The sequence below is a fragment of the Vibrio sp. T20 genome, from assembly GCF_007858795.1.
GTDB lineage: Bacteria > Pseudomonadota > Gammaproteobacteria > Enterobacterales > Vibrionaceae > Vibrio > Vibrio satsumensis.
The window spans coordinates 1-57671 of sequence record NZ_VFEB01000194.1; the positions used below are offsets into that span (position 1 = coordinate 1).

General features: G+C 44.6%; 55 protein-coding genes, 1 tRNA gene and 1 pseudogene (1 of these 57 running past the window's edge). 29 read left to right on the plus strand and 28 right to left on the minus strand.

All coding sequences use genetic code 11. The features are described from left to right. The 15 genes and pseudogenes from FTW16_RS20660 to FTW16_RS20735 form a co-directional block, all read right to left on the minus strand. A pseudogene (locus tag FTW16_RS20660) lies at positions 1-174 on the minus strand (flagellin B); the annotation flags it as partial. A gap of 648 nt (positions 175-822) precedes the next feature. Then, positions 823-1959 carry a flagellin gene (locus tag FTW16_RS20670; RefSeq protein ID WP_146492320.1) on the minus strand — a complete coding sequence of 379 codons (1137 nt, stop codon included), beginning with the start codon at positions 1957-1959 and terminating at the stop codon, positions 823-825. A gap of 417 nt (positions 1960-2376) precedes the next feature. After that, a complete protein-coding gene (gene flgL / locus FTW16_RS20675; protein WP_146492321.1) occupies positions 2377-3567 on the minus strand; it encodes a flagellar hook-associated protein FlgL in 1191 nt (396 codons plus the stop codon). A 10-nt stretch (positions 3568-3577) separates the two neighbouring features. Further along, positions 3578-5458, minus strand: coding sequence for a flagellar hook-associated protein FlgK (gene flgK, locus FTW16_RS20680; protein WP_146492322.1), 1881 nt, complete (start codon positions 5456-5458; stop codon positions 3578-3580). A 209-nt stretch (positions 5459-5667) separates the two neighbouring features. After that, positions 5668-6585, minus strand: coding sequence for a flagellar assembly peptidoglycan hydrolase FlgJ (gene flgJ, locus FTW16_RS20685; protein WP_061019775.1), 918 nt, complete (start codon positions 6583-6585; stop codon positions 5668-5670). Positions 6586-6595: 10 nt separating this feature from the next. Beyond that, on the minus strand, positions 6596-7687 hold the full coding sequence (locus FTW16_RS20690) for a flagellar basal body P-ring protein FlgI (protein WP_017085296.1): 1092 nt from the start codon (positions 7685-7687) through the stop codon (positions 6596-6598). A gap of 94 nt (positions 7688-7781) precedes the next feature. Continuing rightward, positions 7782-8558, minus strand: a complete 777-nt coding sequence (gene flgH / locus FTW16_RS20695; RefSeq protein ID WP_146492323.1) for a flagellar basal body L-ring protein FlgH — start codon at positions 8556-8558, stop codon at positions 7782-7784. 88 nt (positions 8559-8646) lie between these two features. Next, on the minus strand, positions 8647-9435 hold the full coding sequence (flgG, locus tag FTW16_RS20700; RefSeq protein WP_004739713.1) for a flagellar basal-body rod protein FlgG: 789 nt from the start codon (positions 9433-9435) through the stop codon (positions 8647-8649). A 21-nt stretch (positions 9436-9456) separates the two neighbouring features. Beyond that, complete coding sequence (gene flgF / locus FTW16_RS20705) at positions 9457-10206, minus strand: flagellar basal-body rod protein FlgF (protein ID WP_060983620.1); 750 nt, start codon at positions 10204-10206, stop codon at positions 9457-9459. A 253-nt stretch (positions 10207-10459) separates the two neighbouring features. Continuing rightward, positions 10460-11764 (minus strand): flagellar hook protein FlgE, encoded by a 1305-nt coding sequence (gene flgE, locus FTW16_RS20710; protein WP_048609567.1) that lies wholly within the window; start codon positions 11762-11764, stop codon positions 10460-10462. Between the two features lie 49 nt (positions 11765-11813). Next, positions 11814-12527 (minus strand): flagellar hook assembly protein FlgD, encoded by a 714-nt coding sequence (gene flgD / locus FTW16_RS20715; RefSeq protein ID WP_010439286.1) that lies wholly within the window; start codon positions 12525-12527, stop codon positions 11814-11816. Positions 12528-12544: 17 nt separating this feature from the next. Next, positions 12545-12958, minus strand: coding sequence for a flagellar basal body rod protein FlgC (gene flgC, locus FTW16_RS20720; protein ID WP_004736176.1), 414 nt, complete (start codon positions 12956-12958; stop codon positions 12545-12547). A 4-nt stretch (positions 12959-12962) separates the two neighbouring features. Continuing rightward, complete coding sequence (gene flgB / locus FTW16_RS20725; protein ID WP_004736175.1) at positions 12963-13358, minus strand: flagellar basal body rod protein FlgB; 396 nt, start codon at positions 13356-13358, stop codon at positions 12963-12965. Between the two features lie 255 nt (positions 13359-13613). After that, positions 13614-14441 (minus strand): protein-glutamate O-methyltransferase, encoded by an 828-nt coding sequence (locus FTW16_RS20730; RefSeq protein WP_060983619.1) that lies wholly within the window; start codon positions 14439-14441, stop codon positions 13614-13616. 11 nt (positions 14442-14452) lie between these two features. Next, positions 14453-15379: a chemotaxis protein CheV gene (locus FTW16_RS20735; protein WP_048609568.1), complete on the minus strand. Its 927-nt coding sequence runs from the start codon at positions 15377-15379 to the stop codon at positions 14453-14455. 77 nt (positions 15380-15456) lie between these two features. Here FTW16_RS20735 and flgA point away from each other — a divergent pair, with 77 nt between their 5' ends. From flgA to FTW16_RS20750, 3 genes are all read left to right on the plus strand, one after another. Beyond that, a complete protein-coding gene (gene flgA / locus FTW16_RS20740; RefSeq protein WP_146492324.1) occupies positions 15457-16203 on the plus strand; it encodes a flagellar basal body P-ring formation chaperone FlgA in 747 nt (248 codons plus the stop codon). A 178-nt stretch (positions 16204-16381) separates the two neighbouring features. Continuing rightward, positions 16382-16699: a flagellar biosynthesis anti-sigma factor FlgM gene (gene flgM, locus FTW16_RS20745; RefSeq protein ID WP_146492325.1), complete on the plus strand. Its 318-nt coding sequence runs from the start codon at positions 16382-16384 to the stop codon at positions 16697-16699. Positions 16700-16761: 62 nt separating this feature from the next. After that, positions 16762-17187, plus strand: a complete 426-nt coding sequence (locus FTW16_RS20750; RefSeq protein ID WP_017064136.1) for a flagella synthesis protein FlgN — start codon at positions 16762-16764, stop codon at positions 17185-17187. A 276-nt stretch (positions 17188-17463) separates the two neighbouring features. On the opposite strand, the gene flgP is transcribed toward FTW16_RS20750, so the two are convergent. Then, a complete protein-coding gene (gene flgP / locus FTW16_RS20755) occupies positions 17464-17895 on the minus strand; it encodes a flagellar assembly lipoprotein FlgP (RefSeq protein ID WP_146492326.1) in 432 nt (143 codons plus the stop codon). Positions 17896-17904: 9 nt separating this feature from the next. After that, positions 17905-18540 carry a FlgO family outer membrane protein gene (locus FTW16_RS20760; RefSeq protein ID WP_004736167.1) on the minus strand — a complete coding sequence of 212 codons (636 nt, stop codon included), beginning with the start codon at positions 18538-18540 and terminating at the stop codon, positions 17905-17907. Between the two features lie 192 nt (positions 18541-18732). Here FTW16_RS20760 and FTW16_RS20765 point away from each other — a divergent pair, with 192 nt between their 5' ends. After that, complete coding sequence (locus FTW16_RS20765; RefSeq protein WP_146492327.1) at positions 18733-19866, plus strand: flagellar assembly protein FlgT; 1134 nt, start codon at positions 18733-18735, stop codon at positions 19864-19866. Between the two features lie 139 nt (positions 19867-20005). Next, complete coding sequence (locus tag FTW16_RS20770) at positions 20006-20512, plus strand: hypothetical protein (RefSeq protein WP_061019773.1); 507 nt, start codon at positions 20006-20008, stop codon at positions 20510-20512. Positions 20513-20640: 128 nt separating this feature from the next. Here the strand turns inward: FTW16_RS20770 and FTW16_RS20775 are convergent, their stop codons facing one another. The 3 genes from FTW16_RS20775 to FTW16_RS20785 are packed head-to-tail and all read right to left on the minus strand — an operon-like array spanning position 20641 to position 23400. After that, positions 20641-21882: an NAD(P)/FAD-dependent oxidoreductase gene (locus tag FTW16_RS20775; protein WP_146492328.1), complete on the minus strand. Its 1242-nt coding sequence runs from the start codon at positions 21880-21882 to the stop codon at positions 20641-20643. Between the two features lie 25 nt (positions 21883-21907). Further along, on the minus strand, positions 21908-22981 hold the full coding sequence (locus tag FTW16_RS20780; protein WP_146492329.1) for a methyltransferase: 1074 nt from the start codon (positions 22979-22981) through the stop codon (positions 21908-21910). 29 nt (positions 22982-23010) lie between these two features. Next, positions 23011-23400, minus strand: a complete 390-nt coding sequence (locus FTW16_RS20785) for a hypothetical protein (RefSeq protein ID WP_019824137.1) — start codon at positions 23398-23400, stop codon at positions 23011-23013. A gap of 72 nt (positions 23401-23472) precedes the next feature. On the opposite strand from FTW16_RS20785, the gene FTW16_RS20790 reads away from it, so the two are divergent. The 17 genes from FTW16_RS20790 (at position 23473) to FTW16_RS20870 (ending at position 39186) form a co-directional block, all read left to right on the plus strand. Beyond that, a complete protein-coding gene (locus FTW16_RS20790) occupies positions 23473-24234 on the plus strand; it encodes a beta-ketoacyl synthase chain length factor (protein ID WP_146492330.1) in 762 nt (253 codons plus the stop codon). After that, positions 24234-25004: a lysophospholipid acyltransferase family protein gene (locus FTW16_RS20795; RefSeq protein ID WP_146492331.1), complete on the plus strand. Its 771-nt coding sequence runs from the start codon at positions 24234-24236 to the stop codon at positions 25002-25004. The genes FTW16_RS20790 and FTW16_RS20795 overlap by 1 nt, the downstream gene beginning before the upstream one ends. 105 nt (positions 25005-25109) lie before the next feature. After that, positions 25110-25370, plus strand: a complete 261-nt coding sequence (locus FTW16_RS20800; protein ID WP_004736154.1) for a phosphopantetheine-binding protein — start codon at positions 25110-25112, stop codon at positions 25368-25370. A gap of 10 nt (positions 25371-25380) precedes the next feature. Then, positions 25381-25638 (plus strand): acyl carrier protein, encoded by a 258-nt coding sequence (locus tag FTW16_RS20805; protein WP_004739745.1) that lies wholly within the window; start codon positions 25381-25383, stop codon positions 25636-25638. After that, positions 25638-26195 (plus strand): septation protein IspZ, encoded by a 558-nt coding sequence (locus tag FTW16_RS20810; protein WP_146492332.1) that lies wholly within the window; start codon positions 25638-25640, stop codon positions 26193-26195. The genes FTW16_RS20805 and FTW16_RS20810 overlap by 1 nt, the downstream gene beginning before the upstream one ends. 6 nt (positions 26196-26201) lie before the next feature. Further along, a complete protein-coding gene (locus tag FTW16_RS20815; RefSeq protein ID WP_146492333.1) occupies positions 26202-27590 on the plus strand; it encodes an AMP-binding protein in 1389 nt (462 codons plus the stop codon). An 88-nt stretch (positions 27591-27678) separates the two neighbouring features. Next, positions 27679-28041, plus strand: coding sequence for a 3-hydroxyacyl-ACP dehydratase (locus FTW16_RS20820; protein WP_146492334.1), 363 nt, complete (start codon positions 27679-27681; stop codon positions 28039-28041). After that, on the plus strand, positions 28034-29839 hold the full coding sequence (locus tag FTW16_RS20825) for a glycosyltransferase family 2 protein (RefSeq protein ID WP_146492335.1): 1806 nt from the start codon (positions 28034-28036) through the stop codon (positions 29837-29839). Before FTW16_RS20820 ends, FTW16_RS20825 begins: the two co-directional genes overlap by 8 nt. Next, complete coding sequence (gene hutH / locus FTW16_RS20830) at positions 29817-31364, plus strand: histidine ammonia-lyase (RefSeq protein ID WP_146492336.1); 1548 nt, start codon at positions 29817-29819, stop codon at positions 31362-31364. The genes FTW16_RS20825 and hutH overlap by 23 nt, the downstream gene beginning before the upstream one ends. 38 nt (positions 31365-31402) lie before the next feature. After that, on the plus strand, positions 31403-31933 hold the full coding sequence (locus tag FTW16_RS20835) for an acyl-CoA thioesterase (protein ID WP_017093402.1): 531 nt from the start codon (positions 31403-31405) through the stop codon (positions 31931-31933). Then, on the plus strand, positions 31920-32618 hold the full coding sequence (locus tag FTW16_RS20840) for a LolA family protein (RefSeq protein ID WP_146492337.1): 699 nt from the start codon (positions 31920-31922) through the stop codon (positions 32616-32618). The genes FTW16_RS20835 and FTW16_RS20840 overlap by 14 nt, the downstream gene beginning before the upstream one ends. Next, positions 32590-34962: an MMPL family transporter gene (locus tag FTW16_RS20845; RefSeq protein ID WP_146492338.1), complete on the plus strand. Its 2373-nt coding sequence runs from the start codon at positions 32590-32592 to the stop codon at positions 34960-34962. The genes FTW16_RS20840 and FTW16_RS20845 overlap by 29 nt, the downstream gene beginning before the upstream one ends. Then, complete coding sequence (locus tag FTW16_RS20850; RefSeq protein WP_146492339.1) at positions 34959-35582, plus strand: DUF3261 domain-containing protein; 624 nt, start codon at positions 34959-34961, stop codon at positions 35580-35582. Before FTW16_RS20845 ends, FTW16_RS20850 begins: the two co-directional genes overlap by 4 nt. A gap of 5 nt (positions 35583-35587) precedes the next feature. After that, positions 35588-36787 (plus strand): beta-ketoacyl-[acyl-carrier-protein] synthase family protein, encoded by a 1200-nt coding sequence (locus FTW16_RS20855; protein ID WP_146492340.1) that lies wholly within the window; start codon positions 35588-35590, stop codon positions 36785-36787. Next, positions 36780-37244 (plus strand): hotdog family protein, encoded by a 465-nt coding sequence (locus FTW16_RS20860; RefSeq protein WP_146492341.1) that lies wholly within the window; start codon positions 36780-36782, stop codon positions 37242-37244. Before FTW16_RS20855 ends, FTW16_RS20860 begins: the two co-directional genes overlap by 8 nt. After that, positions 37241-37966, plus strand: a complete 726-nt coding sequence (locus FTW16_RS20865; RefSeq protein ID WP_048659793.1) for a 3-ketoacyl-ACP reductase FabG2 — start codon at positions 37241-37243, stop codon at positions 37964-37966. The genes FTW16_RS20860 and FTW16_RS20865 overlap by 4 nt, the downstream gene beginning before the upstream one ends. Beyond that, positions 37963-39186 carry a beta-ketoacyl-ACP synthase gene (locus FTW16_RS20870; protein ID WP_146492342.1) on the plus strand — a complete coding sequence of 408 codons (1224 nt, stop codon included), beginning with the start codon at positions 37963-37965 and terminating at the stop codon, positions 39184-39186. The genes FTW16_RS20865 and FTW16_RS20870 overlap by 4 nt, the downstream gene beginning before the upstream one ends. Positions 39187-39272: 86 nt before the next feature. Here FTW16_RS20870 and gltX read toward each other — a convergent pair whose 3' ends face one another. Continuing rightward, positions 39273-40700: a glutamate--tRNA ligase gene (gltX, locus tag FTW16_RS20875; RefSeq protein WP_136994714.1), complete on the minus strand. Its 1428-nt coding sequence runs from the start codon at positions 40698-40700 to the stop codon at positions 39273-39275. A 332-nt stretch (positions 40701-41032) separates the two neighbouring features. On the opposite strand from gltX, the gene FTW16_RS20880 reads away from it, so the two are divergent. Together FTW16_RS20880 and FTW16_RS20885 are read left to right on the plus strand one after the other, a co-directional pair. After that, entirely contained in the window at positions 41033-43816 is a 2784-nt protein-coding gene (locus tag FTW16_RS20880) for a heavy metal translocating P-type ATPase (protein WP_146492343.1), read from the plus strand. Further along, positions 43806-44246 (plus strand): DUF411 domain-containing protein, encoded by a 441-nt coding sequence (locus FTW16_RS20885; protein ID WP_146492344.1) that lies wholly within the window; start codon positions 43806-43808, stop codon positions 44244-44246. Before FTW16_RS20880 ends, FTW16_RS20885 begins: the two co-directional genes overlap by 11 nt. Positions 44247-44493: 247 nt before the next feature. Here FTW16_RS20885 and FTW16_RS20890 read toward each other — a convergent pair whose 3' ends face one another. Then, positions 44494-45150, minus strand: coding sequence for an oligogalacturonate-specific porin KdgM family protein (locus tag FTW16_RS20890; protein WP_019824160.1), 657 nt, complete (start codon positions 45148-45150; stop codon positions 44494-44496). Between the two features lie 536 nt (positions 45151-45686). Then, positions 45687-48338 carry a beta-N-acetylhexosaminidase gene (locus tag FTW16_RS20895; protein WP_146492345.1) on the minus strand — a complete coding sequence of 884 codons (2652 nt, stop codon included), beginning with the start codon at positions 48336-48338 and terminating at the stop codon, positions 45687-45689. Positions 48339-48743: 405 nt separating this feature from the next. On the opposite strand from FTW16_RS20895, the gene FTW16_RS20900 reads away from it, so the two are divergent. After that, entirely contained in the window at positions 48744-49631 is an 888-nt protein-coding gene (locus FTW16_RS20900) for a TraB/GumN family protein (protein ID WP_146492346.1), read from the plus strand. Positions 49632-49768: 137 nt separating this feature from the next. Beyond that, positions 49769-50191, plus strand: coding sequence for a hypothetical protein (locus FTW16_RS20905; protein ID WP_146492347.1), 423 nt, complete (start codon positions 49769-49771; stop codon positions 50189-50191). A 389-nt stretch (positions 50192-50580) separates the two neighbouring features. Here the strand turns inward: FTW16_RS20905 and FTW16_RS20910 are convergent. Further along, positions 50581-50657 (minus strand) — tRNA-Pro (locus FTW16_RS20910). A gap of 255 nt (positions 50658-50912) precedes the next feature. Here FTW16_RS20910 and FTW16_RS20915 point away from each other — a divergent pair. The 3 genes from FTW16_RS20915 to rluF all read left to right on the plus strand — a co-directional run bounded on the left by FTW16_RS20915 (position 50913) and on the right by rluF (position 53113). Next, entirely contained in the window at positions 50913-51053 is a 141-nt protein-coding gene (locus FTW16_RS20915) for a DUF3149 domain-containing protein (protein WP_017062321.1), read from the plus strand. Positions 51054-51221: 168 nt separating this feature from the next. Continuing rightward, positions 51222-51803, plus strand: coding sequence for a DNA endonuclease SmrA (smrA, locus tag FTW16_RS20920; protein ID WP_048669170.1), 582 nt, complete (start codon positions 51222-51224; stop codon positions 51801-51803). Between the two features lie 176 nt (positions 51804-51979). Beyond that, on the plus strand, positions 51980-53113 hold the full coding sequence (rluF, locus tag FTW16_RS20925; protein ID WP_146492348.1) for a 23S rRNA pseudouridine(2604) synthase RluF: 1134 nt from the start codon (positions 51980-51982) through the stop codon (positions 53111-53113). A 78-nt stretch (positions 53114-53191) separates the two neighbouring features. On the opposite strand, the gene ybaK is transcribed toward rluF, so the two are convergent. The 4 genes from ybaK to FTW16_RS20945 all read right to left on the minus strand — a co-directional run. Beyond that, positions 53192-53677 (minus strand): Cys-tRNA(Pro) deacylase, encoded by a 486-nt coding sequence (gene ybaK, locus FTW16_RS20930; protein ID WP_146492349.1) that lies wholly within the window; start codon positions 53675-53677, stop codon positions 53192-53194. Between the two features lie 118 nt (positions 53678-53795). Continuing rightward, positions 53796-55457, minus strand: coding sequence for a bifunctional UDP-sugar hydrolase/5'-nucleotidase UshA (ushA, locus tag FTW16_RS20935; RefSeq protein ID WP_123322811.1), 1662 nt, complete (start codon positions 55455-55457; stop codon positions 53796-53798). A 543-nt stretch (positions 55458-56000) separates the two neighbouring features. After that, positions 56001-56855 carry a 3-deoxy-8-phosphooctulonate synthase gene (kdsA, locus tag FTW16_RS20940; RefSeq protein WP_017069619.1) on the minus strand — a complete coding sequence of 285 codons (855 nt, stop codon included), beginning with the start codon at positions 56853-56855 and terminating at the stop codon, positions 56001-56003. Positions 56856-56877: 22 nt separating this feature from the next. Then, positions 56878-57671 carry the 3' portion of a SirB1 family protein gene (locus FTW16_RS20945; protein WP_060983586.1) on the minus strand. 16 nt of this gene lie beyond the right edge of the window, so only the last 794 of its 810 coding nucleotides appear in the window; its start codon lies beyond the right edge, outside the window; it ends in the stop codon at positions 56878-56880.

Below are 57671 nucleotides of genomic sequence, written 5' to 3' on the forward strand. Positions count from 1 at the left end.
GCTCTGAACGTTCAAACGGTTAGAGATTTGTAGGCCCGCAGCGTCATCTTTTGCGCTGTTGATTTTTGAGCCTGAAGCTAGACGCTCCATTGATGTTTGTTGTGCGCTGTTTGCGTTGTTTAGGTAACGTTGCGCTGTCATCGCTGAAACGTTTGTATTTACATTCACTGCCATGGTGATTTCTCCAATTGATTTTCCGGTATAGCGGTTTCCGACGTCTCGGAAAACCAAGTAGTTCTCTCAAAGTTACTTTTAATAACGGCGCGAAAATCAGAAGCTTTAGAAAAACTTTCAAAAAACCACAAAAAATTTATTAATTTAATATTTATCAATGACTTAATTTATCGCATTTTCTAATACAGCGATAGATTTCAATTGAGAAAAGATCTTAACCTGTTTGAAAAACGTACGAATCGCCGTCTAAATTGCTCAAGGTGGAGAAATGATCAATTGCCAAAGAGCTCTGGGGTAGACAAATCTTGTGCAATAGGCGAAATTATTTTTCGTGAACAAGAACAGTCAAATAGAGCTCTAAGAAAGGTAGAGCGAGAAAATTCGTAGGAAAATAAATAGCAAAAACAAGAAATACAGAAAGGAAAAAGCCCCTTTTCCTTTGAGAGAACCGGGGCTAGTTGGCGCGTCAGAACCTGTGTGGAGATCATCGAGAAATGAACACATTTCCGACTTGCCGTTGCATTCTTACTGTAAAAATGGATAGCAGGTGAGAGATGAGAGAGCTAAACACTCAATAGTAAGTATGCTTGCCAGTTTCCCTTGCTGCATGGCTCACGTCTGAACACGAGCAGCAAGTTCAACCAATAACTATTGCAATAATGACATCGCAGAGTTAGGCAACTGTTTTGCTTGAGCAAGTATTGAAGTACCTGCTTGTTGCAGAATTTGTGATTTGGTCATTTGCGTCGTCTCTTTCGCAAAGTCCGTATCTTTGATTCGGCTGTTTGAAGCGTCTACGTTCTCTTGTACGTTTGCCAAGTTATTAATACTGTGGCTTAGACGGTTCTGTTTTGCACCCAAATCAGCACGTTGTGAATCCACGTACTTCATTGCAGAATCAATCACGCTAATTGCGTTCTGTGAACCCGCAACGCTGGTTAAGCTAACGTCTTGAACAGAGGTAGCACGGCCTTCACTCTTAATACCTAGCTCAGACGCTAGGCCACCAGAGATAGACATTGCACCGTCAAGGTCTGGTTCAGCAACGAATAGCTGGATGCGACCATCATCAGTAACCGATGCGTTCACAAGATCAGATTGACCATTGATGTAAGTAGCAAGCTCTTCGATATCGTCACCCGCTTTGGTATTGATATCTAAAACGATATCTTCACCCGCTTTGGTTTTGAATTCGAACTTAAGATCACGAGCTTGTGCAGGCACTTCCCAGCTCTTATCTTTGCCGTTTTCAGAATCAAACGTTGTACCACCCATGCGGAAATCATCGGCACGAATGCTCGTCAGAGCCATGATCATCGCTTCACCAGAGTTAGAACCGATCTGGAACGATGCTTCACCAAATGAACCATTCAATAGACGACGGCCACCAAAAGACGTTGTCTCTGCGATACGGTTAAGCTCATCTTGAAGTGCCATAGACTCTTCATTCAGTGCCGTACGCTCTGCTGGAGAGTTAGTACCGTTTGATGATTGAATCGCTAGATCACGCATACGTTGTAATACGTTGGTTGATTCGTTCATCGCGCCTTCAGCGGTTTGAGCAATTGAGATACCGTCATTGGCATTACGCATTGCTACATCAAGACCACGAGATTGAGCTGTTAAGCGGTTCGAAATTTGCAAACCTGCAGCATCATCTTTTGCGCTGTTGATCTTGTGACCCGATGACAAACGCTCCATTGAAGTCGCTAAGTCATTCGACGCTTTATTCAGGTAACGCTGTGCTGTCATAGCAGATACGTTAGTACTTACATTAATAGCCATTTTGCTCTCCTTATGAGTTCGCAAGCTTTCTGCGAAGCGGCCAGCTTTACTCTCATATGGATAAGCACTGACCGTGTATTACTCGATAAAACCTATACAAGGTTTAAGATCTGTATTAATCATTTATAACCAAAACAGATACAAGTTGTATGCCAAGTTTAATCTCATATAAATAATTTTTTAATTATCTAAAAATCAAAAACTTACAAACAACACTGCGCAATTATGATTTTCTACTATTAGAAGGTAAAAACATTCACCTTCCTTATTGCCGTTTTTTGCCGCTATTCTAGAAACATCATGCTTCGTACAAAAAAGCGGCAAACTATGGCGTCATTCGCACGTATGGCATAGCACATACGGCAAGGAATCAACGCCATGGTGATCGACAAGTCACCATTAAATGCCGATTGATCATTAAATATAGTTAAACAAGGTCAGGTCTTTGGTTTTGCCAAACGCTTGTTGAGAAGCTTGTAGTGCTCGAGAGTTTTCATTGAACTCAATGATCGCTTTCGAGTAATCCAAGTCTTCAAAGTTGCTTTTTGCTTTCGCTAAAGACAACTTAAAATCTTCATGTTGCTGCTCTTGAATATCCAGCGTACTTAAACGTGCACCAACATCGGTTCTTGCCTTGGTTAAATGAATAAACGCGGCATGAAACTCTTCGGTTACTTGGTGCAATTTCGCCGTAGCTGATGCATCCGATACTGGGTTTTCAGCCTGTTCAGCGGCTTCTTTAAACGTATCAAAGATAGAGAATGTCTTTCTCGGCTCTAAGGTGATCGAATCACCTTTCGTGATCTGGCCTTTAAGTTGGATATTCAGCCCTTCGTAGACAATACCTGTCGAAGGATCAAAATCTTCCGCGGCGACGACGGTCCCATCTTTTTCAAGTTGGTAGGCATAGTTTCCGGTCTGCATATCAACGAACGTCACCTTGTACGTTGATGAATCTTTAGTTGTGTTCGTTGCGCGCTCTAACAATAGCTCTGAAGCGGGCTCAAGGTCATACTGAGGCTCAAAATCACCAAATGGGTTGTCTATTTCCATAAACATCTTGCTGCCTGGATCATTCATTGCCATTTCAAAGCTACTTGCCACACGCATCTTGCGTTGGTAGTCATCACCTTGATAAGTCACGTTTCCTTGATTGTCTCGAAAGAAAGGCTGATTCTTTGGTTTAGTACCCGCAAATGTGTAGTTACCCGACTCATCTTGAGAGTTGGCTAAATGAAGGAAGTTATTCGCCAGTTCTTGAATTTCACGCTTCTTGGCTAAACGGTCTTCTGGAGAAAGCGCACCGTTGATCATTTCCATCACGGTTCGTTTTGCTTCATCAGCAAAGCCTTCAGTGTTAGAAACTAATACTTCATGATGTTCAAGACGATTTCTTACTAGAGTAATCGCATCTACATACTGTTTAAGTTGTTCTGACTGCTGACCTATGTTCTGCAAATAGTGCGTCGCTAATGGATCATCACTTGGCGACTGTAACTTCTTACCTGAAGCAAGTTGCGCTTGGTTGTGATGCACCTTGTTCTCTTGGCGGCGCAAGTCATTTTGTACTGACTGATAATTATGGAAGCTAGAGATACGATTCAACATTTATACCTTCCTATCTCAGAGCCAAAATAGTGTTAAACGTATCGTTGGCTGCTTGCATGATGCGTGAAGAAGCCATATACGCTTGCTGAAACTTCATCATATTTGCCGCTTCTTCATCGAGGTTTACTCCCGAGATAGAAGCAATACGCTCTTGAGCCGACTGTTTTTCTAACGTCGCAATATCACTCAAACGATTTGCCGTTGAAGATTTCAAGCCCGTATTGGTATTCAAGTTGTGGTAAAGGTCTAAAATCGTAGACTCACCATCATTCAAAAGCTTTCCTGTTTGAAGATCTTGCAACTTACGCAGGTTACCGTTGTCACCTTCTGATGGGACAAGGTTTGCCGTAAATTTATCATTTGCCACAGCGCCTGGTGTTAGCTCAAACGTTGTTCCATTGATAGTCACAGGGCCTTCAGGCGGATACGGTTGAGGCTGCATCAAGATGTTGCCCTTAGGATCGGTAACCGCAAATTGCTCCCCCTTTGGTGATACAACCACTTCAAACTCACGCAATTGACCGGCCGCTAGAATTTTGAACCCAGCAGTGCCCTTGGCAAAAGTGGTCGATGCCTCATAGCTTTGTGCGGCAATGTCTTTCGGATCTTTGGTTTCCATCTGCATTTGAGCAGCAAAATTACGCGTTGGACGCAGTAACAGTTTCTCTCCTAGCTCAGGAGGATTACGAATTTCCACTCGCATGCCATCAAGATAAAAAGCGTTGCCGCTAGAGTCGGTCGCCATCTTAACTGTCTCACCGTTCGGCTTAGTCACCACGTAATCGCTGCCATCGTATTTCAGACCATACTCACCGCCTTTTAAGGCAGAGGTATCATCAATATATACCGCAACATCTGCTTTCGATTGCCCGCTAGCCGTGACACGAGATTTAGCCACCAACTCAGAGTTAACATCAGTAAACAGGTTCTTACCTACGTTGCCGTTGAGATCCAAACCTTGTTCTTGAAGACCATTTACCTCGTATGAAAACGCGGTCGCTAAACGACCAAGTTCATCCATGATTGCCGGGATGTGTTCGTCACGCATGTCTAGCATGGCGCCGATTTTTCCGTCGATATCACTGCTGGTGATCGGTTTTAAAGACTTACCTTCAACAATCGCTAGTCGACGCTGATGTGCATCGGGTAAGCCATCAACCATTTTTAATTGGCTTGCTTCACTACCAGATACTAAGGTATGGCCATTGCCAATATGGACATTAAACCCTTCGGCATTTGAGCGTGGTGTCACCGTTACTTTGGTGTAACCAGAAAGCTCATTAATCAACTTTTCGTGCTGATCTCGTAGGTCATTATGAGGCCCAGGAGTCCGCATCATTAAACGTTGAACATCACGGATCTCGTACGCAAGCTGATTAACTCGCTCGATACCCATATCTAATTTTTTATTGGTAGAGTCAGACTGTTGGCGAACCGTTTCATGGAATTCATTTAACGTTTTACTAAGTAGCCCAGCCTTTTCTAATACAACTTTTCGAGCACCGACATCATTCGGTGTATCAGCTAATGTTTTAACCGAATCAAACCATTCATTAAGGTTTTCTGGAATCTTCTTCGAAGCAACAGATGACAGCATACTCGACAGCATATCGAGGTTAGCTTCGGTGTCGCCTTTATTGGCGGCATTGGTTGTCGATAAGTTAAGTTCGTTGACGGCAAATTGGTCCCAAGAGCGGCGAACATTTTCCACATGCACGCCCATACCGTAGCTTTGGCCACCGTACTGACGCGGGTCATTCACACCTTGAATCACAGATTGGCGGCTATAGCCCTCTGTGTTGGCGTTAGAAATGTTATGACCTGTGGTGTTTAGCTGTCTCTGAGCAGTAAGAACACTTTGTGCCCCTACATTCAGAAGATCCGACGCCATAATGCCCCCAAAAAACTTAACAAAATCAGGATAAACTGATTAACTACCAGTTTAAAAAGCAATATATGTGCCAATAGACACAGCGAAGAACTAAAAGACAATAATTTATTGAAGTGTAAGGAGATAACTACAGACTTCGCAGCAAAATTTGAGGTGATAGATAAGAAAAGAGCCTGCCAATGGCAAGCTCCCGTATACATTCAATAACGCTAGTTCATCTCGTCAATCTTAGCTTTCACTCGCAAAACCTTGTCTGCATAGTTAGGGTCAGTTGCGTAACCAGCTTGGTGAATACCTTTGATGAAATTCTCTGAGTTACCTTGATGCTGCAATGCCGTTTCGTATCTTGGGTTTTCATTCAAAAACTTCACATAGTCGTTAAAGCTGTCTTCGAAGTTTGAGTAAGAACGGAATGAAGCCGACTCTTTAACGGCAGTTTTACCGTGAAACTCGAGAGTTTGAGTTGCAACCTTATCGCCCTTCCAACTTCTATCGGCTTTGATGTTGAATAGGTTATTACTGTTACCTAATGAGTTCTTAATCATTTTAGAACCCCAACCTGTTTCAAGCGCAGCTTGTGCCAATAGGAGTGATGAATCAACACCAAGCGCACTTGCCGCTTTTTCAGCGTAAGGCTTCATTGAGGTCACAAACGATTCTGGAGAATCAAAGGATACTGGCTGTTTTGCTGCTTGCGCAGATTGAACGTCTGACGCACGCTCTTCCGAACGGCCTGAGTATTGCGGCCTTTGCAATGAAGCATCAAAGCCTTCACTGCGAACCTTCTCTTCAGACGCATCGCTTGCTTGACCAGCGCTTAGCTGAGCCACAATCATATCCGCAAGACCTAACGAACCTGAAGCACTTAACTCACTCGCCATTTGGTCATCTTGCATCTGGCGATAGAACTGCTCGTTCTGGCTATTCAGCATATCCGACTTAAAGCTCGAGTTCGCATCACGCATCGACTTAAACAACATCGAGGTGAAAATCGATTCAAACTGTTTCGCAGCAGCGGTTAATGCTTCTTTCTCGCTACCTTCTTCACCGTTTACTGCTTGTTGACGAAGGCGATCTAGGCTGCCGATGTCGTGGATAAAACCAATATCATTATTATTCTTAATCATGCTTTATTCCCTAGATAATGATCAATTGGCCTTCAATCGCACCCGCTTGTTTCAGTGCTTGAAGGATTGCCATTAAATCTGAAGGCGCAGCTCCTACTTCGTTAACTGCGCGGACCAAATCATCCAGCGTTAGGCCAGGTTCAAATTTGAACATCTTGCCATCGCCTTCCGTGATTTCGATATCAGAATCAGGAACCACTACCGTTTGGCCACCAGAGAATGCATTGGGTTGGCTTACGTTTAGATTTTCTTTGATTGCAACCGTCATACCACCATGTGTTACTGCCGCCGCTTTTAAGCGTACGTGCTTACCAACCACAATGGTGCCGGTACGAGAATTAACAATGATTTTTGCAGAACCTTCTGCAGGGTCGAATTCAATATTTTCGATAGCCGATAAGAACGCGACACGTTGGCTGATTTCTCGAGGAGCACGAACTTTTACTGACGTCGCGTCTACCGCAGACGCCATTTGTGGGCCTAGGAAATTATTAACTGCGTCAGCCAAACGCTGAGCCGTTGTGAAATCGGATTGGATTAGGTTAAAGGTGATGTAGTCACCACGACCAAATGGGGTTGGGATCTCTTGTTCAACCGTCGCGCCGCTAGAGATGATACCTACGTTTGGGTTGTTGCCAACGATCTTCGAACCGTCATTACCTTGAGCACTAAAGCCACTTACTACCAAGTTACCTTGCGCCACAGCATACACCTGACCGTCTAGACCTTTCAGAAAGGTCTGTAACAAGGTACCACCACGAAGGCTTTTTGCTGAACCGATAGAAGAAACGGTTACGTCAACTTCCTGACCTTGCTTAGAGAAGGCTGGAAGTTCAGCGGTAACAATTACCGCCGCTACGTTTTTCGTTTTTGGCTTCGTGCCGGGCGGCAATTGAATGCCAAAATTTTGCAGCATCGCGTTAAACGTTTGATCGGTAAAGGGAGTTGTCTCACCAGTACCCGGCAAGCCGGTCACCAAACCGTAGCCAACAAGTTGGTTACTACGAACACCCGCCACTTTTGCCACGTCTTTGATACGCGCAGCATGGGCACTTGTGGCAAGAAATAGCATGCCGAATAGTACGAGTGTTAGTTTTTTCATTGAGTAACCTGTCTGTATTGCTTTAATTTATAATAGCTTAGCTAAATATGGCTAAGTGATAGAGGCTGTCAGTATGTCGTCGCCCTCTCAAGCTCTACAGAGATACATTAAAGAATCGTGCCAAGAATCCAGGCTCTTGCATATCTTTCTGCACGCCCGTGCCCGAGTACTGAATTCGTGCGTTAGAAACACGGTTTGAAGCGATGGTATTTTCGAAATCAATGTCGTCTGGACGGATAGTGCCACTTAGGCGGATATACTCATCGCCTGTGTTCAATGTCATCCATTTTTCACCACGAACCACTAGGTTGCCGTTGGCTAAAACTTCAATAACTTCAACGGTAATGTAGCCGCTGATACTGTTACTTTGGTTGGCTGATGCGTCACCAGCAAAGGTATTGGTGTTGCTCAGATCGTAAGAAAAGTTGTACTTATCGATAGTCAGCTCTTGACCACCAACGGCCAATGGCTCCATCGATGCATCATTCGACTTAGACATGTCCGCGTTGGCTTTTTTGGTCGCACGAGTATTCTCATCTAGCGCTACAGTAATGATGTCACCAATGCCGCGAGGTTTTGAATCGTCATACATGCTGCCAATGTGGTTCACATTGAACAGTGAGCCCGTTGCCGCTGCGTAATGCTCTGGTTTCTGCTTGGGATTGATTGGCGCCCATGCAGGGTCACCAGCAATTGGATCGGTGCGACCACGAAGCGTGTCGATAATGCCTGAGCTCTCTTGCGCCGACTTATCACCTTCCACAGCATCAACCACTGTGGTTGCATTTTCTTCTGCCGGAGTCTCAATCGGGTCCAGTACAGCACAACCCGTCATAGACATAAATAGAGCTAAACAAAAAATACGTTTCATGGCGATATACTCTCAGCAGGCAGTGGTCAATGGATTAATCAGCAGAAATAGATCTATTAATTAAAAAAGTAAACGGCTAAAAAACCAATTACAGCTGTTGGTTAACAAAGCTCATCATCTTGTCTACCGACGAGATAACTTTCGAATTCATTTCGTATACACGCTGAGCTTCAATCATGTTTACCAGCTCTTCGGTTACGTTCACGTTCGATGTTTCTAGCATCGACTGACGGATATTACCTAAGCCATCAAAGCCCGGAACCCCCTCTTGTGGGTCGCCACTCGCGCCAGTTGGCAAGTAAAGGTTTTGACCTACTGGCTCTAAACCACCTGGGTTTACAAAATCAGTAATAGTGATTTGGCCAACCACGACGTTGTTTTGCTCACCACGTAGACGAACCGACACTTCACCATCGTTACCTACTGTTACCGAGATCGCGTCTTCAGGAATCACGATTTCTGGTTGTAGAGGGTAACCTTGACCCGACGTTACGATCGCGCCGTCACCGTTCAACGTGAACTGACCATTGCGGCTGTAACCTGTTTCACCATCTGGCATCTCAACTTGGAAGAAACCGTCGCCTTCAATCATCATGTCTAAGCTGTTAGATGTCGTTTGTGCGTTACCGTGAGTGTGCACTTTTTGAGTTGCGACCACCTTAGAACCAGCACCCAACATCAAACCACTTGGCAGCTCAGTGTTCTGAGACGATTGACCACCCGGTTGGTTGATGTTCTGGTAGAACAGATCTTCAAATACCGCGCGGCTCTTTTTAAAACCAATGGTCGAGGCGTTGGCAAGGTTGTTCGAAATCGTTGAGATATTGGTTTGTTGGGCGTCTAAACCTGTTTTACTTACCCATAATGCTGGATGCATAGCAATTTCCTTTAAATTCTATTAGCTCATACGAAGCAGTGAATCAGACGACTTGTCCATTTCCTCTGCTGTGCTCATCATCTTGACCTGCATTTCAAACTGACGTTGTAAGTCAATTAAGCTGGTCATTTCACCTACGGCATTTACGTTACTGCCTTCGATAGCACCTTTTAGCAACGTTACTGCTGCATCTGCTTCGTATGCCTGATCTGGGTTTTTCGAACGGAACAGACCATTCGTATCTTTAAACAAAGTTTGATTGTCTGGACGTACAAGCTTAATACGATCAACTACGGCCAATTCTTCAGCTGGAGCGCCTTGAGGAATCACCGAAATCGTACCGTCAGTACCAATTTCTACTTTACTGATTGGGATGGGCAGTGTGATTGGCGCATCGTTTTCACCTAGCACCAAATGGCCACTTGCATTAGTTAGCAAACCGTTTTGGTCAACCTTAAGGTTGCCGTTACGTGTTAAACCTTCGCGGCCGGTGTTATCCATAACTGAAATCCAACCATCACCTTGAACGGTAACATCGAGATCTCGGCCAGTGGTAACCACACTACCTTGCGAGAAATTATGGCCCGGACGCTCTGTCATACTGAAAACACGAGTAGGCATGCCTTCACCATACGCTTGCATTGAACGCGCTTGTGCCAAATCAGCACGGAAACCCGTTGTACTCACGTTGGCAAGGTTGTTTGCACGTAGCTGCAAAGCTTGCATATTTTGCTTAGCGCCACTCATGGCAAGAAACAGTGCGCGATCCATAATTTTGCTCCAAAAAATCATCTTCTGGAGCTAATAAAGCAAACACTGTGCCAATATTTTTAACTGTTATTTATCAATAATTTAAATAGAAAACGAACAAGGAGGGGTGATCATTAAAGGATCATTCAGGAAGAATTGTTGCCAGTGGCATTACCGTGCGGCAATAGGGGCGGCAAATAAGAAGACAAACAACAATACCCAATTCAATAACATTGAATTGGGTATTCGCAGATGATTCAAACGCTCGAAACGATTAACGAATCTGAAGAATATTCTGTTGCAGTTGGTTGTGTACTTCTAGAGAACGCGAGTTCGCTTGGAAGTTACGTTGAGCAGAAATCAAATCAACCAGTTCTTGAGTCATATCGATGTTCGATTGCTCTAGTGAGCCGTTGTTGATGCTACCAAATGAACCTTTGTTCGATTCACCCCAGATTTTATCACCAGAGTCGTTAGTAGAATCCCACTGAGTACCGCCTTTCTTATCTAGGCCTTGCTCGTTTGGTACACGAACTAAGCCTACACGGCCAAGCATCACGTTTTCACCATTTGAGTAAGTACCCAGAACACTGCCGTACTCATCGAAATCGATTTTGGTTAAGAAACCTGTTGTCGCACCATCTTCATCAAACTTAGTCAATTCAAACGGAGCAGCAAACTGAGTTGAAGAATCCAGACCAAACTTAAGCACCTGTGTTGGATCGGCACCGTTCAAGTCAATTGGGTTCGCACCTGCACCTAGAGGATCAGAGTTAATTGGCTGACCACTGTTTAGGCTTGCTAACGTACCGTCATTGTTGAACTTCATTGTGTGGCCAACATGACCAGTTGCATTCGTCGCATCACCGCCAGTAATGTTCAATGGCTTCTCACCATTCTCATCTGACATGGTGTAGTACGTTTGCCAAGTGTTTGGTTGAGTCTGATCTTTGAGGTAGTAAGTCGTTAACTTGTAAGACTGACCCATAGAATCGTATACCGTCGAAGACGTTGCACGGTTATAAGTATCAGCATCTTGGTAGTTAAATGCAGCCGGGTCTTTAAGATCACCATTTGCAGGAAGGTTGACCCCTACTTCAATGTTTTCTGTCTGTTTTGGCTTACCAAACTCAGCAGGAATGTCGAGAGGCTTTGGCGCGTAAGAAAGAACTTCACCCGAGTTTGGATCAACATCGTAACCTAAAAGAAACTCATCATTAGCCGTAACCATATAGTTGTCTTTGTTTAGGTGAAATGCACCATTACGCGTTAGTTCGTTAATCTCTGGCACCATGCGATCTTTCGATACTGCAAAGAAACCTGTACCACTTACACGCAAATCCATTGGGTTGTTCGTATAAATACTTGAACCTTCGTGGAACTGTTGCGCCACTTGGCTAGCTTGCGCACCACCACCTGACGTCGTTTTTGCGTTAGTAAACAACGAGTTTGAGTAAACATCACCGAACTCTGCACGAGACTCTTTAAAGCCAAACGTGTTTGCGTTCGCAATATTGTTACTGGTTGTATTCAGGTCTAATTGTGCAGCGGATAGGCCGCTTAAAGCTACATATGACATTCCAATATTCTCCTAATCTATCTAGCTAGCATAGTCACTCAATAAAGAGCTACGCTTTACCAACTTCTAGTACTTCAGCAAGTCGTACTGGCGATGTGAAACCAGCCAGATTGAGTAGTACGTTGCCATCACCCTTACCAAGAAGCACACTGTTTACGTTCGCATAACTGGAAACTTGAAACTCTGTGTTCTCGCCATCCAGTAAACCCGACGCTTTCACGTTATATTTACCGGCCGGCAATGGGTTACCGTCTTCGTCTTTTCCGTCCCATTCAACACGTGTATCACCAGATGGTTTAGAGCCGATATCAAATGTGCGAACCAATTGGCCAACTTCGTTCTCAACACGGACCATTACATTGTCCATTGCCTGAGGAAGCTTAACCATTGCCGCCATACCGCCATCACCAGGTTTTACACCTGCCGCACCAGGAACCAATACGTCACGACCAACCAAAGAGGATGCCTGAAGTGCTTGGTTAGAGGTCATTGATGAATTCAAGCTTTCAAACTGTGTATTCATTTTGCCAATGCCATCTACGGTCGCAAATGAAGCCATTTGCGCAATCATCTGGTCATTGCTAACCGGCTTGAAAGGGTCTTGTTGTGCTAGTTGCTTAGTCAACAAAGATAAGAAGTCTTCTTGTTTAAGATCCTGCTTACCTGTTGTTTCGTCGGGCTTCTTAGCGCCATCTTGAAGACTCTTCAGCTGGTCAACATAGGACAAGCCGCTTTGACCAACATTGTTGTTGATTCCAGCCATGTGCTACCTCCTTATCCTTATTGACCCATCTGCAGCGTACGCAGCAGCATTTGTTTACTCGAGTCAGCAACCTGTACGTTCGTTTGATACGCACGTGATGCCGAAATCATGTTTGCCATCTCTTCCATAACGTTCACGTTAGGCTTGTATATGTAGCCTTCGTTGTTCGCTAATGGGTGATCCGGGTTGTACTCCGCGCTTAGCGGCTTATCGCTTTCTACAATACCTAATACTTTCACAGGCACAGTGTGACCACTGTTGCGTGCTTTATTTAACTCAGCGCCGAACACTGCGTGACGAGCCTTGTAAGTTTCTTCAGCTGAACTACTTACACTGTCCGCGTTCGCAAGGTTACTCGAGGTCGTATTTAGACGAACAGATTCAGCACTCATCGCAGAACCAGTCACATTGAATACATTAAATAAGCTCATCTAATTATTCCCCTTTAATCGCTTTAGTTAAATTCTTGAACTTACTTCCTAGGAAGTCGAGAGAGGCTTGATGCCTAATTTGGTTTTGCATGAAAAGGTTTCTTTCCAAATCCAAATCAACCGTGTTGCCATCTCCTGTATCAGGTTGTGTAGGAATTCGATACTTCGTTTCCCCGTTCACCGTTGTTGAGGCAGAAATGTGCCGACCATCTGTACGGCTAAGACCAATGCTTGCCCCAGAACTTGCCGCTTGCAGTGATTTCTTAAAGTCTAATCCCTTTGCTTTATACCCAGGCGTGTTTGCTTGCGCGATATTGGTGGAAAGCACCTCAGCGTTACGCTCACGTACACCAACTGTGTGCTGGTGAATACCCAAAGCATTGTCAAAAGAAATAGCCATGTAAACCTCAACTCAAGAACTGACTGTTATGAAATAACCAAAGCAATATATATACCAACTTTTAAAACAAAGCGGTCTATCTATACTTTTACAGGTTACTCGTGGGTAAACTTGCAATATACAAGCCAAAAAATAGAGTAAATTGGAATGTCACTCTAACTTAAAGATATAGCTTAAGCGGGCAAAAGAAAACCCAGCACTTGGCTGGGTTTTGAATTTAAACAGTAACGTCGCACCTTATACTGGTGCTACTCATTACTTTAATTTGTAGATGATGCCTGGATTACAGCGAACCATTTCAAAACGATCCGTTAAACCTGTTAATGATTCAGACGCACCCAATAATAGGTAACCACCAGGGTTCAGGCTGTTTGCCATCTGGTTAAGTACTTTTGACTTCATATCAGGTGAGAAGTAAATCAGCACATTACGACAGAAAATAATGTCGAACTTGCCTAACAAGGCATAGCTGTCCATCAGGTTCTGAGGGCGGAAGTTCACCATGCGCTTAACGTTATCTTTCACTTTCATACGACCATCGCCCGCATCTTCAAAGAAGGTACGACGACGCTCAGGAGAAAGTCCACGTCCCAATGCAAGGTTGTCGTACGCGCCTGTACGGCACATATCCAACATACTTGCTGAGATGTCGGTTGCAGTAATCGATACATTTGGCAACATACCCGGCTTACGAGCTTGAGTTTCAAGAATCGTCATTGCCATTGAGTATGCTTCTTGACCTGAGGAGCTTGCCGCAGACCAAATCTTAATAGGACGCTTATTTGCCGCTATTTCCGGTAGAAGTTTATCCGCAAGCACAGCAAACGGGTAAGTATCTCGGAACCAAAGTGTCTCGTTCGTCGTCATGGCATCGACAGCAGCCACACGCAGCTCACGGTTTCGACCTGTTACTACGTCTCTCAATAGATCAGATAGAGAAGCTAAATTAAACTTCGCTACTAATGGGCTTAGACGACTGCGCACCAAGTACTGTTTGCTGTCACCTAATACAATGCCACATTGAGATTCTAAGAAACGGCTGAAATCGCGATACTCTTGATCACTTATTGTTATAGCAGTCATTAATGTCTCTTTTAGTTAGTTAACGCAGCTTTTACCGCTGCACCAAGCTCATCAGGGTTGAATTTCGCGATGAAGGAGTTAGCTCCTACGCGTTCAACCATGGCTTGGTTAAATACACCACTCAACGATGAGTGTAAAATTACGTATAGATCTTTAAGTTCGGCGTGACGACGAATCTCAGCAGTTAACGTATATCCATCCATTTCTGGCATTTCGATATCTGAAATCACTAATGAAATCTGATCGTAAATACTGCCTTCTGATGACATCTGCACCAGCTTCTCATAGGCCTCTTTACCATCTTTCACAGAAATAACTTCAAAACCAATCGACTCAATAGCACGTTGAACCTGCTTACGAGCAACAGTCGAGTCATCAGCAATCAAGATGCGGCGAACCAGTTCTTTCTCTTGTTCGACTTTCGCAATATCTTCAGCAATCTTACTGTCCATTGTTTCATCAACAGGAGAAATTTCTGCAAGAATCTTCTCAACATCTAGAATTTCTACCAATTCATTATCAATGTTGGTTACCGCTGTCAGGTAGTTCGCTCTACCTGCGCCATCTGGCGGCGGAAGAATCGATTCCCAGTGCATGTTAATAATGCGCTCTACTGAACTTACCAAGAAACCTTGAATGGTTCGGTTAAATTCAGAGATAACCACAAAACACTTTTCAACATCCGTTGTAGGACGGCCACCAATCGCTAAGCTCAAGTCAATCACAGAGATCGTTTGGCCACGAATATGTGCTACACCTTTAACCAGTGGGTTCAAGTTTGGCATCTTTGTCAGCTTAGGGCATTGAAGCACTTCTTTTACTTTAAAGACATTAATGCCGTAACGCTGACGCCCCATTAGGCGAAAGGTTAGTAATTCTAATCGGTTTTGACCGACGAGTTGCGTACGCTGATTCACCGAATCAAGAATACCCGTCATGAGCTCATCTCCATATCAAACTTTTTTGTATAAAAAGTGTTAGTCTACTGCAGGCTACGAACCACCAGAGAAACGGAATGACGTATTATAAAACAAATTTGCCACCTCTTTCCATAGCAATGTGTAGAGCTACTTTTAAAACTGTCGCTAAGTTTATCGGCATTTTATCAATATTGTTTAGTTTTTTTGTACAAGCTGCGACCCCAGAACAAATTGAGATGATTCAGTCAGCAGCAGAGCAACACATCCTTGATACGGTTGAGCAGCCACAAGGCGGTGAACTCTTTGTAAATTCAGCAAATGTTGATTCAAGAATCAAAGCGACAGACTGTCCAGCACCTTTAGAGACCAGCGCCTCAACCACCACCAATACCCGCAGCAGTATTACGGTTTTAGTGCAATGTATTCCTGATGAATGGCGCGTTTATGTACCCGTGCGTCTTTCGATGTCAGTGCCCCTTGTTACCACCACTCGCTCACTCGCGAGAGGCGAAATCGTCGGACAATACGATGTCACCACCGCTATGATTTCTCTTAACAAATTTCGTCGCCAAGGTTTCACCGCTCCAGAGCAAGTTATCGGCGCTAAGGTAAAAAAGAACCTGAGACCCGGTGATGTAGTTGAAAGAGGCGATATCTGTGTCGTATGCCGAAACGAGAAGGTTATCATACAGGCAGTAAAAGGTGGCATGACCATTACCACCAAAGGCACAGCACTTACCGATGGCTCTATGGGCGATCAAGTAAGAGTGAAAAATGATAAATCACAGCGTATAATTGAGGGGATTGTTACCAGCATGTCTGAAGTCACAGTTTACTTTTAACTATCTACTTCTAAATTGACGGTATCGTTAGCTATTTTGCTCTCAACTCTAACGCCAAATATAACGGCGGCGGTGTTTTGTCCCTTTTCGACTATTGAGCTAAAAATTGCTAAAGTATTCGAACCCTTGGTCGATATTGACTGTACAGGTTCCCATTTTTGAAGAAAAAGGCTTAACTATGGCAGGCATTGATAATATTCGTTCAGGGCAATCCCTAACGACCACTAACCGATCAGCAGTACGCTCTGATTCTAGTTCTGAGGCATCACGCTCTGATGTATCAACTAAATCACCAGCAAGCAAGGATGCGGTTTCTCTAAGCCAACAAGGCAAAGCGATTGGTCAACTCCATCAAGACATGGCAGCACAGCCAAGCTTTGATTCTGTGAAAGTGGCAGCGATCAAAGAAGCAATTGCGAACGGTTCATACACGGTTGATCCAGAAAAACTGGCTGACAACATGATCAAGTTCGAAAACGAATTAAAAGGTCTTTAAGCACTAACCCTTAGATTAAGTGGTTAACTTAAAGCACACGAGGTTATTGATAGGTTTACGTTATGGCGGCACTAGCAGATTTAGTTAATTTTCAACTTCAAAATGCCAAAGCCTTATCTGAATTATTAAGTTCAGAGAAAACCGCGATCACGAGCCGACAATCCAATGATATTGAGCGAATCGCCAAAGAAAAAGTAGTTCTTGTTGAACAGCTAAGATCAACCGATCAACGAATCGCTGCCCATACCAATATCTCAGAACTGACCGAGAATCCTGAACTTGCTCAGTTAGTCACAAAGATCCAGTCCATAGTGCACGACTGCCAGCAAGCGAACCTTGTTAATGGCGAAGCCTTGAATCGAGCGCACCTTAGCTTCAAAAAGCTCAGCAATATGATGCAACAAAGCCACGGTAAAATTGGCATGACCTACAATGCAGGTGGCCAAACACATACCATTTCTACGCTGGGAACCAATGTAAAAGCCTAGTTAAGCCTCCCTCTTCAGTAATACCCATTATTAACCTTCTGCCTGTATCTGTATCTGTATCTGTATCTGTATCTGTATCTCAGACTATTCCCATCATTATCTTTTATCAAAACACCTAATCAGCCTTTGAACGCTCTACAAAATCGATAAACAAAAAAGCGGCAAGTATTTTCATACTTGCCGCTTTTACATTGATATTAGTTATTGGTTGCCGATACGCCATCTGGAAAGCGAGTGACAGCCAATATCTTTGAATATTCAATTCAAACACCGAAACTAGAACAGCGTTTGTTGTCTCTTTTCAGGTACTGGCTGAACTTCGCCGTAATTACGTAGTTGTTCCATCTTACGAATATCGAGCTGAAGCTCAGTGACATAACTATCACCTACAGGGTAACTGCGTACTACTTCTGCGCCACGAATTACACCATCAACCGCACCAGAAGTACGTTCTGTACCAAGGCGTTGATCTTCAAGCTCTGCTCGACCACTCACTCGCATACCATAGACTTGCTCAGCAAGTTCACGGTAAGCATCAATTTTTGAAGCTCTCATTGCGCGGATGCGCTTCTCTTCGTCGTTGCGCCCTTTTTGTTCACTGATACTTGCATAACCAACGGCAACCAAGAAATCGTCTGGCCTCATGTTTTGCAGTGGTTGACAGCCAACAAGCACTAAAGCGGCAACAACAAATATTAACTTCTTCATCTCGAACTCCTAAGGGCGAAGAATGACAGTATAAGGCTGGGTCATCGTTGGATCAGAGCGAATAATGACACCATCTTGAGTTCGAATACTGTTCAGAGTATCTAGGTCACGGCCAATACGATCCGCAGGTAAGAAGCCCTGTGCAGACGCCACAACAATACGAGTTTGCATGCCAACAACACGGGCATTTACTAACACACCGCCTTCTTGTCGAAGCATGGTGCCTGTTAGTACGTATTGAACGTCTTGCTCTTGAGCTAAGTCTTTCCAATCGCGGCTTAACGCAAAGTCACCTTGGTGAGTCACTTGAATAGAACCGGTTGTTTTGAAGTCAACAACCTTGAAGCCACGACGCTGAAACTGATGAATGAAGCCTTCTGATACCGAGTTTCCTAGCCAATTCGTTGTATCCATATGTTGCAAATCAACAAACGAAGTGATCGCTATCGGCGTTCTAGCTGAAATACTTGTATTCGAAATGATCAAATCTTCAGTCATACTTTCCACGAAAAAATCCATAGTATGACGAGGGCTGTCCATCAACATAAACTGACTGCCTGAATATTCAGACTTGCCGTTATAGATCGGCGAATAAGCGCATGATGTCAGTAACATGACACTCATTACTACGAGCCATTTTTTCATTCTCTAATCTCCAGATATATTTAGTGCTACCTGTTCCAATATGTTCTCACCATTATTCTTTTCAATGGATTACAATGTTGGAACAGTCTTTGCTTTTCATTAATGGTCCAGATTAAGAAAATCGCACTTAAGTCAGCTTCAAGCTTATAGTTATTTGTTAAGCAATATTTATACCCAACTGGTAACGAATAGATGAAAAAAATAATTTCTTACTTATTTTCAATAAGTTCACTGATAACAATAAGCTTCAGTGCTCATGCCTCCTGGTATGAAGTTACCGGTACTGCAACCATAGTGTCGTCAGAAGAGACGGCAAGAATCCATGCACTAGAAGACGCAGTATACAAGGCTATTCAGTTCTCAGGAGCCGACATCGGCAGCATTGCCAACCTCACGCCGTATCTAGATGGGAAGAAAAAGGAATATCAATTTACCAACCACGAAGTGCGCTACATCTTGGTAGAAAAAGAGAAAAAGCGTAGTGGCAATATAATGATCACTGCAAGGATCGATATCTATCCTTCGGCAAATGCTTGCCATGAGAGCCAATATAAAAAGACATTTTTGGTCGGCAACATTGATGTGACCTCCCCACAACAAGCGGTAATGGGCAGAATTTATAATATTGGCGATGATTTTGGCCATGTCGTGGATCGACAGCTAGCACAAGAGTCTCGCAGCTTTGTTTCCGTTGGCACGACCAATTACGACATCGACAAACGTCGACCTGAGGTGATCAAAATGATCGCCCAAGACACTGGCGCGCAGTACATCATTGGTGGCGATATTACCGATTTAACCGCGACCATCGAGTCCAAACTTTTGAAAGACGACATCATCAATCGTCAGTTTGCTTTAGAGATGCAAGTCTTCGATGGCAAAACAGGACATCAGGTTTACAACCGTAGCTATCGTGAAGTGGCAAAGTGGCCATTTGCTAAGACTAGTGAAGTCGACACCCGCAGTGCCCGTTTCTGGGCATCAACCTACGGCAGTATGATGCTGCGTGTTAGCCGCAATATTATGTTGGACTTGGAATCGGAAGTGTCATGTAAGATCACGCTTCCAGAGGTTGCAGCGGTATTTGGTAACACGGTGACCATTGATTTAGGTCGAATGCACGGTGTACAACAGGGTGACAAACTACAGCTATGGCACACAGGTTCGTTTATCGACCAACGAGGCTTGCCGCGCAATAAAGTGTCGCAAAGCGACATCACGCTGACGGTTTCTCGTGTTTACGAGAACGAAGCAGAACTTACGATCGACCAACCAAGCCTTGCAGGAAGCATTCAAATTGGTGATGTAATGCAAAAAATCATGTAGTTAGCGACACTCTCGTCTCATAGTTTCTAATAAAGCCTTAGCAAAAGTACTAAGGCTTTATTTTTTTCATGGGGATTTGTTTCGGTTTCACGGTATTTGTCGTAATCTTATTAATAATATAATCATCACTTAGCAAGCTATGAGTCAGAATAATCTAATTGGTGCTACCGGTTACCGCTTTATCTCGAAAGGCAAAACCGCTTTTAAAATCCACATTCATACTCCCGAAGATAAGGTGCTACACCGTTCGGTCGGCTTTGTTCGTATGGGTGAAGACAAGGCACTAAAGAAAACCATCAAATTAAGAGACGAACTGGGTAGACAGCTTTGGGGCAAATTTTGGCCTAAGGTTCTCAGAGAGCCCTATCTTATGACGCGTCTGCCTCACAGTTTAGAGCCTAAGATTGTATTTAAGCCTAACCCAACTCAGAGTGATCCTGAGCACCGCGACGAGTGCTACATCGCTAAGTGGCGCGTCTTCTCTGAGAATGGTGACTACAAGTACAAAACCAAGGTATGTTCAATCAGAAAGCACGGCCGACTTGCCGCTTATAGCCAAACCAAACGTGCACTGCTTGATGCTCACAAAGACGTAATTGAACTACTTATATTTATGGGACGATTGAACAGCATCGACCTGAAGTAGGCTTAAATCCGATTAAGTTGACCACCCATATTTTTCAGATACAAAAACAGCCGCACATTGCGGCTGTTTTTAGTTTATGACGAACCATCGTGACAATTTAGAGTATTGCTACATACAAAGTCGATTACCTAGTTTCGGCATATCTCAGCCAGTGTCGCCAATCGACGCTTTGACTCTTTCACATAAGGGTTGGTTTGATCCCATGCGTAGCCAGCCAAAATTGAGCACACCATCTGCTTAATCTTCGGGTTTGGATTTTGATAAAAAATCACATCCTGCAGCGTACCAGAGTACCACCCCTCAACATATGTTCTAAAGGTATTTACGCCAACCATCAACGGATCGGCATAATCGCGCTCCCAATCGACCTCTTCGCCGTTAAGCTGTTTTTCCACACACTCAACCGCAAACTGAGCCGACTTCATCGCAATCGTCACGCCCGATGAGAATACAGGATCAAGGAACTCACCCGCATTACCAAGCAATGCGTATTTGTCTGTCGCAAGGTGCTTCACGTTAGCTGAATAACCACCGATTTCACCCGCAGGGTTAGGGTATTCTGCATTAACCAGAGTCTCAGCTAAACCCGGCTCTTCCATTGCCAGTTGTTTAAGAGCAGCAATCTTGTCTTGTGGGTATAATTCAAAGAACTTCGGCTCTCCTACGACACCAAACGAAGACACTCCGTTACTAAACGGGATCAACCAATACCAAACGTCAGGATTTGTCGGGTGCACCGAGATAAGAATTTTGTTGCGGTCATATTCAAGGTCTGTCTCCGTCGCTGAAATATGATCGTTGATGTGCGTAAAAATAGCTTTGCGTGGGGGAAGCGATGATGGCTCTTCCAAATCAAGCATCTTCGGTAACACGCGACCAAAGCCACTGCCATCCAGCACATATTGAGCTTCTAGCTGATAGCGTTCTCCATCAAGCACTTGTACGTCTAAAATGGTGCTGTCTTCAGTGAAGTTAATGCCCGTCAACTCATGTTGATAATCAATGGCAACACCTTGCGCCTCGGCAGTGTCTGCTAACACCTTATCAAAGGCGCCTCGTTGAACCTGAAACGTGGTTCCCGGCCCAGCAGAGAACTTATCTTCAAAATTAAACGCGGTGTACACGCCATTTTTACGAAAAGCGGCACCATCTTTAAATTGGAAGTTAGCGTCAGCCACCGCTTCGCTCATGCCAGCTTGTTCAATCACTTCCATACAAGCAGGTAATAGACTTTCACCAATAGAAAAGCGCGGGAAAAGGCTCTTTTCAATCACTCGAACATCGATGCCTTTTTTATGAAGCAAAGACGCGGCAATAGACCCAGATGGCCCAGCTCCGATGATCACTACTTGAGTTGACAGTTTTTTCATTAATTTAAGCCATGTTTGTTATTTTTTATTGCGCGCCAGCTTTCAATTCAAGCAGTGTATGACCAAGACCGATATCGTCGGTGCGGGCCACCACTTCAAAGCCAGCTTCTTCAACGATCTCTAAGAAATCTTCACTGCGGTAAAAACGACTGTTGCCGTTGGCCAAACAAGTGAAGTAAAGAGAAGTCGCGTTTAAGCTATAAGAAGCCGCATCGTATTTCTGTGCATCCCAAAACAGTTCAAGGATATAGACTGTTGCCTCTTCTGACATATGAGAGCGAACACGCTTTAATATGCTCAGAATCTCCATTGGCGAGAAGCAATCAAGGAACTGGCTCATCCACCACACATCTGCACCCGTCGGCAACGCTTGTTGTTTGTCGAGCATGTTGGCTGGGAATGGCGTCACTCGGTCTTGATGGCCATGTTGTGTCGCGTTTGTCATTGCCATTTCTAGTTGCTGTGGCAAGTCGACAATCGTTATCTCAACATCTGAGTCGTGGTTGCAGCACTGCATTGCCCACTTACCCGTGTTACCGCCAATATCCACTAGTGATTTAGGTTTCTTGCTAAAGACTTTCTCAAGCAAAACAGGGAACGAACGATCGGAATAGAAGTGATCAAACTTGAACCAGCTCTCTTTTGCTTTTTCTGGCAATTGAGACAAACCTTGGTAAATGGTTTCCCAGTCACCCAACTCTTTCAAGCCGGCAGGTGTACCTTCTTCAATCGCTTCCGTTAAATGCATCATCGCGGCGTAGCAAACATCAGCAGTGAAATCCATGTTCGCGTTAGTCATGCCATCGTGCAGAAGGTAAAAGCCAAGGTTGGCCATTTTATAGTTAGGTTTGTCCCAAGTAACAATATGGGCACTTAACGCCATATCGAGCAGAACTTTCACGCCGTACTCGGATACACCGGTTATTTCAGAGAGCGTCTCTGCTGGCAAACCCTCGTTGCCCGCATCATCTAAGGCTTTTAAAATACCTAAATCACGAAGTGTACGAGCAGTATGAAAAACAATAGGAGCGAAAGACAATTTTTGAGCTTCTGTTTTTGCTTCTAATGCATTGAATGGATCTAATTTATATTCCGACACGAAAAACCTAACTTTTAAATAATAGAGGGTTACTCAGCTGCCATTTGTGCAAGCTTACGTTTAATATCAACGTTTAAGTTATTAACCCAACGATTGTAATTACGGTGTATTTCACCATCGTCGTACTTCAAATTCTCTGACTCAACGTAAAGAATAGAGTAAAACTTATCACTATAAGGAATTTCAACCACAGCATGGTGCGAGCGAACATACAATTCAGCGCGGATCAAACCAGGCTTTATTTCTGAAACCAACCAGCCTCGGTTCTCAGCAGACTCATAAATAGCTGATTTCACCTGTTTACTTTGAAGATTCAGTGCAACTGGAGTATCCTCAACATTCATTACAGGTTGGACACGTCCACATCCAGCAAGAACGAATATGAATAACATTGAAACGGCTATTTTTAGTAATTTCATTTAAATTCCTTATCTGTGTTTGTTTATAAGCACGCATAGTATTTAGTTAGAGCCAAAGCAAATCAATACTCTATGTCAAATCAATCCCAATTAATGTCGTTTAATATTGAGAAATGGTCTGCAAATTCGACCGGTCTCAATTCCGTTGCAGAATGGCAAGCGTGGAGCACTAATTTAGACTGGCCTCAAGATGGCTCAACTGAATTTAAAGCCATCCCTCCAATGATGCGCCGCCGAATGAGTATGCAAAGCAAATTGGCCGTCCAAACCGCATTAACCCTTTTGAAAGACACCTCTATTGATTATCTAGTGTTTGCCAGCCGACATGGTGAGCTACACCGAACCGCGACTTTAATTCAATCAATATTAGAAGGTGACGACGCCTCTCCAATGGCTTTTTCTCAGTCAGTACACAATACAGCTGCGGGGTTAACAACAATTGCCGCAAAAGCACCTATTCCACTGACCTCAATTGCCGCAGGACAAGACACTTTCCATAACGCACTGATTGAAGCCTATCTTTACCTTCACCAGTACCCGTCACACCGTGTATTGGTGGTTGATTTCGACCAACCTCTGCCTGAACTCTACCAAGAGTACGAAACACAGAACTTTGCTGATTATGCGCTGGGCTTAGTGCTTACTGCTGGTTGTGAGTACTCTATATCTAGAGTAACAGATGCCAAAATGTTGAACGCTGAGGACTCACTTGCTGACTTACCACAAGCTCTGAAAGCACTGCATAATATTCTTCAGAAGACACCAAACTGGACTATTACGGGCAAGCAGCAACAATGGTCGTGGGTAAACAACGTAAGATCTGAGGCACTATAATGAGTAAAGTCGACCAATATTGGCGAGTATTTGCTACAGGGCTCTGCTTTACCATCTTTGGTCTCGGAGGCTTAATATTAAGCTTCTTAATCTTACCGACTATCGCTTTAACGACTCCCAATACTATTAAAAGAGAGCTTAAAGCACAGCGATTAATCCGTTTCTCATTCAACGCCTTTTGCCAGATCATGAAATTTACCGGGGCAATTGATTACCGAATTGATGGTGCGGATCTATTACGTGAAGATCGTAACTGCATCATCGTCGCCAATCACCCTAGCTTGATTGACTATGTATTGATCGCCTCTCAACTTCCTCAGTGTGATTGCCTCGTTAAGGCCGCTATTTGGGAAAACCCTTTTATGAAAAGGATTGTCAAAGCAGCAGGTTATATACCCAACCAAGCCCCTGACGATCTTTTAGATCGCTGTGAAGAGCGCTTCTCACGCGGTAATGTCTTGCTTGTTTTTCCCGAAGGAACTCGCACAACGCCAGGAATTGAACCATCCTTACAGCGTGGGGCGGCACAAATCGCGACTCGAACACAAACCGATTTACGCGTGATCCATATTACTGTTTCTCCGACATTCTTAACGAAAGAGAAAAAATGGTATCAAGTTCCTGCGACGAAGCCCTTTTTTCATGTCGCGGTGAAAGGTAAAATAGAAGTCGAACCATTTATTGAAGGCTCAAATAATTTAACTTCGGCAGCAAGGCGCCTTAATCATCATCTTGCACAAACAATTTTCCCTTCCGAAGAAAACATTTAGCGTATCAATAACATAACAGGCGATATCGGCATTTCGAAAATACCTCATATAATGTAGAATCGCCCCCTTAAAGCAGCATTCAAATAAAGCATTAAGTAGGCCAAAGTGGAAACATTACACAACGAACTGAAACAACTAATCATCGACGCATTGAACCTTGAAGATATGAGTATTGATGAGATTGAAACGGAAGCTCCACTATTTGGTGATGGACTTGGACTAGATTCTATCGATGCCCTTGAGCTTGGCCTTGCTATCAAGAAAAAGTACAATATTGTTATTGATGCCGACGATTCAAACACTCGACAGCACTTTGCGTCAGTTGAAAATCTAGCGAACTACATCTCTTCTCAAACGAACAACTAGACAAATCTTTATGACACAAGCGAACCAACAAGAAGTATACAACCAAGTTAAAGATGCGCTTATTGAGCTGTTCGAGCTTGATGCGGAAGATATTACTCCTGAAGCACACCTTTATCTCGATCTAGACCTAGACAGCATTGATGCGGTTGATTTGGTCGTTCACCTACAGAACGTAACAGGTAAGAAGATCAAACCTGAAGAGTTCAAAGCAGTACGCACCGTGAATGACGTTGTCGAATCTGTGGTTGAACTATTGAAGGACGCCTAATGCGCCCTCTGCTGACTTTACTGTCGGCAATCATACTTTTTACTTATCCAATAGCGGTTTACTTTGGGCTCAACAAGTTTGGCTTACAAACCGTTGGAATTGCCTTGGCCGCTATCTTTGCTGTCCGCATTTTCACCGGCGGTCAGGCTAAAATCAAAGAGCTAAAACACTTAGCTTGGATCAGTGGAAGTGCCGGTATTGTTCTGCTGGCATTAGGATTAACCTTCAAGCAGCATGGCTGGCTAACCTATTACCCCGTGATCGTTAACGTTTGTATGCTGGTGGTATTCGCTTCGAGCCTTTGGCAACCACAAACGATTATCGAGCGTCTTGCTCGCCTTCAAGAGCCTGAACTTCCACAAAGTGGCGTTGATTACACACGAAAAGTCACCAAAGCTTGGTGTTTGTTCTTTGTTATCAATGGCTCTATTGCTCTTTACACCTGCTTCCAACCGCTAGAAGTATGGACCCTATACAATGGCTTACTCAGCTATTTATTCGCAGGGTTACTCTTTGCAGGAGAGTGGGTAGTAAGACAGCGCATTCGTCAGAGTTAAATTGTTATGACCCAAACCGTATCTTACACCTCGTTGTCTGAGCTTCTCAGCCAGGACAGAGCCCCTGAATCTATTGTTTGCTTTGACGACAACAGCGAGATTACGTGGCAAACATTTAACGACAACTTATCTCAACTCGTACAACTTTTGTCTTTATCCCCTTTTCAACGAGTCGCGATTTGTACCCAAGACAGCTACCTATTTGCGGTGGCCTTTTGGGCCAGTGCAGCAGCCAACAAACACATCATCTTACCGGGCAACTACCAGCCATGTGCGCTTGCTGAGTTAAGTGAACAATTTGATTACCTGCTAGTTGATGACTCGATTGGCGAAGTTGAGGTGAGTGACGTTCGCAATATCCAAACCTTATTGGACTCAAGCACCTCGTCAAAGCAACCTCTAATCGATAATCTCGCGACCATGGATTTGGCAGCCATCCAATTGACCCTGTTTACTTCAGGTTCAAGTGGCACACCCAAAGCGATAGATAAAACATTAGAACACCTAGATATTGAAACTGCTCAGCTAGATAAGAACTGGGGCGAATTGCTCAGGGGTAATCGAGTTCACAGTACGGTCTCGCACCAGCATATCTATGGTTTGTTGTTTCGAATCTTATGGCCGCTCTGTTCTGGCGTTCCATTTGCAAGAAACAACCTTGAGTACCCTGAACAGATTCTGTCTCACGCCAATAAAAACTGTGTGCTGATCAGCAGCCCTGCTCTGCTCAAACGATTAAAGCACGAAACAAAATCTGCACAGCTTGCTGGTGTGTTCTCTTCTGGTGGCCCATTACCGACTGAGTCTGCTCACCAATCACGAAGCCTGCTTGGTCATTTACCGATTGAAGTCTTTGGTAGCACAGAAACCGGTGGTATCGCATTTCGCCAACAAGAGAGTGCCCAAACACCTTGGCAGCTTTTTGACTGTATTGAGGCTAATCTCAACAGTGAGAATTGCATTAAGTTATTGTCGCCGTACATCGACAAAAACAACTGGTATCAAACCGCCGATGAGTGCGAAATGGTCTCGGATAATCAATTTGTATTGAAAGGCCGGACCGACCGAGTGATCAAGATAGAAGAAAAACGAGTATCACTGGTTGAAGTCGAAAAACGACTAGAGCAACTGCCTTGGATAAGTGAATGCGTGGTGATTCCATTTGAAGAGCCTGAACGCTTAATCTTGGCGTCGGTTTTGGTCTTATCAGATGAAGGCCAAGCCACTCTATCAACTATGAGTAAAGGTAAATTCTGGCTGATGCTGCGCACAGAGCTAAGAAAGTGGTTAGAGCCAATCGCTATCCCAAGAAAGTACCGTGTTGTCGATGAGATTCCCCTCAACAGCCAAGGTAAGCGATTAACATCTCACATAGAACAGCTAATAAAATCATAGAAACCGCTGATCGTATTTTACACTGAGATTATCTTTTTATATTTTTGTCAAAGAACCAATATTTGCCCAAGGATTCTAAGCACGCCCTATGGATAATAGAAAACCAACCGTCATTGCGGTAGACACTGTAGAAAATGAATCGACCCTGACACTTAATGTTAGCGGAGATATCACCGATTTTAAGGGACACTTCAAGAGCTTCCCAATTCTACCGGGCGTCACGCAAATTGATTGGGCACTTCATTACGCTGTCCAAGAGCTAAACGTCCCTGGTTTCTTTAAAGGCATGGAAGTCATCAAGTTCCAAGAGCCTATCCTGCCTGACGCTACAATTCAGCTATCACTCAAATGGGATGCTGACAAAAATAAGCTGAGCTTCAGTTACACCTCAAACAGCGGTGAACAGACCCACTCTTCAGGCAAAATGAAGCTGGGAGAGAAAAGTGAATAGCACTCCCGTCGAGGCTACTTCTCAGCACCAAACAAAAGAAAGCAGCTATAATGCTTGCTTCCTTATCCCGTGCTTTAACCATGGCGTAACCATGCCTGAAGTGGTGTCGTCACTCCATCATTTTGAGTTGCCGATCATCATCGTTGACGATGGCAGTGAGCTCGCGACCAAACAGTTTCTGACTCCTCTAGCGGAAAACTCACGCGTGACTTTGGTGACGCTTGAACAGAATCAAGGCAAAGGCGGCGCAGTAAAGGCTGGCATCAAGCGAGCGCAAGAGCTCGGCTTTAGTCATGCCATCCAGATTGATGCTGATGGGCAACACGACCTAGAAGCACTACCCGCATTAATCCAAACTTCGCAAGACAAACCTCAGCGCTTGATATCAGGTCAGCCTATCTACGATGACAGCGTGCCCAAGGCAAGGCTCTATGGGCGCTACGCGACACACATTTGGGTATGGATAGAAACCCTTTCTTTATCAATTAAAGACAGCATGTGTGGCTTTAGAGCGTATCCCATCCACCAAACTCAAACAGTGTTGAATAAGTACGATGTTGGTTCGAGAATGGACTTCGATATTGAGATTTTGGTTCGCCTGTATTGGGAAGGTTGTGACATCGACTTCGTTGAAACTCGGGTTATCTATCCTGAAAACGGCATCTCTCATTTCGATGCGTTGTGGGATAACGTCAAAATCAGTTGGATGCACACGCGACTGTTCTTCGGCATGCTGCCAAGAGCACCCAAGCTGATTGCTCGCCATTTCAAATCAACGTCTGCTGAAGATGGTCAAAAACAAGATTCATCGACTGGATCAAACAACAACGAGTCAGAACAACCCCATTGGTCTCGCACTCAAGAACGCGGCACCGTAATCGGCATCAAACTGCTGTTGGCGGTTTATACCCTATTAGGTCGTGGTGTATTTAACCTGATTTTGCGTGGTGTGATGCGTTACTACCACTTAACAGGCAAGCGCGCGCGAAACGCTTCTGAACAATACTTGTTTCAATTGAAAGCCTATGCGGAACAGCAAAATATAGAGTTACCCGCTGAATTAAACAGTTATAACCATCTGCTCTCGTTTGGTCATACTATGTTAGACAAGCTGGCGGCATGGAAAGGAGACTTTTCGGTCGATAACCTGACCATTCATGGTCAAGAGCAATTTGAGAGCATGGTGGAAAATAAGCAAGGTGTGCTGATTTTAGGTTCTCACCTAGGCAACATCGAATTGTGTCGCGCTTTAGGCCGCCGACACTCGAACATTAAAATCAACGCTCTGGTTTTCACTGAGCACGCTGAACGTTTTAATTCAGTAATGAAAGCAGTTAACCCGCAGTCTGATTTAAACCTGATTCAAGTGACATCGATGGGACCAGATACGGCTATCTTATTACAACAGAAGTTGGAGCAAGGAGAATGGATCGTAATTGTTGGCGATCGAACCTCCACCAGCAAAGAGAGCCGCTCGGTATGGGCAGAGTTCTTAGGTAAGGAAGCACCCTTCCCTCAAGGTCCATTTATGTTAGCCTCTGTGCTAAAAGCACCCGTATTTTTACTGTTTGGCCTACGTGATGACTCACGAACTAAGCCGCACTTTAATGTCTATTTCGAGCATTTTAGCGACAAAATAGAATTACCTAGAAAGACTCGCGAACAATCTTTACAGCAAGTCGTGCAGAAATACGCAAACCGACTTCAGCACTACACACTGCAAGCACCGCTTCAGTGGTACAACTTTTTTAATTTTTGGACACTGAGCAAGCACCATGACGAAAAAGAATCCAAATAGCATCAATTTTGGTGCCGAACGCCTCACGATTGAGGATGTTGTCGCTATTTCACAGGGCGCAAAAGCCTCGATGAACTCAAGTAACGAGTTCACATCTAAGATTGACCGAGGTGTCACTTTCTTAGAACGCCTGTTGAAAGAAGAAGGCGTGATTTATGGCGTGACAACGGGTTACGGAGATTCATGTACCGTAGCAATTCCACCAAACCTTGTTGATGAATTGCCATTGCATTTAACGCGCTTCCACGGTTGTGGCTTAGGTGAAATACTGTCTCATGAGCAAGCTCGTGCAGTATTAGCAACGCGTCTTTGTTCGTTGTCGCAAGGTGTCTCCGGTGTGACTCACGATCTGCTCAATCAAATCGTTACCCTGATCAACCAAGATATTTCACCGCGTATTCCGCAAGAAGGTTCTGTTGGTGCTAGTGGCGACTTGACGCCTCTCTCTTACTTAGCTGCAGCCCTGATCGGCGAGCGCGATGTTATCTACAAGGGTGAAGTTCGCCCAACCAGTGATGTCTACAAAGAGCTAGGCATTAACCCTATCAAACTCAAGCCAAAAGAAGGCTTAGCATTGATGAATGGTACATCAGTGATGACGGCACTGGCTTGTATCGCCTACAAACGCGCAGAATACCTAGCTCAGCTATCAACTAAGATCACCGCAATGGTATCTGTCGGCATGCATGGCAACGACTTCCACTTCGATGAAGCGCTATTTGCTGTTAAACCACATCCAGGCCAGCAGCAAGTTGCGGCATGGCTACGTGATGACCTGCAAGCCGACCGTCCACCACGTAACAGTGACCGCCTACAAGATCGTTACTCTCTGCGTTGTGCTCCGCATGTGATTGGTGTGGTTCAAGACTCTCTACCTTGGCTACGCCAAATGATCGAGAACGAACTAAACAGTGCTAACGACAACCCGATTATCGACGGTGACAACGAGCGCGTGCTGCACGGTGGACACTTCTACGGTGGTCATATCGCTATGGCGATGGATACGTTAAAAACTGCCGTAGCAAACCTTGCTGACCTGCTTGACCGTCAAATGGCTCAGCTGATGGACTACAAGTTCAACAACGGTTTGCCATTCAACCTAACGGGGGCTGAAGGCGAACGTAAGCCAATCAACCACGGCTTCAAGGCGGTACAGATTGGCGTTTCAGCTTGGACAGCAGAGGCATTGAAACACACCATGCCAGCAAGCGTGTTCTCTCGTTCAACAGAGTGTCACAACCAAGACAAAGTCAGCATGGGCACCATCGCAGCTCGTGACTGTTTACGCGTTCTAGAGCTAACCGAACAAGTGGCGGCAGCGTCACTTCTAGCGGGTACACAAGCGCTTGAGCTTCGTAAACGCCACAATGAGCTTGATGAGCACCACATGAGTGAGAACCTAAAGCATATTCGCGACGAAGTGCTTAAAGAGTTTGAATTTATCGTTGAAGACCGACCACTTGAAGGCGATCTACGCCACTTCATTGCTCGTATTCAAAGTCAGCACTGGTCACTTTACTCATAGAGTAGCTAACCCTTTACGCAATATGTTGAGAGCGATTTATGTCTGAAATCCTTCATCCATTACAATCTGAGGTGACTCTGATTACCTCATTCCAAGATGCCGACCCGATGGGCGTGATCTATCACGGTAATTACTTCCGATTTTTTGAAGAAGTAAGGCGCATCATGATGGATAAGATTGAGTACAACTACCATGAGATGAAGGACTCAGGCTACATGTGGCCGATCATCGACACGCGTGTAAAGTACATTAAGGCGATACCGTTCAATCATCAGATCAAGGTATCGGCTAAGTTGACTGAATGGGAAAACCGCCTGCGTGTTGACTACGAAATTCACGATGCCAACACAGGTGCTCGCATGACACGCGCCCACACAATGCAGGTTGCGGTGACCATTGAAGAACAAGAGATGTGCTTCGCTTCACCGAAAGTGTTTACAGATAAAGTCGAGCACTGGCACCAGTTTGGTTGCTTACCCCAATCAACTGAGCAACAACCAAGCGACCAACAATCAGACCAACCTCAAGTATCTAACACACAGCAGCAGGTGAAACATGAGTCTGTTTAAACGCAGTCGCAAACACATCAGCATCGCACTACTAGGGCTTGCCTCAATGATGGCGAGTAGTTTTGTTATTGCTAATGAAAGTACATCTACGGTTGGTTCTATTTCAGAGCTACAAACCGTGTTAAGCGCAAACAACATAGTGCGTGGTGAGTTCACCCAAACGCGCAACATGGAAATGTTCGCCCAACCTTTGACATCGCAAGGTACATTCCTGTTAGACAAATCAAGTGGCCTACTCTGGACACAAACAACGCCGTTTCCTGTGAGCTTAGTGCTCACTGATAATAAGTTGAGCCAAAGATTTGCCGATCAACCCGCGAAAATCATCACCGATAAAGAAAACCCAATGGCATTTTATTTCAGCCATATCTTCTTGTCAGTGTTTCATGGAGACACGCAAAAACTTCAAGAACAGTTCGCACTCGATTTTGAGCCCGAAACCACTACAAACACTGATGAAAGTGCAAACGCAAGTTCACAAGACACACGATGGACACTCACTCTAAAGCCGAAAAGTGCTCCGATGAACGCGGTGTTTGAAGCCATTACGCTGCAAGGTAAAAATGATATTGAACGTATTGAGTTGAGAGAGATTCGTGGAGACAGCACGGTGATCGAATTTAGCCAATTAAGCCATCTACCGGAAGTATTATCAGATGCTGAAGCGCAACAATTCCAACTCTAGTCTGGCCTTTGTTTGGCTTGTTATCGTAGTGCTATTTAGCGGATTGTTAATAAAACAATTCGCTTTTTCTTCGTCGGTACCGATTGAAAGCAACATTCTAAAGTTACTACCAGAAAACCAGCAAGACCCAATGGTAGAGCAAGCCTTTCAGCAAATATCCAGCTCGATGAGCGAGCAAGTAGTGTTTATCATCAGCGCCCCCGACATCGAAAAAGCCATGACAGCGGCTGACGCTTTTGAAAAAAAACTCAATCAAAGAACCTTCTCAAGCCAGCCAACTCTGTTTAAGCAAGTTCAAGGGAAAATCAACGCCAGCACTCAAAGCCAGTGGAGCGATTTCTATTTTCGTCACCGAGCTCAACTTCTGACCCAGCAACAAAAAGAGACGCTGACACACTCGCCGGATTCGCGAGCTCAATACGTCATTCAGTCTCTGTACAATCCGTTCTCAGGCGTGACTGCAGCCGAACTGTCGATGGATCCATTTCTACTATTTCGCGACTACATCAGTGCTGTTGGCGTTCAATCAAGTAACTTTGTTCTGAAAGAGGGATACCTCACCGCTCAATCTAATGAGCAAACTCATATTTTGGTGACGGCTACACTGGCTGGCTCGCCTTATAGCTTGGCGATTCAAGAGCAACTTCCCGATCTTGATTCAATTGAGCGCGAAGTCGAAAAACAATTTGACATCAAAGTGCAGCATACCGGTGTGGTGTTCTACGCCAATTACGGTACCGAAAGCGCGAAATCAGAAATCAGTACTATTGGTTTGGGCTCATTAGCCGGTGTTATTTTATTGGTGTGGTTGACGTTTCGTAGTGCCCTACCACTTGCCTTATCCTTACTTTCAATCAGTACCGGCTTATTGGTCGCGCTGGCAAGCACCGTCGCTATCTTCGGCAAGGTTCACCTATTTAGTTTGGTGTTCGGTGCCAGCTTGATTGGCGTATCCATCGACTACTCTTTCCATTACCTAACCGATCGTTTGGCGGCTGGTAATCAATGGCAAAGCGACAAAGGGTTGAAACATATTCTCGTTGCGATCACCTTGGGTCTGATCACCAGCTTGATTGGCTACCTAGGTCTGTTGGTGGCGCCTTTCCCAGGCTTACAGCAACTTGCTCTTTTTTCGTCGATTGGACTTATCGCAGCTTACGCCAGTGTGGTGTGTTGGTATCCGGTTTTAGCGGCAAAACCAAGCCAAGAGCGCCCACTTCCCCTGTCGAAGCTTTGGCATGCTTGGTTAAGTATCTGGAACAACCAAAAATTTAGAATTGGCTTACCATTAACGGTAACTGTCGTTAGCTTGATATCACTCAGTCAAGTTCGTTACGACGACGATATCCGCCAACTTCAGGCGATGCCAGAGCAACTAAAACAGCAAGAGCAAGCCATCACTGAGATATCAGGGCTAGGCAATGGTCAAAATATGCTCCTGGTGACCGCAAAGAGTGATCAAAAGCTACTCAAAAAACTGGCAGAAGTTACCACGAGCTTAGATTCCCTAGTCGATCGACAAGGTATCTCCGGATATCGTAGCATCAATCAGCACTTGTTAAGCAAGCAAGAACAACATGATAACTACCAATTGGTTGAACAACTCTATAACCAACAAAGCCATATCTTACAAAACACTTTAGGTTGGCCTAGCTTTCCAGAATTACCGAAGTTCGAAGCAATTACGGTATCTGGATTTTTGGGGTCTCCAGTCTCAGAGCCTGTTCGACCACTTTGGTTAAACCCAATCGACGGCCAAGCAGCATCGGTCATTTTGATCAAAGACGTCACAAACTCAGAGCTGTTCTCTCAATGGCTCGATTCAAGCTTTGCTCAGCAACAAGGTGTTAAATACCTCAATAAAGCCGATGAAATATCTGCTCTCTTTACGGAATACAGAGTCAAGATCACAGAGTTATTATTGATAGCGTTGGCGGCCATTGGGATGGTTTTAGGCTGGCGTTATGGTGTGAAGCAAAGCCTATTAATGCTGTTGCCTTCATTAATTGCAGGCGTAGCAGGTTTAGCGGTCACTGGCATTTTAGGTTCAACGTTGAACCTGTTTAATCTACTAGGCTTGATTCTGATTTTAGGGATTGGCATCGACTATACCTTGTTCTTTGCAGAACAGAGAAAATCGCTCAGTACCTTGCTCGCTATTAGCTTATCCGGCCTCACGACGCTGCTTTCGTTTGGCTTACTGTCGCTGAGTCAGACTCACGCCATTCATAGCTTCGGGGTGACGGTTCTGACAGGGATTTTTGTTGCGTGGCTTCTTTCCCCACTCGCGATCAACAGTGGCAAAAGCGTAGAACGACCAACCTCTCGAGAGGCTTATAGATGATCAAAACAATCAAGATAGCGCTCGCCGTTGGATTGGGCTTACTACTCAGCGCTTGTTCGATGGTGTCTCAACAGCCTACAGGCGCAAGTGTCGCAATCGACAAAGACACCGAGCTAGCCTTGCCGCTGCCTGCTGAACTGGGGTACTCATTTACAGCAAGCCAGCTGATCAGCGCAACATGGCAAGACGATACGCAGCAACTGCCTGTTCAAGTCGAAGTCACACCAGATAAAGTCGTGTTAGCGGGTTTTTCCTCTTGGGGAACGCGCATCTTATCGCTGCAATACCAAAATCAAGTGATTGATACGCAGGTTTTGTCTGGGCTTGGCGCAACTTTGCCACAGCCCGAACAGGTGTTATTTAACTTAATGTTGACCTTATGGCCGGCAGAAGCATGGGCTCAACCTCTACAAGGTATTGGCTGGCATTTGGTCGATACAGATAACAGCCGCATTGTATTTGATGACAAGAAGCAGGCAATCATCCGAATTGATTACCAAGCAGAACCGAATACACACAAAACTGCTGGCAACATTGTTTTCAAACATTTGACCCAAGGCTATACCATCACCATACAAACGTTGAACTCAACGATTGTTGATAACCCAAGTAAGAGTTGAACACTATGCCTATTTACATTCAAGACTGTGGTTTCCACTCAGCGCTAGGCTCAAGTATTACTGACATTCATGCCTGCCTAAAAGACGAACGTGAACCAAACATGGTTGAAGTGAGCGATATGCTGAACGACGGCAAACACACTGTCGTTGGCAAAATCGCAGGTGAGCTACCAGAGGTTCCATCCACCCTCGTGAAGTATGCCACTCGCAACAATCAGCTGGCGTTGTCAGCTCTCAACCAAATCAAAGATTCTATTGAACTTGCCAAGGCACAGTTTGGCGCAGACCGTATTGCTGTTGTTATCGGCACCAGCACCTCTGGGATCTCCGATGGTGAAGCGGCCTTCAAACAAAAACTGACAAACGGTGAGTTTCCAGAAGATTACCATTACTCAAAACAAGAGCTTGGTGACACTTCTGAGTTCGTTAGCCAATACTGCGCGTTAACGGGGCCAAACTATGTCATCTCTACGGCTTGCTCATCCAGCGGTCGCGTGTTTCTGACCGCCCAGCGCTTGTTAGATTCAGGCATGGCTGATGCCGTATTAGTAGGTGGTGTGGATACCTTGTGTAAGCTGACACTCAATGGTTTCCATGGTCTTGAAGCCCTTTCAACCAAACATTGTAAGCCATTTAGCGAATCTCGAGATGGCATCAATATTGGTGAAGCAGCAGCATTTATGTTGCTCAGTAAAACCAAGATCAAGCGTGTTCATTCTACTCAAAACACACCTCAAATTGCCCTATTAGGCTGTGGTGACAGCTCCGACGCACACCATATTTCAGCGCCCCACCCAGAAGGAAATGGCGCGGAACAAGCGATGAGAAAAGCGTTAGATTCTGCTCAATTACAAGCAGAAGAGATCGGTTATATAAATGCCCATGGCACCGCAACGCCACTCAATGATTCAATGGAAAGCAAAGCCATTCATCGTATTTTTGCAAACAAGGTTCCCGTTAGCTCAACCAAGCCGCTCACAGGGCATACTCTTGGAGCCGCAAGTGCGATAGAGGCTGCAATTGCATGGCATATTTTGAAATACGACTTACCGCTTCCCTTACAAAAATGTCAGGATAAAGCTGAAGATATTGAGATTGATTTGGTAAACTGTTCCCAGAAACTTAAAGTAAAGAATATCTTAAGCAACTCGTTTGCTTTTGGTGGTAACAACATTAGCCTGATTTTTGGTGTAGTAAATGACTGATATCCCTTCTGTAGACCAACTTCTTCCTCACGATGATCCGATGATATTAATCGATCGTGCTATCAGCGTAGAGGCGTTGTCGATCCACTGTCAGGTCGATATTGGTGACCATAATCTGTTCTTTAATGCCGAATCTCAAACGGTCCCAGCTTATGTTGGCATCGAGTTTATGGCGCAGTCTGTAGCGGCGTGGTCTGGATACCATGCAATCAAAAACGGCACCACTCCCCCTATCGGCTTCCTGCTCGGTTCTCGTCGCTACAAATCACTGTGTGATGAGTTTACTCAAGGTCAGACCCTTGACGTCTATGCCGAACAGCTTATGGAAGACAGTGGCATGGCCGTGTTTACTGCCAGAGTGGAAGACCAAGGCGAGTTGGTGGCTCAATGCCAGCTCAACGTCTACGTGCCGACCGAACAAAAATTACAAGAAATGAAAACTAGGAGCCCATCATGACCCGTCAGGTTTTAGTCACCGGTGCCAGCAAAGGCATTGGTAAAGCGATCGCTATTCAACTCGCGAAAGACGGATTTGAAATCGCCGTTCATTACATGGGTGACAAGCAAGGCGCTGAAGAGACATTGCAGTCGATCACCGAACTGGGTGGTGCTGGGCGTCTTATCCAATTTGATATCAGCAACCGCAGCGAATGTCGCAAAACGCTTGAGTCTGATATTGCTGAACATGGCGCTTACTATGGTGTAGTGAACAACGCAGGCATTACTCGCGACACTGCATTCCCTGCCATGACAGAAGAAGAGTGGGATGGCGTGATCCATACCAACCTAGACAGCTTCTACAACGTACTTCACCCTTGTGTAATGCCTATGGTCCAAAAGCGCAAAGGCGGCCGCATCGTCACTCTAGCGTCTGTATCAGGCATCATGGGTAACCGCGGACAAACTAACTATGCTGCAGCGAAAGCTGGTGTGATTGGCGCAACTAAGTCCCTTGCTCTAGAGCTAGCAAAACGCAAAATCACAGTAAACTGTGTCGCTCCAGGCTTAATCGATACCGGTATGGTTGACGAGCACGTGAAAGATCATGCACTTCCTCAAGTACCACTGCGCCGAATGGGTGAGCCGGAAGAAGTGGCAGGGCTAGTGAGTTACCTAATGTCTGATATTGCAGGCTACGTTACTCGCCAAGTGATTTCAGTAAACGGAGGCTTAGTATGACCCGCCGCGTTGTTGTAACCGGAATGTCTGGCGTTACCGCCTTTGGTAACGACTGGCAGCACATCGAGCCAAAGCTAAAGGCCTGTGAAAATGCGACTCAATATATGCCAAGCTTCGAGCAATATGACGGTCTCAACACTAAGCTTGCTGCGCCTATTGATGATTTCCAATTACCAAAACACTACAAGCGCAAGCAAGTACGTGGCATGGGGCGCGTATCACGCCTAGCCACTGTTGCTACTGAGAATGCATTGGAGCAAGCAGGCTTGATTGGCCATGATGTACTGACCAATGGCGAAACGGGTATTGCTTACGGCTCTTCAACCGGCAGTACCGATGCGGTTGGTGCGTTTGGTGTGATGCTGAATGAGAAGTCGACACGAGCAATCACAGCAACCACTTACGTTCAAATGATGCCACACACAGCTGCGGTAAACGTAGGTCTGTTCTTTGGACTGCGTGGCCGTGTGATTCCCACCAGCAGCGCTTGTACTTCTGGAAGCCAAGCCATTGGTTACGCCTATGAAGCAATTAAGCACGGCTACCAAACCGTGATGGTTGCCGGTGGTGGTGAAGAACTATGTCCAACTGAGTCTGCCGTTTTCGATACCCTTTTTGCTACCAGTTTAAAAAACGACACACCAGAAAAATCCCCTAGCCCTTACGACAGTGAGCGCGATGGCTTGGTTATCGGTGAAGGTGCTGGCACGCTTATTCTTGAAGAATATGAACATGCAGTCGCTCGTGGTGCAAAAATCTACGCTGAGATCATCGGTTTTGCCAGCAACTGCGATGCAGCCCATGTGACCCAACCTCAGATGGAAACCATGCAAATATGTATGGAGAAAGCACTAAGAGATGCACAGCTTCCTGCTGAGAAAATTGGCTATGTTTCTGCGCACGGAACGGCGACTGAAAAAGGTGATATTGCAGAGAGTAATGCGACGGCGAATATTTTCGGAGAAGTGCCAATCAGTTCATTGAAAAGCTACTTCGGCCATACGCTTGGCGCATGTGGTGCAATTGAAGCTTGGTTAAGCTTGGAGATGATGCATTCCGGCTGGTTCAGCCCAACCTTAAACCTTGAGAACATCGACGAACGCTGCGGCAAACTCGATTACATTACAGGTTCTGGTCGCGCATTGGATATTGAATATCTGATGAGCAACAACTTTGCCTTTGGTGGCATTAACACATCTATTATCTTCAAAAAGATTTAAGTTTATTTATTAGACAAAACTCAAGACAAATAAAAAGGGTCAGTAACCAAGTTACTGACCCTTTTTTGATTCTAGCAATCGCTCAATTAAGCGTTAGCTTCACGCTCAGCGATGAACTCAAGAGCCATCTTGATACGAGCGATTACGCGATCTTTACCAACAAGCTCCATCACTGCATCAACAGAAGGAGACTGACCACCGCCTGTTACTGCTACGCGAAGTGGCATGCCGATTTTACCCATGCCAATCTCTAGTTCTTCACATACTGCTGCAATCACACCATCTTTGATGTTTGCAGTAGTGAAATCTTCAAGTGCTTCAACCTTAGCAAGAGCAAGCTCTAGTGGGCCTTTAGCAACACCACGTAGGTGCTTCTTCGCTGCGCCAGCTTCAAACTCAGAGAAATCTTCATAGAAGTAACGAGATTGCTCAGCAAGTTCGATAAGCGTGTTACAACGCTCGCCAACTAGCTTGATCACTTCAGTGATAGCTGGGCCGTTTGTTGTATCGATCTTCTGTGCGTCTAGGTGCCATTGCAGGTATTTAGCAACGTACTCAGGCTCAGAAGTCTTGATGTAGTGGTTGTTCAACCAAAGTAGCTTATCAGTGTTGAATGCAGAAGCAGACTTGCTGATAGCGTTCAGGCTGAAGAATTCAATCATCTCTTCTTGAGAGAAGATCTCTTGGTCACCGTGAGACCAACCTAAACGAACTAGGTAGTTGTTTAGTGCATTTGGTAGGTAACCTTCGTCGCGGTATTGCATTACAGAAACAGCACCGTGACGCTTAGAAAGTTTTGCACCGTCATCACCAAGAATCATTGCACAGTGAGCGAAAGTTGGAACTGGCGCGCCTAGTGCTTCATAGATGTTGATTTGACGAGGTGTGTTGTTGATGTGATCTTCACCACGAACAACGTGTGTAATCCCCATATCCCAGTCATCCACAACCACTACGAAGTTGTATGTTGGTGCACCGTCTGTACGACGAATGATTAGGTCATCAAGTTGGCTGTTCGCGATTTCAATGCGACCACGGATTTGGTCATCAAATACTACGCTGCCTTCTTTTGGGTTACGGAAACGGATAACACATGCATCACCTTCTTTTGCTGCTTCGTTTGCTGCAACAATTTTAGGGTGGTTCGCATCGTAACGAGCCATTTCTTTGTTTTCTTCTTGCTCTGCACGAATTTCATCAAGCAGTTCTTTAGACGCGTAGCATTTGAATGCTTTGTCTTCAGCAAGTAGCTTATCAACCATTTCGTTGTAACGGTCAAAACGCTTAGATTGGTAGTAAGGACCTTCGTCCCATTCCATACCCATCCATTGCATGCCTTCTAGAATTGCATCAACCGCTTCTTGAGAGTTACGCTCAAGGTCCGTGTCTTCGATACGTAGAACGAATTCACCACCTTGATTCTTAGCGAATAGCCAAGAGTAAAGTGCAGTACGTGCACCACCAACGTGAAGATAGCCAGTTGGGCTAGGAGCAAAACGAGTTTTAACCGTCATTTAAATACCTTGATTATGTAGGTGATTCTTTTAGTGATCGCTATTACAAAGCCTGCAGCAGACAAATATCACTAAATTTTGGGCGCTATTTTATCACCACCGCTTAAATCTACAATCAGTAGTGAATGATTAATGTGCTGATCTTGTGCGAAAGCGATTGTAGAAAGGCTAAATCCAGCTTCGAAGTCGAAAATCTACAGCCTGTAACCAATAAATAAAAACCACGCTTTACTTTAGTTCCCCGCGTATCCACAAACGTAACTCACTCATTCATATTCTACTAAGATCAAATTCTTGAATTTATGTTTGACCTTACCCTTACGGGAAGGTTTATGTTAGGCGTAGATGAGAATTGGAGTATCGATATGAATCACTACGCAACCGCGCTCAACGGCCTAAATTGCATGGGTTGTGCAAAGAAAGTCCGCACACTGTTTGGCGATCTCAACAACACGACGATCAATGACATATCGCCAACCTACATCGATATTTCGACCCCTTCTAGTTACATTCAGCTCAACGAACAGTTAGCAACGCTTGGCTATTCTATGGGTAATCAGCTGCACCTTTCGCTATCCGGCCTCAGCTGCGGAAAGTGTGTGAGCAAACTGACTCAAGCGCTTGAACAAACCGAGCAAACCTCAAACCTAGAAGTCAGCAAACAGGAGCTATCACTGGTTACTCTGCTTTCTGAATCCGAGGTTATTGAGCTGGTCGAAAGCGTGGGTTATCACGCAGCTCCCTACTCTGAAACGAATGACCTTTCATCGAGTTCAGATTTAGAAGAAGATAAAAAACTGGCGCCTACAGAAGCAACTTTAACTGAACCCGTTGCCAGCCAATATACCTATCACCTTGTTCTTGAGGGAATGACGTGTGCGAGTTGCGTTTCTTCGGTCGAAAAAGCATTGAAAAAGAATGAGTTCGTCGACCAAGCACAGATTAACCTTGCAGAGCAGACTGCCTTGGTTTTCACCTCTCAAACAAGAGACATCATTGAAAACGCTCTAATCAAATCGGTGAAAGCTGCAGGTTATGGCGCCGAGTTTGTCGACGATGCAGCGACTCAACAGCAAAAACAACAAGAACAGCAACTTCGCACTCAAAAGGCCTTCCTGAAAAACTCAGTGAGCGCACTACTGCTTGGGGCTCCGCTGATGGTATGGGGCATATTCGGTGGCAGCATGACCATTGCTACACTTAGTGACCAACTGGCTTGGGGCTTCATTGGTGTGATCTGCCTAGTGCTACTAGCCACCTCTGGGCGGAGCTTCTTCACTAACGCGTGGCAATCACTGATGCACAAACGCGCTACCATGGACACACTCGTCGCTCTAGGTACAGGCGCAGCATGGTTCTATTCAATGTTGGTTGTGCTGATTCCATCATGGTTCCCAGAAGCCTCTCGCCATGTCTACTTTGAGGCTAGTGCGATGATCGTTGGCCTTATTTCTTTGGGTCACTACATTGAAGCCAAAGCCAAAGCTCGCACCACGAAATCGCTACAGGCACTGATTAACTTACAACCTCAAAAAGCGGTGGTCATCGTCGATGGCAAAGAACAAACCATTGCTGTAGAAGCTATCCAAGTCGGCATGCAAGTACGCGTCAAACCGGGAGAAAAAGTGCCAGTTGATGGTGTTGTGGTATCTGGTGAGTCTTACATCGATGAATCGATGCTGACCGGTGAACCACTTCCCAACGTTAAATCGGTGAGTGATGGCGTTTCTGCGGGCACCATTAATGGCGATGGTAGCTTAATTATTGAAGCGACGGGGATTGGCTCAAGCACCATGTTAGCTCGAATCATTCAGATGGTTCGCCAGGCACAAAGCAGCAAACCTGCGATAGCGAAACTTGCCGACTCTATTTCTGCCGTGTTCGTGCCCGTTGTGGTCGTAATCGCAGCTGTTGCCGCCCTAGTTTGGTTTTTTGTTGGCCCACAACCCAGTGCAAGCTACATGCTTGTGGTATCGACTACCGTGCTGATCATCGCTTGTCCATGTGCCTTAGGCCTTGCGACACCACTTTCAATTACTGTCGGCGTTGGCAAAGCCGCTGAGTTTGGCGTTCTGATCAAAGATGCCGATGTGTTGCAATCTGCAAGCAAAATTGATGCTGTCGTGTTTGATAAAACAGGCACTCTAACCCAAGGCAAGCCAACCGTTCAGCAGGCCTTTTATGGCGATTTATCAGAGCAAGAACTGCTGGCGTACGCTTATTCGGTAGAGGTAGGGTCAGAGCACCCCTTAGCCAAAGCCGTTTGCCAATATGCAGAGAGCTTACAGATTTCAGCACTACCCCATAGCGAGTTCGAAAACCAACGAGGGCTTGGCGTACAAGCAATAATTAGCGGCAAGAAGGTTCAAGTCGGCTCACTTAAGTACCTCTCCCAACTCGGTATTGAAACTGAAATCGGCGCAGACTTTATCGAGCTTTGTCGTACACAAGCATGGACACCCATCTTCGTAGTCATCGATCAAAAACTGGAAGGTATATTTGGCATTTCAGACGCATTAAAAATAGATAGCAAACAAGCCATTGCTCAACTAAAATCCGCCGGAATTCACACCGTGCTATTAACAGGCGACAACGATTCTGTTGCTCAAGCGATTGGCAAAAGCGTCGGTATTGATGAGGTTATCTCGGAAGTACTACCAGAGCAGAAAGCTCAACATATTGTTCAGCTTCAACAACAATATAAGAATGTGGCTATGGTTGGAGATGGCATTAACGATGCGCCAGCGCTTGCTCAAGCTGATATCGGTATCGCGATGGGCAGTGGCAGTGATGTGGCGATTGAAAGTGCGCAAATGACGCTACTCAACTCGTCGCCCTTATCTGTCAGTAACGCGATAGAGCTGTCCCAAGCGACCGTGAGAAACATGAAGCAAAACCTCTTTGGCGCCTTCATCTATAACTCACTTGGTATTCCTATCGCGGCCGGTGTGCTCTACCCATTTTTCGGATTTCTACTAAGCCCAGTCGTTGCAGGCGCAGCGATGGCGATGTCGTCAATTACAGTAGTGAGCAATGCCAACAGGCTGAGATTGTTCAAGCCCACTCATTCTAATATCAATAAAAACCATATTCATGAGGTTAACCATGATTCGTAAAGTTATGACTCTTACAGCACTCGCTGCAATTTCAGGACAAGCTTTAGCTACTGATGTTCTAAACCACAAATCACCATACTGCGGCTGCTGCACAGAATGGACTGAACATATGCGAGATGCTGGGTTCGATGTTACAGAGAAGCTCCACGATGATATGAATCCAATCAAGCAGAAACTAGGGGTAACGCCAGAGCTAGCCTCTTGCCACACAGCAGAGATCGATGGTTACGTATTTGAAGGACACATTCCGGCTGATGATGTTAAAGCCTTTTTAGAAAACCCGCCACGCAATGCAATTGGCTTAGCAGTTCCAGGTATGCCAATGGGCTCACCGGGCATGGAGTATGGCGATAAGAAAGACGAGTATTCTGTGTATGCGTTTAATGAGAAAGGTCAGGTGTTTGAATACCGTCATTACGATGGTAATTAGAGCGTAAAGAAACCGGCACAAAGCAATATTTAAGAAGTTATAAAAATAGAGCCTAACATTAAGTAAACCCAAGACTGTGGTTTACTTGCTAGGCTCTTTGCTTTTGGACAGTAAAGCAAATCTTGTCGCGGCACCAACCGGGCTGTTGGTACCGCTATGTTTTCGTCGCTAGTTAACAAAAAAGCTAATTAGCAAAGAAGCTCACTTAGCCAATAATCTAATCGACTAAACAGCCAAGTGAATCAGCTTAGAAGCCGTAAGAAGCACCGAATACGAATGCGTTGTTAGCGTTGTCAGCTTGGTTACGGTACTCAAAGTAAGGTTGAACGCCTTGACGAGTCCATGTAGCACGAAGCTCGTGGTCCATTGTGTTATCAGCATCGCTGATTACGTATACGTTGTTGTAGCTTAGAGCTAGCTCAGCGTTTACTGCGTAACCGATACGGTTGTCAAAACGAGTTTGATCGTCAGCTTTGCTATCTTCCATAGCGTGGTAACGAGTACGGTTGCTAATAGAGATACCGTTATCGAAGTTGTAACCGATCTTAACCAATGGACGGTACTGAACCGTTTCACCGTTGTTTAGTAGGTGGTGGTAACCCGCAGCAACCCATAGGTTGTCATTGATGTTGTACATCTGCTCAACACCTAGAGTGATGTATGGAGAGTTACCTAGACCGCTGTCTTGGATTGCGTCATTGTCGTACTTACCAAGAGAGATACCATCGAACTCTGTTAGTAGTGTTGTGCCTGAATCAAACGTGTGGCCCGCTTCTAGAGTTGACGTCGCGTTTGGTTGGAAATCAGAGTGAAATTGAACGTTACCTGTAACGTAAGAAGAACCAGCAAAAGCACTAGAAGCGAAAGCAAGAGAAAGAGCACTTAGAGCGATAATTTTTTTCATAGTAAACTGCCTTAGTTTGATTTTTTCAGCGGCATATCTTCGGTACATCATTCACCTTCACCGCTTGAGTAGTTGGTCGCCTCCCTGGCATGAAATCTATGTTGCTCGAATTAATTTGCGTTTCAAAATAAAAGAACAGACAGAGTGATCTCTCTCACTATCAAAAAAGAACAAGTTATTTAATTTATTAAAATCAAAAACTTAAAAATATAAAAATTGATAAAAAACTCAAGATGGAAAAACGTACAGATCGGGATCACATTATTTTACGGTGCGAAATTAGATTCAGTTAATTGAATCACACCTGATTTAGAGTTTTTTATGAGGGACTTATTTTTTGAAGAGAATAATGAGAAGCGCGTCACTTTTGCGATGAACCTCACTTTATGTGTATTGTTGACGTTATAGACCAAGACGGTTTCTATATGTTCCCGTTTTGGATGAGAGCCTAATTCGCAGCAAACAAAAAGAGCTCCCGTTTTATCTTGGATAAGATAAAATTCGGGAGCTCTTCTACTAATAACAGTGCTTATCGATTATTTAACTGACGTTACTCGACTTACTTTCTCACCACTTTCTGAAATAGAACGGATGTAAGTTTCACCAGAAACCGATGGACGTTGTTGCTCATCATACGTTAGCCAGTTTTCGCCATCAGCAGAGTATTGCAGCTCGACGCCTGGGAATTGAACGTTCATCGCCAGCTTGCCATCAACCACTTTAGCACCTGGAACTGGTAGTCGATAATCAATGCCTGCTTTCTCAAGCTTAGCCAGTTCACGTTGACCAACAATATTCGCGAAGCGATTAAAGTCGCTGTTTAGAGCTTGCTTATTCACTAGGTTAGTTTCTTGAGAGTATTCAACGCCCACTTTGTAGTCGTTTTCCCAATCTGCTCGATGCCATGCACGCTCAGCTGCTGCAAGAACGCGTGGGAACACCATGTATTCATATTGCTCGTCAGTACGTACTGTTTCAGACCAAAGTTGCGCTGATAAACCGTAAAAAGGTTTTGCTTCAATCTCGCCTTTACCAGAGAAGCCATTGCCGTCACGGTCTAATGATGTTTCTGCGTTTTGTGGCATGTTCTCTGGTGCGAAGCCAAACATCTTACGGGTATCGGTTGCACGCGTTGCCCAGTAGTAACCGCGCTCTGCTGCATCTACTTCGTATGGCATATCCATGTAAACGTAGTCTGGGTTAGAGACGATTACGTCATACCCTTTTGCTGACCAATCGTATACTGATGAAGTGCCGCCCCAGTAAAGAACGTCCCAGAAGTTTACGCGAGTGCTTTCAGTTGCAAATGCTTTCTCGCCTTCGCTGTACTTCAGGCCATCTTGCCATGCTTGGAAATGAGGAATGCCTTTGTCAGCAACAATCTTAGATACCTGCTCTGCAAAGTGACTTGGTAAATGACCGAAGTCGCTGACAGTACCATCAGCGATCAAAGACTGACACTGTGGAGACTGTTGGAATGGCTTATCTTGCTTAGACAAATCGATGTTGCCTTTCCAAGCCACTTTATCTTCTGCATTAATATCTTGTAAGCCAGCGCCTAACTTGATGTTTTTCGCTTCATCGCCGCCGAAGTGCCAAGTAGTTAGTGGAACGCCCGCTTCTTGGTGCATTGCCGCCACTTCAGAGATTACTTTATCGACAAAGTGAGTTGATGACTCCATACATGGGTTAATGAAGCTTTGCTTATCGTAGAACTGAACCGTGGTTACGTTCGATGTATCTTGTGGATCCATCAAGCGGTATTCGTTCGCTTCCGCTTCTTTACCTTCCGCCATTAGGCGAGTGTAACGCGCTTCCATTGATACCACAGCAGAACGAGCGTGTGCTGGCATATCAATCTCTGGAATTACTTCGATACTGCGCGCTTTTGCGTAGCTTAAGATCTCGACGTAATCCGCCTTACTAAAGAAACCAGAGCCAAAGTTGTCTGTTGTTGGACCTGAACCTAGCTGAGGCAATAAACAGCTTTGCTCTTCCAAATCAAAACAACGATTAGACCCTACATCCGTTAGCTCTGGTAAACCTGGGATTTCTAAACGCCAGCCTTCATCATCAGTTAAGTGAAGGTGAAGTTTATTCATCTTGTATGCAGCCATTTGATCTAGCGTTGCTAGGATGGCATCTTTTGAGTGGAAGTTTCGAGCAACATCCACCATCACACCACGGTAATCAAAGCGTGGCGCATCTTGAATCGACAGTTGTGGTAATGATTCAGCGTTCTGACTGTCTATTAGGCCAAAAATAGACTGAACTGCGTAGAAAGCTCCTGTTTTATCAAACGCTTTAATCGCAATCCCCTCTTCCGAGATACTTAGTTCATAAGCGCCAGATTTCGCTAAATCACCCGTAAACTGAGTAGGAACAACAGCGACACTAACAGGTAGGTCGCCACTCACATCTACGTTTACCACATCTGCACGTTCTTCAATTGCTGCGAATTGCTCAGCATCAAATGCGTCTTTAGGTAGGGCAATACCACCAGCAATGCTGACTGAACCTTCACCCGCTTCTACCGACATTGGCGTTGGTAATAAAGTGGTTGATACGTCTTGCGTTGCTAGATCCGCATTCTTTTCGAAACGCGTAACAGCTGTCGCCATTACGTTGTTGTCATCCGGTGTACGCTTTAGGTTGTTTCCTTCCAAACCTGTTACGAACGACGCGACATCTTCTGTATTCAATGAAGCAATCATCTTAGGTTCTGCGTTTGGTGCCGTTACGAATGCACCCGGCATAAAGTCAGTTTCAAACAACTGCCAGTATTCACTCGTCAGTGGAAGAATCACTTCTTCACCCGCAGCGAAACCATCAAATTTTTCGGTTGGCTCTAACTTATGTAAGTCGCCGGTTACGCGAGTTATTTTAAACTGCTCATTATCAACATCTAAGATAAGGCGAATACTGTGGAAGTAGATGGTCCAATCTTTAGAGTCAATTGCTTCACCATCGTTAGTTAACGTCATGTTTACTTTATTACATGATGCCCACTCTGCGCCTAAATCCTGACAAGCCATGCCTTCGTTTGCACCGTGGTTAGTCAAGATTTCATATTGCACATCAAGGTTATCAGCCAGTGCATTAACCACCTGTTGCTCAGGTGCTTGTGTTACAGCACAACCCGTCAAACCAGCCAATACCGCTACAGATAGTAAGTTTCTCTTCAACATCGTATTCACCCATAAATTAAAAAATTGAGTCAGAAGCAAAGTGGAGCGCTTCGAAAGTTAGATAAACTATATGGGCTTATTTTTTACCGTGAATTAAATCAAGTTAATAAAGTGATCAGCTTCAAATCTCAAAATTTGCGATAAAATTAATTACATAAAAATCATAAAGTTAGAATCGACGGCACTTCCGTCAGTTTTATTTTGACGTAAAAATTGAGAAATGAATCACAATCTTTTTAACGGATTTCATAAAATCGTGTTGTTGATAGAGAGAAAGGTTTAAGAGTTTGTTCGTGTTGTTATACTTTTCGTACAAACAACGTGACATCGTTCTCAAAAAAAACCGTTAAAAAACGCCGTCAAAATCAATTTTAACGAGTTCATCTCTTTTAATAGGAGCTTTCCTTGCGCACATTTTGGTACGTAACTTTATTCGTTCTCGCATTTTCAGCCAAACAAGCTTCGGCCGAACCTCTTTATTGGCAAGCCAAAAAGGATGAACTGACACTCACCATCTTGGGTTCCGTCCACGTAGGAGACGAGAGCATGTACCCACTTCCAGTACAGATCACTGACACGCTAAAAGAGAGCGACGGATTAATTGTCGAGACAGACATCAGGAAGTCAGAAGGCATTGTGTATCCCACGACCACAGTGACCACGAGTGATGTATTAAACAAAGAACAAAAACAGTTATTAGCCAGTATTTCAAAGTCTTTGGGTATGCCGACTCAACAACTACTGAGCTCTCCACCTTGGGCGACATCTCTCTCAATACAGATGCAGCAATTAAAGAACCTTGGCTATGGCTCAGCGGGCGGTGTAGACGCAACACTCGCCTATAAAGCGACGATACAAGACGTTCCGGTGATCAGTTTAGAGCCTCTACAATTTCAGATAGATCTCATTGCAGGACAAAAAGATTCCGGTAAAGAATGGTTAGTCAGTAGCCTTGAAGAATTTGACCAAACTGATGGGGTGGTTCACTGCTTAATTGAAAGTTGGAAATCCGGTGATGTAGCGAAGCTTGAGGAGTTTGCGAAGCTGTCTGAAATGCCATCTGAACTAGAGAAAGCATTTTTAACCGATCGCAACGTCGATTGGGCAAACAAGCTCTCCGCCAATGATTGGAAACTCGACTCAAAGGGACACTACGTGCTGGTCGTCGGTACTTTACACCTGATTGGCGAAGGTAACCTTTTGCAGTTATTAGAAGAGAAAGGTTTTAATGTCACTCAACAATCACAAAGCCAACAGGCTCAGTGTCAATTTGAGCTTAGTGACGACAGCTAGCTCAATTCGAAGCCATGACCTTCTCCTAATATAACCATTACCTAATATAACCATTACCTAATAACAGAATCATTACATTTAATCGCCCCATAACGGTGCTATTATCTTTCGCTCTTTTTATATACGGTGTTGTTCTCATGAAACCAGTGCTCTTCGCTTTACCTTTAGCCCTCGCGATCCTGATGCCCACGGCAGCGTCTGCCAAAGAAACTTGTACGATCGAACAATTCCAGCCGATAGACATTCAGCCATACACCAAAGGCGGAGTGTTAGATAAAGAAAGCGGACAGTTCTTGATTACTGAAAAGCCACCAATGCGATGCGCGAATATTACGTTCACGACATCAACGACACGCAACCGTATCGCAAGCCAAATGAATGGTAATTTTGAAGTAAGCTTCTACGATGGTCAGACGGGTAATTCTCACTCGGTGACTTTTAACGAAGATGAAGTACAGGCGGGTTACATTCGAATTGGTCCAAATCACCCTGTTGACGCTTATGTTTGTTTTGTTACCTCAGAGACGCCAATCAAGAACATTACCTGTGATGTTAAGTAAATAGATTTGGGACTACTGGATCAATCCTTGTCTCTATGCAGGACGCTTAGAACAACAAGAGATTCCTGACTCGCTCCTTCGTCGCTCTAGGGAATTACACATATACCAAAATACAAAAAGCCGTAGACCCTTCTATTACAGAGAATGCTACGGCTTTCTTCAATGTGGCTGTGAAGAGCTTATTTTGAACATCAGGCGAACCCCACCTAGGTTCAAATCCCATTTCTCATGCCCTGAAACGACGAAAGCCTGCTCAATGAGCAGGCTTTCTTAATGTGGTCGGTGAAGAGGAATTCGATTGGACTGGCATTCCAGCCCCCATCCCCATGTTCTAAACCAGATTAAAATGCAAAAAAGCCGTAGCATTTCTGCTACGGCTTTCTTTAATGTGGTCGGTGAAGAGGGATTCGAACCCCCGACCCTCTGGTCCCAAACCAGATGCGCTACCAAGCTGCGCTATTCACCGAAATATCTAACTGGCTGATTGCCTGTCGATGGAGCGTATAATACGGATTCTGAATTTATCCGCAAGCGCTTTTTCTCATATTTATTGTGAATTCGAATCGTTCGAACAAAAGACATACAACAACTCGCTCAATGTGACGAAAAACACACAGTTACCAACAAGTATTTAACTTATGCAACAGGATTGATCCAGATCAGTAAATTGATAATGCTACTTAATACACTAAGCCATGTCATATAACTTTGAGGTATACACATGGACTTTTGGCTAGATCTCCTATTTGGTAATGCGGTGGGACTATCTTCAATGATAGTAATCTTCGGGGCTCTGGGTCTCATGATGTTTTATGGAGGCTTCTTCATCTACAAAGTTATGACTGAAAAATCTCCTCACTAGAATCGCTCAGCCTAAATCATTTACCTCAAGCATCATTACTTGCGGGTAAATATTAAAACGCTTTGCACCGGAGCTGATTTCTCTTGTCACCTCCGGTTTTTTCATTTTTAAACCCCGTCCCAACTTAGGTATACTTACCCAATCCTTCCCCAACTTGAGATACACACTATGTCTCATGATGACGACTTAGATCTATTCCAAGAAATGATGGGCGACGTTAAACGTATCGACCATGACACCGCCGAACACCAGAAAGTACACCGAGTCACAGAATCTCACCTTGCCAAGCGTGAAGCCGCTATGTGGCTATCTGATGACGAGAAAGACTACTTATCATTAGACTACTCACCAATGATAAGGCCAGACGATGTTATTGCTTATAAAAAAGACGGTGTACAAGAAGGCGTATACAAAAAGCTGCGCCTAGGCAAATACCCGATTCAAGCCAAGCTAGACCTTCATAGGAAAACACTGAAAGACGCACGTAACGAAGTGCTTTCATTTTTGCGTCAGTGTTTAAGAATGGATGTTCGTACCGTCATCATTGTTCATGGTAAGGGCGAACGTTCGAATCCACCAGCAATGATGAAAAGCTACGTTGCAAATTGGCTAACGCAAATCAACGATGTTCAATGTGTTCATTCTGCTCAGCAATTTCATGGTGGTACTGGCGCAGTCTATGTCATGCTCAGAAAGAGTAATGAGAAAAAACTAGAGAACAGAGAGCGCCATCAAAAGCGCACCAGTTGATAGGTTGAGCTAGATAAATAGGCGAATAACGATTTTGCATCAACACCGATATTTCGTGCCTAGACTCACACCAAGTGCTAAAATTGCCTCAGTTAACGAATTCCAACTCAAAGCAACTACCCAAAAGTTGCTTTTTGTTTATCTATATTTCCGTTGTGAAACGCTAAGAGAATATCATGTCACAAGAATCCCAAGCTAAACGCCTTAATAAATATATCAGTGAAACTGGTTTTTGCTCACGTCGCGAAGCCGATAAACTCATTGATGCAGGCCGAGTTACTATTAACGGTAGGATCCCTGAAATGGGTACTAAAGTCTTGCCAGGTGATGATGTTGAGATCGACAATAAGCCTGTTCGCTCAAAAGAGAAGCCTATTTACATTGCTCTTAATAAACCAACAGGTATCACCTGTACGACTGAGCGTGATATTCCTGGCAACATCGTCGACTTTATCGGCCACCACAAGCGAATTTTCCCAATTGGTCGTCTAGATAAGCCTTCAGATGGACTTATCTTCCTGACCAATGATGGCGACATCGTAAACAAGATTCTTCGTGCGGGTAACAACCACGAAAAAGAGTACGTGGTTCGTGTCGACAAGCCGATTACGACTGAGTTCTTGAAGCAAATGGGCGCTGGCGTTCATATTCTCGATACTGTGACCTTGCCATGTAAGGTTGAGAAAGAAACCAAGTTCTCGTTCCGAATCACATTAACGCAAGGCCTTAACCGCCAAATTCGCCGTATGTGTGAAGCATTGGGTTACGAAGTATTTAAACTGCGCCGTGTTCGTATTATGAACATCTCACTAGATGGTATTCCTAACGGAAAATGGCGCTACCTGAGCGACGAAGAGATCACTGAAATATTAGCGATGTGTGAAGGCTCAGTAAGTACTGAAGATGCGTCAAAAATGAACGCCAAAGGTCAGCGTATTCGTAAAGCGACTGACGCAAAACTTTTTGACAGCCGTGAAGAAAACCAAACCTCAACAGCGCGCCGTAATCAAAACGAGAACCGATCTCGCACTTACCGTGGTAACAATGCGGATGAATTCCGTCATGCGCCTAACTCAAAGCGTGGCCGCAATTCATCGAACGGTGAAAGCGGTGGTAATACAGAGAATTGGAAGTCGAACTCTCGTTCAGAGCGCTCTAATTCAGATAGAAACCGTTCGGATCGCAATCGTACAGATCGCGACAATAACGATCGTAGAAGCGGTAAGCCAGCAAACCGTAGTCAAGATTCAAACAGACCAAATAAACCAGCACAGAAACGTGTTAGTGGCACTTTAGGTCTGAAAAAGTAGAATGACTCCTTATACAGAAACGCCCACTAATGAGTGGGCGTTTTTGTTTATTGTTCGGTACGTCATGGCTTTTAACGACTAACCATCAACTTGCAAGCACAAATCAGTAAACTGAGCTCGAGTCAGTTGAGCTAAGTCTTTAGGGGCAAGTTCAATTTCTAAACCTCGCTTTCCCGCACTCACACATATTGTTTCAAATTCTGTCGCACTAGAATGAACAAAAGTCGGCAGCGCTTTTTTCTGACCAAGCGGGCTGATGCCACCAACAACATAACCCGTGGTTTTCTGAGCAATATCTGGATCAGCCATCTCTGCTTTTTTTCCTTCCGCCGCTTTTGCTGCCAGCTTTAGATTGAGCTTCTGGTCGACAGGAATAACGGCAACCGCCAAATCTTTCGCCACACCATTCAAGCAGAACAACAGCGTTTTGAATACACGTTTGGGATCTTGACCAAGCGCTTCAACGGCTTCTAATCCATAGTTCGTATTATTCGCATCATGATGATACTGATGAACACTATGAGCGATTTTCTTTTTCTTGGCGAGATTGATTGCAGGGGTCATAACAAATCCAAACGGTAGATAAACAAAAAACGACGCCGAGGCGTCGCTTTAGTTAAATTTATCATGGTGCTAGAGTCAATCTAATTTAGCACCTATTGATACAATTGCTTGGATTCAATTACTTGTAAACCATTTGGCCAGAAGGCGCGTACTTATTCACGTCAACCGGGCTATTCGCTTCTAGGTACTCTTTCAGTACTTCAGCATCAACAAAACCAGTATTCACGTAACCTGGGTGGTCAGACAGTTTAGGGTAACCGTCACCACCAGCAGCGTTAAAGCTTGGTACTGTGAAGCGGTATGTTTCGTCTAAACGCAGCTGTTTGCCACCGATGAATACATTCGATACTTCACCGTTTGCTACTGTCATAGAGATACCAGCAAACTGAGCATAAGCACCAGAATCGATTGGTTTCGTCGCCACGACATTTAGGTAATCTAAAACCTCTTTACCCGTCATATCAGTGTAAGTCAGGATGTTTGCAAAAGGTTGTACTGTTAGTACATCTTTGTAAGTCACTTCACCCGCTTCAATTGAGTCACGAACACCACCAGAGTTCATTACAGCGAAATCTGCTTTTGCGCGCTCCATGTGAGAGGTTGCAATCAAACGACCTAGGTTAGTTTGTTGGAAGCGAACGACGTTACGGTCACCTTCAAGCTTGCCATTTGTATCAGCAATTTTAACTTCTAACTGAGCTTGACCTTGCTCTTGGAATGGACGTAGGAATTCAAGTAGCTCTGGATCTTGTGCGATTTCGTCTTGAATAAGAACACGTTGCTTCTTGCCGTCAATCTTAACTTTCTTCTTAAGGTTAACAGGAACTAGATCGTAGCTAACCATCTCTAGTTCGCCATTACGGAATTCGTAATCAGCACGGCCTACATACTTGCCCCACTCGTGAGCTTGAACGATATAAGTACCATTTTGAACGTCTGGTTTACATTCATCACCCGGTTTGAAGTTTTTCTTAGCAACGTTAGGGCCTTCCATACATACCGGCTCTTGAGAGTGGCCACCAACGATCATATCTAGATCGCCTTCATTTAGGTAACGGGCTAGTGCTACATCACCTGGTGCGTTGACACCGCGTTGACCATTCTCGTAGTGACCCATGTGAGTCACTGCGAAGATGAGATCTGGCTTCTCAGTTTCTTTAAGTTCAGCGATCAGTTTTTTCGCTTCTTCTTTAGGGTCACGGAAGTCGATGCCAGCGATAAACTCTGGGTTACCAATTTTTGCTGTATCTTCAGTGGTTAGACCGATAACTGCAATCTTGATACCTTGCTTTTCAAACATCTCGTAAGCTTGGAACTTACGTTCGCCCGTAGCTTTATCGTAGATGTTTGCTGACAGCATTGGGAAGTTAGCCCAATCGATCTGCTTTTGTAGTACGTCTAGTGAGTTATCAAACTCATGGTTACCCAGTGCCATTGCATCGTAACCAATCTTGTTCATACCTTTGAAATCAGGTTCTGCATCCTGAAGATCTGACTCTGGCACACCCGTGTTGATGTCACCACCAGATAGAAGCAACACGCTACCGCCTTCAGCTTCAACTTCTGCACGAAGTTGGTCAACAAGCGTTTTACGTGCAGCCATGCCGTATTCGCCGTATTTGTTCTGCCAGAAACGACCATGGTTATCGTTCGTGTGAAGAATCGTTAGCTTATAAGTTTCGTCTTGGTTCCAATCATGAGCTGATTGAGACGCACACCCAGCTAGAGTAGCTAGAATTGCAGCACTTAGTGCTGTCTTTAGAATAAGGCGTTGCTTCATTGTCATACCTTTGAACTTTTTAGGGGAATCCACTGCTTTTTTAATCTATTGCGACCCCTTTCCTGGAGTTCGAACAATAAGACTTCAACATGACTAATCTTAAATTAACATTTTAGATGTAACACGACGATTTCATATTTATGTCGAATTGGTCACGCATAGATCAACAGTTAAGTGTAACAAAATTATGAGATTACACTCAAACTTCCCCTGCATCACAGGCAATCGTTTACTTACAAAGTGTGATACACATCAGTAATTTACCAAAAACAGGACAGACCTCACACACTCATGCCTATTTCTTAGGTCATCAAAGGCTTTGTTAACAATGATTTAATCATCTCCTCTGATTAGCGCTCTACCAAACAGATTAACGATCAGTTAAACAACTTAGCAATTACCAAACAGAGACGTACCCAGCGATACAAGCTGATGCCCAGATAAACAAAAACGCCCAACTCTTAGAGTTAGGCGTTTATTTGATACCGTTAAATAACCACTTTAACTAATTCACATTAGCGAGTTACTTAACATCAGCTTCAGCTATTTAATATCGATGTGCTCAAAGCCTTTGATAAGATCATCCAGTGCTTTCATCTGCTTCAAGAACGGCTCTAGTTTGTCTAGAGGTAGCGCAGAAGGGCCATCACAACGAGCTTGGTCTGGGTTCGGGTGCGCTTCAATAAATAGACCAGCAATACCTGTTGCAAGACCAGCTTTTGCTAGTTCAACCGTTTGCTCACGACGGCCGCCAGATGCAGCACCTGATGGGTCACGCATTTGTAGAGAGTGCGTCACGTCGAAGATGATAGGGCTACCGTTTGAAGACTTCTTCATTACGCCAAAGCCAAGCATATCAACGACAAGGTTGTCGTAACCCATACAAGCGCCACGCTCACAAAGGATGATGTTGTCGTTACCACACTCAGCGAACTTATCAACGATGTTGCCAACTTGGTTCGGGCTCATGAACTGAGGCTTCTTCACGTTGATTACTGCGCCAGTCTTAGCCATTGCTTCAACAAGATCAGTTTGACGAGCTAGGAATGCAGGTAGTTGGATTACATCAACCACATCCGCCACAGGTTGAGCTTGAGCTTCTGTGTGAATATCAGTAATGATCTTCACGCCGAAAGTGTCTTTCAGCTCTTGGAAGATTTTAAGACCTTCTTCCATGCCTGGACCACGGTATGAATGAACTGAGCTGCGGTTCGCCTTATCAAAAGACGCCTTAAATACGTAAGGAATACCCAGCTTCTCTGTTACTTTCACATAGTGCTCACAGATCTGCATAGCGAGATCGCGAGATTCAAGAACGTTCATGCCTGCAAATAGCGTAAATGGCTTGTCGTTAGCAATTGGCATATCGCCAATGTGAACTGTTTTCTGTTCCATCATATTCTCTCTAAATAATTATTAATTAGTGAACAACCACGGTCTTTTCGTTCATGACATTCACTTGAGATTTCAGTAACTCAGATGCCGGGTCATCTGGGCATTGGTCGATAAAGTATTGATAATCCGTTGCAGCAACTTGATGACAGTCTAGCTGCTGATAGATAAAACCGCGGTCACGGATTTCATATGGGTCATCCGGTACAAAGGTTAAAGCAAGATCAGTACACTTCAATGCAAGCGTATAGCGCTCTTCTCTCAGCAGTGCACTCTTGAGCAGTGCTAACCACTTACCAATAATCGTTGGGTGGTCTGCAACTTCTAAGTGTTCAGGTTTCACCTTAGCTAATGGACCGTCATGTCCAATTAACCATGCTCGCAAGGTTTGTTCACCAACGTACTCACCGTTATAAGGGTTAATATAGGCCGCAGCTTGCCCGTACCAGCTTACTTTAAGTAAGAATTGAGTAGGGAAAGATACACCCTCTACAGGAAAGCCTAGCTTGCGACCTAGAAAAAGAAAGACCGCTCCCAGACTCACAGGAATGCCTTTCTTTCTCTCAAGCACTTTATCGATGAACGCGTTTTCCGAAGAGAAATACGCATCTTTATCACCAGCAAAACCCCATTCATAAAAGAATAGTCGAATAAAAGATTCAAACTTCTGCTGTTCATCGGTTTCATTAACCAAAGCAAACTCGGCGTCTTTTAACAATCTAGCCAGCTCTTGCTCTGCCCAGCTGTCTTGAGTTTCTGGGTTAATCGCTTTATTTAAGATCAATGCACCTTCAGCTAACTCTAGCTGGTCAAAGTCTTCAT

Bases quoted from the DNA above. Each gene is read 5' to 3' on its own strand.
- FTW16_RS20670 (WP_146492320.1), bottom strand. From the start codon at position 1,959: ATGGCTATTAATGTAAGTACTAACGTATCTGCTATGACAGCACAGCGT.
- flgL (WP_146492321.1), bottom strand. From the start codon at position 3,567: ATGTTGAATCGTATCTCTAGCTTCCATAATTATCAGTCAGTACAAAAT.
- flgK (WP_146492322.1), bottom strand. From the start codon at position 5,458: ATGGCGTCGGATCTTCTGAATGTAGGGGCACAAAGTGTTCTTACTGCT.
- flgJ (WP_061019775.1), bottom strand. From the start codon at position 6,585: ATGATTAAGAATAATAATGATATTGGTTTTATCCACGACATCGGCAGC.
- FTW16_RS20690 (WP_017085296.1), bottom strand. From the start codon at position 7,687: ATGAAAAAACTAACACTCGTACTATTCGGCATGCTATTTCTTGCCACA.
- flgH (WP_146492323.1), bottom strand. From the start codon at position 8,558: ATGAAACGTATTTTTTGTTTAGCTCTATTTATGTCTATGACGGGTTGT.
- flgG (WP_004739713.1), bottom strand. From the start codon at position 9,435: ATGCATCCAGCATTATGGGTAAGTAAAACAGGTTTAGACGCCCAACAA.
- flgF (WP_060983620.1), bottom strand. From the start codon at position 10,206: ATGGATCGCGCACTGTTTCTTGCCATGAGTGGCGCTAAGCAAAATATG.
- flgE (WP_048609567.1), bottom strand. From the start codon at position 11,764: ATGTCATATGTAGCTTTAAGCGGCCTATCCGCTGCACAATTAGACCTG.
- flgD (WP_010439286.1), bottom strand. From the start codon at position 12,527: ATGGCTGGAATCAACAACAATGTTGGTCAAAGCGGCTTGTCCTATGTT.
- flgC (WP_004736176.1), bottom strand. From the start codon at position 12,958: ATGAGCTTATTTAATGTATTCAATGTGACTGGTTCTGCGATGAGTGCT.
- flgB (WP_004736175.1), bottom strand. From the start codon at position 13,358: ATGGCTATTTCTTTTGACAATGCTTTGGGTATTCACCAGCACACAGTT.
- FTW16_RS20730 (WP_060983619.1), bottom strand. From the start codon at position 14,441: ATGACTGCTATAACAATAAGTGATCAAGAGTATCGCGATTTCAGCCGT.
- FTW16_RS20735 (WP_048609568.1), bottom strand. From the start codon at position 15,379: ATGACGGGTATTCTTGATTCGGTGAATCAGCGTACGCAACTCGTCGGT.
- flgA (WP_146492324.1), top strand. From the start codon at position 15,457: ATGACGTATTATAAAACAAATTTGCCACCTCTTTCCATAGCAATGTGT.
- flgM (WP_146492325.1), top strand. From the start codon at position 16,382: ATGGCAGGCATTGATAATATTCGTTCAGGGCAATCCCTAACGACCACT.
- FTW16_RS20750 (WP_017064136.1), top strand. From the start codon at position 16,762: ATGGCGGCACTAGCAGATTTAGTTAATTTTCAACTTCAAAATGCCAAA.
- flgP (WP_146492326.1), bottom strand. From the start codon at position 17,895: ATGAAGAAGTTAATATTTGTTGTTGCCGCTTTAGTGCTTGTTGGCTGT.
- FTW16_RS20760 (WP_004736167.1), bottom strand. From the start codon at position 18,540: ATGAAAAAATGGCTCGTAGTAATGAGTGTCATGTTACTGACATCATGC.
- FTW16_RS20765 (WP_146492327.1), top strand. From the start codon at position 18,733: ATGAAAAAAATAATTTCTTACTTATTTTCAATAAGTTCACTGATAACA.
- FTW16_RS20770 (WP_061019773.1), top strand. From the start codon at position 20,006: ATGAGTCAGAATAATCTAATTGGTGCTACCGGTTACCGCTTTATCTCG.
- FTW16_RS20775 (WP_146492328.1), bottom strand. From the start codon at position 21,882: ATGAAAAAACTGTCAACTCAAGTAGTGATCATCGGAGCTGGGCCATCT.
- FTW16_RS20785 (WP_019824137.1), bottom strand. From the start codon at position 23,400: ATGAAATTACTAAAAATAGCCGTTTCAATGTTATTCATATTCGTTCTT.
- FTW16_RS20790 (WP_146492330.1), top strand. From the start codon at position 23,473: ATGTCAAATCAATCCCAATTAATGTCGTTTAATATTGAGAAATGGTCT.
- FTW16_RS20795 (WP_146492331.1), top strand. From the start codon at position 24,234: ATGAGTAAAGTCGACCAATATTGGCGAGTATTTGCTACAGGGCTCTGC.
- FTW16_RS20805 (WP_004739745.1), top strand. From the start codon at position 25,381: ATGACACAAGCGAACCAACAAGAAGTATACAACCAAGTTAAAGATGCG.
- FTW16_RS20810 (WP_146492332.1), top strand. From the start codon at position 25,638: ATGCGCCCTCTGCTGACTTTACTGTCGGCAATCATACTTTTTACTTAT.
- FTW16_RS20815 (WP_146492333.1), top strand. From the start codon at position 26,202: ATGACCCAAACCGTATCTTACACCTCGTTGTCTGAGCTTCTCAGCCAG.
- FTW16_RS20820 (WP_146492334.1), top strand. From the start codon at position 27,679: ATGGATAATAGAAAACCAACCGTCATTGCGGTAGACACTGTAGAAAAT.
- hutH (WP_146492336.1), top strand. From the start codon at position 29,817: ATGACGAAAAAGAATCCAAATAGCATCAATTTTGGTGCCGAACGCCTC.
- FTW16_RS20835 (WP_017093402.1), top strand. From the start codon at position 31,403: ATGTCTGAAATCCTTCATCCATTACAATCTGAGGTGACTCTGATTACC.
- FTW16_RS20840 (WP_146492337.1), top strand. From the start codon at position 31,920: ATGAGTCTGTTTAAACGCAGTCGCAAACACATCAGCATCGCACTACTA.
- FTW16_RS20845 (WP_146492338.1), top strand. From the start codon at position 32,590: ATGCTGAAGCGCAACAATTCCAACTCTAGTCTGGCCTTTGTTTGGCTT.
- FTW16_RS20850 (WP_146492339.1), top strand. From the start codon at position 34,959: ATGATCAAAACAATCAAGATAGCGCTCGCCGTTGGATTGGGCTTACTA.
- FTW16_RS20855 (WP_146492340.1), top strand. From the start codon at position 35,588: ATGCCTATTTACATTCAAGACTGTGGTTTCCACTCAGCGCTAGGCTCA.
- FTW16_RS20860 (WP_146492341.1), top strand. From the start codon at position 36,780: ATGACTGATATCCCTTCTGTAGACCAACTTCTTCCTCACGATGATCCG.
- FTW16_RS20865 (WP_048659793.1), top strand. From the start codon at position 37,241: ATGACCCGTCAGGTTTTAGTCACCGGTGCCAGCAAAGGCATTGGTAAA.
- FTW16_RS20870 (WP_146492342.1), top strand. From the start codon at position 37,963: ATGACCCGCCGCGTTGTTGTAACCGGAATGTCTGGCGTTACCGCCTTT.
- gltX (WP_136994714.1), bottom strand. From the start codon at position 40,700: ATGACGGTTAAAACTCGTTTTGCTCCTAGCCCAACTGGCTATCTTCAC.
- FTW16_RS20880 (WP_146492343.1), top strand. From the start codon at position 41,033: ATGTTAGGCGTAGATGAGAATTGGAGTATCGATATGAATCACTACGCA.
- FTW16_RS20885 (WP_146492344.1), top strand. From the start codon at position 43,806: ATGATTCGTAAAGTTATGACTCTTACAGCACTCGCTGCAATTTCAGGA.
- FTW16_RS20890 (WP_019824160.1), bottom strand. From the start codon at position 45,150: ATGAAAAAAATTATCGCTCTAAGTGCTCTTTCTCTTGCTTTCGCTTCT.
- FTW16_RS20895 (WP_146492345.1), bottom strand. From the start codon at position 48,338: ATGTTGAAGAGAAACTTACTATCTGTAGCGGTATTGGCTGGTTTGACG.
- FTW16_RS20905 (WP_146492347.1), top strand. From the start codon at position 49,769: ATGAAACCAGTGCTCTTCGCTTTACCTTTAGCCCTCGCGATCCTGATG.
- FTW16_RS20915 (WP_017062321.1), top strand. From the start codon at position 50,913: ATGGACTTTTGGCTAGATCTCCTATTTGGTAATGCGGTGGGACTATCT.
- smrA (WP_048669170.1), top strand. From the start codon at position 51,222: ATGTCTCATGATGACGACTTAGATCTATTCCAAGAAATGATGGGCGAC.
- rluF (WP_146492348.1), top strand. From the start codon at position 51,980: ATGTCACAAGAATCCCAAGCTAAACGCCTTAATAAATATATCAGTGAA.
- ybaK (WP_146492349.1), bottom strand. From the start codon at position 53,677: ATGACCCCTGCAATCAATCTCGCCAAGAAAAAGAAAATCGCTCATAGT.
- ushA (WP_123322811.1), bottom strand. From the start codon at position 55,457: ATGAAGCAACGCCTTATTCTAAAGACAGCACTAAGTGCTGCAATTCTA.
- kdsA (WP_017069619.1), bottom strand. From the start codon at position 56,855: ATGATGGAACAGAAAACAGTTCACATTGGCGATATGCCAATTGCTAAC.